The 57,671-nt window shown below is 35.0% G+C and carries 51 protein-coding genes (1 of these 51 running past the window's edge); 28 read left to right on the plus strand and 23 right to left on the minus strand.

Annotation, left to right across the window (positions count from 1 at the left end):
- Positions 1–889: 889 nt before the first annotated feature.
- From D778_RS11995 to D778_RS12015, 5 genes are all read right to left on the minus strand, one after another.
- Entirely contained in the window at positions 890–1,261 is a 372-nt protein-coding gene (locus D778_RS11995; protein WP_007651086.1) for a DUF2200 domain-containing protein, read from the minus strand.
- 29 nt (positions 1,262–1,290) lie between these two features.
- Positions 1,291–1,974: a hypothetical protein gene (locus tag D778_RS12000; RefSeq protein ID WP_007651088.1), complete on the minus strand. Its 684-nt coding sequence runs from the start codon at positions 1,972–1,974 to the stop codon at positions 1,291–1,293.
- Positions 1,975–1,998: 24 nt separating this feature from the next.
- Positions 1,999–2,352, minus strand: a complete 354-nt coding sequence (locus D778_RS14830) for an SdpI family protein (protein ID WP_007651090.1) — start codon at positions 2,350–2,352, stop codon at positions 1,999–2,001.
- A 491-nt stretch (positions 2,353–2,843) separates the two neighbouring features.
- Positions 2,844–3,425: a collagen-like protein gene (locus D778_RS12010; protein ID WP_040492398.1), complete on the minus strand. Its 582-nt coding sequence runs from the start codon at positions 3,423–3,425 to the stop codon at positions 2,844–2,846.
- Between the two features lie 283 nt (positions 3,426–3,708).
- Positions 3,709–4,062 (minus strand): 4Fe-4S dicluster domain-containing protein, encoded by a 354-nt coding sequence (locus D778_RS12015; RefSeq protein WP_007651094.1) that lies wholly within the window; start codon positions 4,060–4,062, stop codon positions 3,709–3,711.
- Positions 4,063–4,230: 168 nt separating this feature from the next.
- On the opposite strand from D778_RS12015, the gene D778_RS12020 reads away from it, so the two are divergent.
- The 9 genes from D778_RS12020 (at position 4,231) to D778_RS12055 (ending at position 12,420) form a co-directional block, all read left to right on the plus strand.
- On the plus strand, positions 4,231–5,289 hold the full coding sequence (locus tag D778_RS12020) for an acyl-CoA reductase (RefSeq protein ID WP_007651095.1): 1,059 nt from the start codon (positions 4,231–4,233) through the stop codon (positions 5,287–5,289).
- A 171-nt stretch (positions 5,290–5,460) separates the two neighbouring features.
- Positions 5,461–6,525 carry a 3-phosphoserine/phosphohydroxythreonine transaminase gene (gene serC / locus D778_RS12025; RefSeq protein WP_007651097.1) on the plus strand — a complete coding sequence of 355 codons (1,065 nt, stop codon included), beginning with the start codon at positions 5,461–5,463 and terminating at the stop codon, positions 6,523–6,525.
- An 88-nt stretch (positions 6,526–6,613) separates the two neighbouring features.
- Positions 6,614–7,576, plus strand: a complete 963-nt coding sequence (locus D778_RS12030; RefSeq protein WP_007651099.1) for a D-2-hydroxyacid dehydrogenase — start codon at positions 6,614–6,616, stop codon at positions 7,574–7,576.
- Positions 7,577–7,669: 93 nt separating this feature from the next.
- Positions 7,670–8,305, plus strand: a complete 636-nt coding sequence (locus tag D778_RS12035) for a DUF937 domain-containing protein (protein ID WP_007651103.1) — start codon at positions 7,670–7,672, stop codon at positions 8,303–8,305.
- A 237-nt stretch (positions 8,306–8,542) separates the two neighbouring features.
- A complete protein-coding gene (locus D778_RS14620; protein ID WP_007651105.1) occupies positions 8,543–8,692 on the plus strand; it encodes a hypothetical protein in 150 nt (49 codons plus the stop codon).
- 117 nt (positions 8,693–8,809) lie between these two features.
- Positions 8,810–9,247: a DUF6146 family protein gene (locus tag D778_RS12040; protein ID WP_007651110.1), complete on the plus strand. Its 438-nt coding sequence runs from the start codon at positions 8,810–8,812 to the stop codon at positions 9,245–9,247.
- Between the two features lie 28 nt (positions 9,248–9,275).
- A complete protein-coding gene (locus tag D778_RS12045; RefSeq protein WP_007651112.1) occupies positions 9,276–9,770 on the plus strand; it encodes a DUF6787 family protein in 495 nt (164 codons plus the stop codon).
- A complete protein-coding gene (locus D778_RS12050) occupies positions 9,770–10,108 on the plus strand; it encodes a hypothetical protein (RefSeq protein ID WP_065230332.1) in 339 nt (112 codons plus the stop codon). Before D778_RS12045 ends, D778_RS12050 begins: the two co-directional genes overlap by 1 nt.
- 53 nt (positions 10,109–10,161) lie before the next feature.
- Positions 10,162–12,420: a TonB-dependent receptor gene (locus D778_RS12055; protein ID WP_007651114.1), complete on the plus strand. Its 2,259-nt coding sequence runs from the start codon at positions 10,162–10,164 to the stop codon at positions 12,418–12,420.
- Between the two features lie 55 nt (positions 12,421–12,475).
- Here D778_RS12055 and D778_RS12060 read toward each other — a convergent pair whose 3' ends face one another.
- Positions 12,476–12,769 (minus strand): hypothetical protein, encoded by a 294-nt coding sequence (locus D778_RS12060; RefSeq protein WP_007651115.1) that lies wholly within the window; start codon positions 12,767–12,769, stop codon positions 12,476–12,478.
- Positions 12,770–13,007: 238 nt separating this feature from the next.
- Here D778_RS12060 and D778_RS12065 point away from each other — a divergent pair, with 238 nt between their 5' ends.
- Genes D778_RS12065 through D778_RS12075 form a run of 3 tightly spaced genes read left to right on the plus strand, consistent with a single transcriptional unit; the run spans position 13,008 to position 17,868 of the window.
- Positions 13,008–15,440 carry a DUF5916 domain-containing protein gene (locus D778_RS12065; RefSeq protein WP_007651116.1) on the plus strand — a complete coding sequence of 811 codons (2,433 nt, stop codon included), beginning with the start codon at positions 13,008–13,010 and terminating at the stop codon, positions 15,438–15,440.
- A gap of 53 nt (positions 15,441–15,493) precedes the next feature.
- Positions 15,494–16,156, plus strand: coding sequence for an ABC transporter ATP-binding protein (locus tag D778_RS12070; RefSeq protein ID WP_007651118.1), 663 nt, complete (start codon positions 15,494–15,496; stop codon positions 16,154–16,156).
- Positions 16,157–16,200: 44 nt separating this feature from the next.
- Positions 16,201–17,868 (plus strand): LIC_10190 family membrane protein, encoded by a 1,668-nt coding sequence (locus D778_RS12075; RefSeq protein ID WP_007651119.1) that lies wholly within the window; start codon positions 16,201–16,203, stop codon positions 17,866–17,868.
- A 51-nt stretch (positions 17,869–17,919) separates the two neighbouring features.
- Here the strand turns inward: D778_RS12075 and D778_RS12080 are convergent, their stop codons facing one another.
- On the minus strand, positions 17,920–20,949 hold the full coding sequence (locus D778_RS12080; protein WP_007651120.1) for an aminotransferase class III-fold pyridoxal phosphate-dependent enzyme: 3,030 nt from the start codon (positions 20,947–20,949) through the stop codon (positions 17,920–17,922).
- Positions 20,950–21,059: 110 nt separating this feature from the next.
- On the opposite strand from D778_RS12080, the gene D778_RS12085 reads away from it, so the two are divergent.
- Together D778_RS12085 and D778_RS12090 are read left to right on the plus strand one after the other, a co-directional pair.
- A complete protein-coding gene (locus D778_RS12085; RefSeq protein WP_007651121.1) occupies positions 21,060–21,824 on the plus strand; it encodes a TIGR02757 family protein in 765 nt (254 codons plus the stop codon).
- Positions 21,825–21,884: 60 nt separating this feature from the next.
- On the plus strand, positions 21,885–23,366 hold the full coding sequence (locus D778_RS12090) for a S10 family peptidase (RefSeq protein WP_007651122.1): 1,482 nt from the start codon (positions 21,885–21,887) through the stop codon (positions 23,364–23,366).
- Positions 23,367–23,442: 76 nt separating this feature from the next.
- Here the strand turns inward: D778_RS12090 and D778_RS12095 are convergent, their stop codons facing one another.
- A complete protein-coding gene (locus tag D778_RS12095; protein WP_007651123.1) occupies positions 23,443–25,332 on the minus strand; it encodes a M61 family metallopeptidase in 1,890 nt (629 codons plus the stop codon).
- 211 nt (positions 25,333–25,543) lie between these two features.
- On the opposite strand from D778_RS12095, the gene D778_RS12100 reads away from it, so the two are divergent.
- The 5 genes from D778_RS12100 to D778_RS12120 all read left to right on the plus strand — a co-directional run bounded on the left by D778_RS12100 (position 25,544) and on the right by D778_RS12120 (position 30,878).
- Complete coding sequence (locus D778_RS12100; RefSeq protein ID WP_007651124.1) at positions 25,544–26,551, plus strand: glycosyltransferase family 2 protein; 1,008 nt, start codon at positions 25,544–25,546, stop codon at positions 26,549–26,551.
- 166 nt (positions 26,552–26,717) lie between these two features.
- Entirely contained in the window at positions 26,718–28,640 is a 1,923-nt protein-coding gene (locus D778_RS12105) for a BatA domain-containing protein (protein ID WP_007651125.1), read from the plus strand.
- A complete protein-coding gene (locus tag D778_RS12110; protein WP_007651126.1) occupies positions 28,637–29,890 on the plus strand; it encodes a dihydroorotase in 1,254 nt (417 codons plus the stop codon). The genes D778_RS12105 and D778_RS12110 overlap by 4 nt, the downstream gene beginning before the upstream one ends.
- Before the next feature lie 4 nt (positions 29,891–29,894).
- A complete protein-coding gene (locus D778_RS12115) occupies positions 29,895–30,221 on the plus strand; it encodes a DUF4870 domain-containing protein (protein WP_007651132.1) in 327 nt (108 codons plus the stop codon).
- Between the two features lie 15 nt (positions 30,222–30,236).
- Positions 30,237–30,878 (plus strand): alpha/beta hydrolase, encoded by a 642-nt coding sequence (locus D778_RS12120; RefSeq protein WP_007651133.1) that lies wholly within the window; start codon positions 30,237–30,239, stop codon positions 30,876–30,878.
- A gap of 4 nt (positions 30,879–30,882) precedes the next feature.
- On the opposite strand, the gene D778_RS12125 is transcribed toward D778_RS12120, so the two are convergent.
- Positions 30,883–31,386: a hypothetical protein gene (locus D778_RS12125; protein WP_040492403.1), complete on the minus strand. Its 504-nt coding sequence runs from the start codon at positions 31,384–31,386 to the stop codon at positions 30,883–30,885.
- Positions 31,386–32,147, minus strand: a complete 762-nt coding sequence (locus D778_RS12130; RefSeq protein ID WP_007651138.1) for an MBL fold metallo-hydrolase — start codon at positions 32,145–32,147, stop codon at positions 31,386–31,388. The genes D778_RS12125 and D778_RS12130 overlap by 1 nt, the downstream gene beginning before the upstream one ends.
- Before the next feature lie 91 nt (positions 32,148–32,238).
- Between D778_RS12130 and D778_RS12135 the strand changes: the two genes are divergently transcribed.
- A complete protein-coding gene (locus tag D778_RS12135; protein ID WP_007651140.1) occupies positions 32,239–33,690 on the plus strand; it encodes a hypothetical protein in 1,452 nt (483 codons plus the stop codon).
- A 49-nt stretch (positions 33,691–33,739) separates the two neighbouring features.
- Here D778_RS12135 and bcp read toward each other — a convergent pair whose 3' ends face one another.
- Positions 33,740–34,192, minus strand: coding sequence for a thioredoxin-dependent thiol peroxidase (gene bcp, locus D778_RS12140; protein ID WP_007651142.1), 453 nt, complete (start codon positions 34,190–34,192; stop codon positions 33,740–33,742).
- Positions 34,193–34,234: 42 nt separating this feature from the next.
- Between bcp and D778_RS12145 the strand changes: the two genes are divergently transcribed.
- Entirely contained in the window at positions 34,235–34,894 is a 660-nt protein-coding gene (locus D778_RS12145) for an endonuclease III domain-containing protein (protein ID WP_007651144.1), read from the plus strand.
- A 300-nt stretch (positions 34,895–35,194) separates the two neighbouring features.
- Here the strand turns inward: D778_RS12145 and D778_RS12150 are convergent, their stop codons facing one another.
- Positions 35,195–35,779: an RNA polymerase sigma factor gene (locus D778_RS12150; RefSeq protein WP_007651147.1), complete on the minus strand. Its 585-nt coding sequence runs from the start codon at positions 35,777–35,779 to the stop codon at positions 35,195–35,197.
- A gap of 237 nt (positions 35,780–36,016) precedes the next feature.
- Between D778_RS12150 and uvrA the strand changes: the two genes are divergently transcribed.
- Positions 36,017–38,800 (plus strand): excinuclease ABC subunit UvrA, encoded by a 2,784-nt coding sequence (gene uvrA / locus D778_RS12155; protein ID WP_007651149.1) that lies wholly within the window; start codon positions 36,017–36,019, stop codon positions 38,798–38,800.
- On the opposite strand, the gene D778_RS12160 is transcribed toward uvrA, so the two are convergent.
- Entirely contained in the window at positions 38,797–39,864 is a 1,068-nt protein-coding gene (locus tag D778_RS12160; RefSeq protein WP_007651151.1) for a DUF3667 domain-containing protein, read from the minus strand. The genes uvrA and D778_RS12160 overlap by 4 nt on opposite strands.
- Before the next feature lie 69 nt (positions 39,865–39,933).
- The gene (gene def, locus D778_RS12165) at positions 39,934–40,557 is read right to left on the minus strand and encodes a peptide deformylase (protein ID WP_007651153.1); all 624 of its coding nucleotides are present in this window, start codon (positions 40,555–40,557) and stop codon (positions 39,934–39,936) included.
- Positions 40,558–40,938: 381 nt separating this feature from the next.
- Between def and D778_RS14255 the strand changes: the two genes are divergently transcribed.
- A complete protein-coding gene (locus D778_RS14255) occupies positions 40,939–42,009 on the plus strand; it encodes a hypothetical protein (RefSeq protein WP_155949955.1) in 1,071 nt (356 codons plus the stop codon).
- Positions 42,010–42,085: 76 nt separating this feature from the next.
- On the opposite strand, the gene D778_RS12175 is transcribed toward D778_RS14255, so the two are convergent.
- From D778_RS12175 to D778_RS12190, 4 genes are read right to left on the minus strand one after another with little or no spacing between them, the layout of a single operon-like run.
- On the minus strand, positions 42,086–43,555 hold the full coding sequence (locus D778_RS12175; protein WP_007651156.1) for a lipopolysaccharide biosynthesis protein: 1,470 nt from the start codon (positions 43,553–43,555) through the stop codon (positions 42,086–42,088).
- Entirely contained in the window at positions 43,546–44,835 is a 1,290-nt protein-coding gene (locus D778_RS12180; RefSeq protein ID WP_007651158.1) for a glycosyltransferase family 4 protein, read from the minus strand. Before D778_RS12180 ends, D778_RS12175 begins: the two co-directional genes overlap by 10 nt.
- Before the next feature lie 31 nt (positions 44,836–44,866).
- Positions 44,867–47,296, minus strand: coding sequence for a YfhO family protein (locus D778_RS12185; protein WP_007651160.1), 2,430 nt, complete (start codon positions 47,294–47,296; stop codon positions 44,867–44,869).
- A 29-nt stretch (positions 47,297–47,325) separates the two neighbouring features.
- On the minus strand, positions 47,326–47,604 hold the full coding sequence (locus D778_RS12190) for a DUF4834 family protein (RefSeq protein ID WP_007651162.1): 279 nt from the start codon (positions 47,602–47,604) through the stop codon (positions 47,326–47,328).
- Between the two features lie 191 nt (positions 47,605–47,795).
- Here D778_RS12190 and D778_RS12195 point away from each other — a divergent pair, with 191 nt between their 5' ends.
- From D778_RS12195 to D778_RS12205, 3 genes are read left to right on the plus strand one after another with little or no spacing between them, the layout of a single operon-like run.
- Positions 47,796–48,782 carry a transporter gene (locus D778_RS12195; RefSeq protein ID WP_007651164.1) on the plus strand — a complete coding sequence of 329 codons (987 nt, stop codon included), beginning with the start codon at positions 47,796–47,798 and terminating at the stop codon, positions 48,780–48,782.
- Positions 48,783–48,800: 18 nt separating this feature from the next.
- Positions 48,801–49,919: a hypothetical protein gene (locus D778_RS12200; protein ID WP_007651166.1), complete on the plus strand. Its 1,119-nt coding sequence runs from the start codon at positions 48,801–48,803 to the stop codon at positions 49,917–49,919.
- Positions 49,920–49,947: 28 nt separating this feature from the next.
- Positions 49,948–50,310 carry a hypothetical protein gene (locus D778_RS12205; RefSeq protein WP_040492406.1) on the plus strand — a complete coding sequence of 121 codons (363 nt, stop codon included), beginning with the start codon at positions 49,948–49,950 and terminating at the stop codon, positions 50,308–50,310.
- A 92-nt stretch (positions 50,311–50,402) separates the two neighbouring features.
- Here the strand turns inward: D778_RS12205 and D778_RS12210 are convergent, their stop codons facing one another.
- The 3 genes from D778_RS12210 to D778_RS12220 all read right to left on the minus strand — a co-directional run bounded on the left by D778_RS12210 (position 50,403) and on the right by D778_RS12220 (position 54,964).
- Positions 50,403–51,662 (minus strand): aminotransferase class I/II-fold pyridoxal phosphate-dependent enzyme, encoded by a 1,260-nt coding sequence (locus D778_RS12210; protein WP_007651169.1) that lies wholly within the window; start codon positions 51,660–51,662, stop codon positions 50,403–50,405.
- A gap of 125 nt (positions 51,663–51,787) precedes the next feature.
- Entirely contained in the window at positions 51,788–52,834 is a 1,047-nt protein-coding gene (locus D778_RS12215; RefSeq protein WP_007651171.1) for a PLP-dependent cysteine synthase family protein, read from the minus strand.
- A 69-nt stretch (positions 52,835–52,903) separates the two neighbouring features.
- Positions 52,904–54,964 (minus strand): S9 family peptidase, encoded by a 2,061-nt coding sequence (locus D778_RS12220; RefSeq protein WP_007651172.1) that lies wholly within the window; start codon positions 54,962–54,964, stop codon positions 52,904–52,906.
- 85 nt (positions 54,965–55,049) lie between these two features.
- Here D778_RS12220 and D778_RS12225 point away from each other — a divergent pair, with 85 nt between their 5' ends.
- Positions 55,050–55,373: a YbaB/EbfC family nucleoid-associated protein gene (locus D778_RS12225; RefSeq protein WP_007651173.1), complete on the plus strand. Its 324-nt coding sequence runs from the start codon at positions 55,050–55,052 to the stop codon at positions 55,371–55,373.
- Positions 55,374–55,486: 113 nt separating this feature from the next.
- Positions 55,487–55,816 (plus strand): YegP family protein, encoded by a 330-nt coding sequence (locus D778_RS12230; protein WP_007651174.1) that lies wholly within the window; start codon positions 55,487–55,489, stop codon positions 55,814–55,816.
- 64 nt (positions 55,817–55,880) lie between these two features.
- Here D778_RS12230 and D778_RS12235 read toward each other — a convergent pair whose 3' ends face one another.
- Together D778_RS12235 and D778_RS12240 are read right to left on the minus strand one after the other, a co-directional pair.
- Positions 55,881–56,819: a hypothetical protein gene (locus D778_RS12235; protein WP_007651175.1), complete on the minus strand. Its 939-nt coding sequence runs from the start codon at positions 56,817–56,819 to the stop codon at positions 55,881–55,883.
- A 19-nt stretch (positions 56,820–56,838) separates the two neighbouring features.
- Positions 56,839–57,671, minus strand: the 3' portion of a protein-coding gene (locus tag D778_RS12240) for a threonine aldolase family protein (protein WP_007651176.1). It continues 193 nt past the right edge of the window; 833 of the gene's 1,026 nt are visible here — the last part of the coding sequence; its start codon lies beyond the right edge, outside the window; the stop codon is at positions 56,839–56,841.

A 57,671-nucleotide genomic window follows, 5' to 3' on the forward strand; every position in this document is an offset into this window, starting at 1 on the left:
GTTTTATTCATTTAGTTTCTCGGTTTTTTACATTAACCACAACTCGTTATATAATAACAAATATACTCTTTTAGGGGGGGCATTTGCCGGATAACAAAAGGTTTTTGTGGTTTTATCCTTTGCTTTCCGTTTCAAATCTAGCTATTATTTAGCAGCTTTGCAATACGTGATGTTACGTATATGTTGTAGCTCCTGCCCTAGTTGTTTGTGGGTTTGTTTTGTAAAGAAAGGTATAATTATGGGGGAAACCTTACGGGTTACCGTAAAACCCAACTATCTTATAAAAATCCATTAAAAAAACTCTAAAACCTATTGTAACCCCATAGCTTAAACCTCTGCCACTCCAAACAATCACACACACCTAAGCCATATATCAACTTAAATAATAGCCTCATTTTTTTGGACTTTAAGAAAAAATGGGTATCTTAATCTTTCAAAGTCCACTCACTTATGTTAATACAGGTTATGCCTGTTTTCAACCGCTCTTAACCCTTATAAATAAAGGGCTCCTTGGGGGTTCACCCGTAGATACTCCATAGTTACTCCGTACTTACTCCGTACATAGGCCGTACCTAAGCCATATATAGGCCGTATGAAAGCGTCTGGCTCTTATTAAAAGAAGAAGCTCTTGTGAGATTTTATGCCTGTTGGCAGACAGGTTCTTGAGATTCTTCGCTTTGCTCAGAATGACAGGCTTGCCTTAATATGACAGTGGGCAGGTTTTGTGGTTTTGGGATTTTTATTGAAACAAACTCTCATTTTTCATTAACAATCCTCTAATATAATTATTAATATATTTATCCTTTTGCAAACATAGGATGACAGGGTTGCCTTAATATGACAGTGGGCAGGGTTTTGATGTCTTTAATAAAGGAAGTGGTTTTTGGTGCTATACTGTTCGTAATATTTTTTCCATTTTACGGCCTTTGGCGAGTTCGTCTACCAACTTATCTAAATATCTAACCTGTCTATAAATTTCAAATTCATCATCAATATCTTCAATTCTATAACCACAGATAACTCCTTTAATTAAATGTGCGTTTGGGTGCAATGTTGCTTTTTGAAAGAATGTTTCAAAGCTTGCTTTATTGTGAATAAGTGCTTGGAGACTCTTTTCATCATAACCGGTTAACCATTGAATGACCTGATGAAGTTCTTGTTTTGTCCTCCCTTTTTTTTCGACTTTTGTGACATAATGTGGATAAACGGAGGCAAAGGTCATTGTTGCAATTTGTTTGTTTTTTTCTGCTGTTACTTTCATTGCGTATGGAAGGTTTTGTTGTAAAAATTTTATTGGTTTGTATTGTTAGGCAAGGGAGTGATCATGATGTGGGCTCTGTGTGTTCCTGGATCCATAAGCCATGGGTGGTTTGGTGCGATGGGTTTTTCTGGCAATCCGGTGGATTTGGCTGTAGCATATGGCACATACACCACATAGCGGTATTGGGCATCTGCCACTTTTGAGGTCTCTGGATCATAAAGCTGATTTGGGCCATAATATATGTGCAAGGTTAATCCTGGTTCCCCCATACTTAGTTTCCCTGAGGCTACCTCTTCTTCCCTTATATCGAATATTTGTGCTGCATTCAATCCTTGTTCTCTTAAATCCCTTCCCCTAGCCATAAATGGTTCGAGGTCTTTGTGGTAACAGGCTGCATTAAAGCCTTCTTTTCTTGGGTCGTCTGCTAGCACAATAAATTCGTTGTCGCCTTCCTTCAGGGTCATAAATTCGCCATCCATATTGTAACCTATTACTTTACAACCGTCCCTACTGGCCTCTGGCGCAGCCATTAATGCTGTTGCTATTAAGGCCTGGTTGGTGTTTATGGCAACAAAAGTGCTGTTGGACTGCTGGGCAGTGCTATCTGTTGGCGTTTCTTCAATAGGGGTTTCTTTGTTGTTTTTGGTTTTATCTGAAGAGTTGCAAGAGATCATGATTCCTGCTAATGCCAGTGCTACTATAAGTTGTTTCATTTTTTAGTGTTTTGTGTGTATGTTTTATTTTTCGAATTTTCTTTTTATGGCATTTTCTACACGCAGCAATAAGGCCAATACCGTTAAAGCCAGTAATGTGATGCCCATAAACATTGCTACTGCTGTTGCTGGATGGTACCACAACCCCAAAATTCCTATTAAAGACAATAAGGCTCCCAGTTTTATGGATTCCATAGCTGAATAGGTTTGGGCGAAATCCCATCGTTCTTTGTTTTTCATAGAGCTATTTGTACGATAACCATATATGGAGTTTATGTTTTTGGGTGGAAATTTTAACATAACATACCCAGCTAGTATAAAAATAAGCCCAGAAACTACTGGAATTAAAAAAAAGGGATTGTTTAAAGGATTGGTCATGAACCGTTTACTTATTTGTTTTTGGTTTTTGTTTTGATTACAGCTTTAAAAATACAAACATTTTTAAAGCTTTAAAACATGTTTGACATTGTATGTGCTAATATTACAAATTTGTTTGCAAGTGCTGTTGCTTGCATGCTTAAGCTTTTAATTTAGCAATTATTATTGAAACCCAAGGCTGCAAGTTTTACCAAAAAAGGTGTTATGTAAAAGTGACTTTAGTTCTCTTAGCATAAGACATGGTGGTTTGTTGTGTAAGGTGCTTATTTTGTGATTTACAAGTGATTTTTTTTTGATAGAACCATTAACCTAATTATATTGAATGATTTCCTATTTTAATTTTCTTTTTTTGAAAGGTTACCGGTTAAATAATTTAAGTAAAGCAGTTGGTTTTATAAAAAAAGCCGGATACCTCCGGCTTTACTTGTTGTTTTTTAAAGACATGTACTATAATGTCTGATGTTCTTTTTATGTATTTTAAAAAAGGTTCCTTACTCTGGGATATTAAGGGCTTTACAAACTTCTTTATATGATAATTGTTTCCATTGGTTAGCCGTTTTTGCACCTGTTAAAGGGGTGCCGCCAGGAATAAGTACATATTTGTATTGCGCATTGATACCTGCACCAGTACCATTTACTTCATCATCGGTTAAGGTTGTGCCATCTGTGCTTTGAATGTTAAAACGGATTTGACCATAATCTGTAAAATGAACGGGTAAGCAAGTTCGGATTGTGTTATGTAAAAAATCCTGATAAGGAAGTGTATAAGGCACATTGTCTTGATAGCGGAAAAAGCCTAATACTATGCCTCCATTTTCCAAGAAACTATCGTTAATATTTTCATTTTCAACAAGCATGGTTTTAAAAGTGGTTCCATCTGCAAAGTTCCAATCTTGATCCATCCAGTCGCTGTACATGACATTAGCAGTACCCGGGTCCCCTTGTTCGCCCTGTTCTCCTTGAATTCCCTGTTCACCTTGGATTCCTTGTTCTCCATCTTCTACAGAGCATGAGATAATTGCTGTAAAAAGGCATAGACATAATAAAGACTTAATGATGTTTTTTGTTTTCATATTTTTTAGATTTAAAAATGATTATATGTAAATTTTAAATGATTGTGTTTTTTGTTTAATAAATAAAATTTGAAAAGGTTAACAAAAGTAGTAAAATTTGTTTATGCTGAATTTTGGGGATGCTTGAAATATTAAGACATTTCATTTGAATTCCAAAAAAAGAAAACTTAAACCCTATAACCAGACACTGAGTTATTATAAAAGTATTACAAAAAAAACCCCAAGTGTGCCTGTTTGCAGAAAGGCTTTCACTTGAGGTTGTTTATAGATTTTTAATTATGGATTAAGAATCTGGATGCATAAAACGTTGTTTTGCCAACAGTTCTTCTTCGGTTTCCACATGGGCATCGTCTGGAACACAACAGTCCACAGGACATACGGCAGCACATTGTGGCTCGTCGTGAAAACCTTTGCACTCTGTACACTTGTCTGGCACTATGTAGTATATTTCGTCGCTTATAGGTTCCTGGGCCTCATCGGCATCCACTTCCTTACCGTTTGGAAGCACAATTTTTCCGTTTAAACTTGTTCCATCTTTATATCTCCAGTCATCTGCACCTTCATAAATGGCCGTGTTGGGACATTCCGGTTCGCAAGCGCCACAGTTTATACATTCGTCTGTTATAATTATTGCCATAACAATCTTTGTTTTTAATCTTAGGATTTAGGTTATAAAAAAGATCTTGTTCCATTCTGGTTGAAATTACCTTTACAATCAGATTCAAAACCTTTTATTGCTCATTTGCTTTATGTAAATTTGCAGTTGCAAAAATAACGCCAAAACAATTCATAACCAAACCATATAATGAATTTAGAAGAAAGAATAAAAGCCTTTGCGACTTTAGGGACTTTTTTAGGTCAGTTTTCCAGGGAAGGCTACATTAAAAAAGATTCGGTACCACATAATGAGCTGTTTTTTGATGGCTTTAAGCACCAGATAAAATTGGCCAAAGAACACAATGGTTGGTTTACCGAAGAACAAATAGGTTTTGCTTTGGAGAATTGGTCTAAAGCATTGACATACAATAACATTAAGCAGTTTGTGGATACGTATCACTTTAAAGATATAAATCCTAAAAAAGTAGCCGTGATCATGGCTGGCAACATTCCCTTGGTAGGGTTTCATGACTTTTTTTGTGTGCTGCTGGTTGGCCACAAGGTTTTGGTAAAACAATCCAGCAACGATAAACATTTGTTGCCGTATCTGGCCAAATATTTGGAACAGGTGGCTCCGGGTTTTAAAGGACAGATTGAGTTTACTGAAGAAAAACTTAGGGATTTTGATGCTGTAATAGCCACAGGAAGTGACAATACGGCACGCTATTTTGAGTATTATTTTAAAGGGAAACCGTCCATAATTAGAAAAAACAGAAACTCGGTGGCTGTGCTGACCGGAAATGAAACCGATGCGGAATTGGAGCGATTATCCCATGATATCTTTAGGTACTATGGTTTGGGTTGTAGAAATGTGTCTAAATTGTTTGTGCCTAAAAATTACGATTTTGACAGTTTTTTTAAGGCCATGTATGCTTGGCATCCCATTATAAACGAAACCAAATATGCCAATAATTACGATTATAATAAAGCCGTGTACCTAATGAGCGAGTTTGATATGCTGGAAAATGGTTTTTTAATGGTAAAGGAAGACAGCAGCTACGCCTCTCCTATTGCCACGGTATTTTATGAACAATATGAAACCTTAGAAGCATTGCAACACAAACTGGAAACAGATGCCGAAAAAATTCAGTGCGTGGTTTCCAAAGGTTTAAATAAGAGTCATTTAGCATTTGGTGAAACACAGCAACCGCAACTTTGGGACTTTGCTGACGGTGTGGATACCATGGATTTTTTGTTGAAAATTTAGTAAAAAAAAACCAGGAATAGCCCTTTATATTTTATAGGAAATTAGCACCTTTGTTGTTGAAATGGATGAAGACACTCTTGGTAATTTGATATCCATGGTTTAAAACAGAAACAAATAAATTCCACACTTGTTTTACCTAGGCAGGTTTGGGAATGTTAAAATACATTTTCTATGAAAAAACATAATTTTAGTGCAGGGCCATGCATCCTACCACAGGAAGTACTTTTAAAAGCATCGGAAGCAGTCATGGATTTCAATAATGATGGTTTATCCTTATTGGAAATTTCCCATAGAAGCAAACCTTTTGTAGATGTCATGGAAAAGGCCAGGTCTTTAGCCTTGGAGTTATTAGGTCTGGAAGGCAAAGGTTATAAAGCCTTGTTTTTGCAAGGTGGTGCCAGCACCCAGTTTTTAATGGTAGCCCTTAACCTATTGGAGAAACGCGCTGGATATTTAAATACGGGTACCTGGAGCGACAAAGCCATTAAGGAAGCCAGGATTTTTGATGATGTGTATGAGGTGGCTTCTTCCAAAAGCGCCAATTACAACTACATCCCAAAAGGATATGAAATCCCTTCGGAGTATGATTATTTTCACTGTACCTCCAACAATACCATTTTTGGCACACAGATGAAATCTTTTCCTTCCTGCGACATTCCTATGGTTTGTGATATGAGCAGTGATATTTTTTCCAGAACCTTAGACTTTACCCAATTTGATTTAATTTATGCAGGAGCCCAAAAAAACATGGGTCCAGCAGGAACCACTCTGGTAGTAGTAAAAGAAGATATTTTAGGAAAAGTATCCAGAAAAATCCCATCCATGATGGATTATAAAGTACATATAGATAAAGGCAGCATGTTCAATACGCCTCCTGTATTTGCAGTATATGTATCTATGCTAACCTTGGAATGGTTAAAAAACCTTGGAGGTATTAAAGCCATTGAAGAACAAAACGAAATGAAAGCCAGGGTCATGTATTCTGAATTGGACTTAAATCCTTTGTTTAAAGGATATGCCGTAAAAGAAGACCGATCGCTTATGAACGCCACATTTAATTTAACGAATGACAATTTAAAAGAAACCTTTGAAACCATGCTTAAAGAAGCAGGTATCAGTGGTTTAAATGGTCATAGAAGTGTTGGTGGCTATAGAGCCTCAATGTACAATGCCTTACCTCTGGAAAGCGTTAAAGCTTTGGTGGAAGTTATGAGCGAACTAGAAACAAAAGCATAGCTGTTATTGCAGGCAGTTTTTCATATTATAATTAAAAAAACAAAAAAGCTTCCCTAATAATAAAAGGGAATGAAACATCAATTTTTCAATGAAAGTATTAGCAAACGACGGAATTTCAAAAAGTGGAATTGAAGCCTTGGAACAAGAAGGTTTTGAAGTGTTAACCACAACCGTAGCACAAGAACAGTTGGTAAATTACATCAATAACAACAACATAGCCGTATTGTTGGTAAGAAGTGCTACCAAGGTACGTAAAGACATTATAGATGGCTGTCCGAGCCTTAAAATTATAGGTCGTGGTGGTGTTGGTATGGACAATATAGACGTGGAGTATGCCAGAAACAAAGGCATACACGTAATAAACACACCTTCTGCTTCTTCACATTCGGTTGCCGAATTGGTATTTGCCCATTTGTTTGGAGGGGTTCGGTTTTTGCACGATTCCAACCGAAACATGCCTTTGGATGGTGACACCCAGTTTAAATCCCTAAAAAAGAATTATGCGCATGGCGTGGAGCTAAAAGGTAAAACCCTAGGGATTATTGGTTTTGGACGTATTGGGAAAGAAGTGGCAAAAATAGCTTTGGGAATTGGCATGAAAGTGATTGCCAGCGACAAATATGTTGGCAAGTCGAATATTAAGGTGGAGTTTTATAACGGACAGTTTATCAATGTGGAAATTGAAACTGAGCCAACCAAAGAAATATTAAAACATGCCGATTTTGTGACCTTACATGTACCAGCGCAAGATGATTATGTGATAGGAGAAAAGCAATTGGAGATCATGAAAGATGGTGTTGGTATTATAAATGCAGCACGAGGAGGTGTTATAGATGAAGTGGCCCTTGTTAAAGCCCTGGAAAGTGGCAAAGTGGCCTTTGCTGGTTTGGACACCTTTGAAGAAGAGCCTACGCCAGCCATACAAGTATTGATGAACGGTAGAATTTCTTTAACACCACACATTGGCGCTGCCACAAACGAAGCACAAGACAGAATTGGTACCGAATTGGCATCTCAGATTATCAGCCTGTTAAAGACAGAAAATGCATGATCCTGTTAACAAAAAATCCATAAAAAGCCTATAAGTTTTATTTTCTTATAGGCTTTTTTGTATTTTAACCCTTCAATTAAAACCAAATTAAAAATGGCTGGAATTTTAGATTTATTACAAAGTGATATGGGTAAAACCATTATTAGTGGTGTGGCTGGACAAACCAATCAACCAGAAAGCAAAACTAACGATGTCTTGACCATGGCACTCCCGGTATTAATGCAAGCTATGAAACGCAACGCTACTTCCCAACAAGGTGCAGAAGGGTTGCTAAATGCACTAAACAGCAAACATGATGGCAGTATTTTGGACAACCTTAACGGACTTTTTGAAGGTGGTGTGGATGCCCATGTTATGGACGATGGAGGCAATATTTTAAAACACGTACTAGGCAACAAACAACAACATGTGGAAAACGCCATAGGTGCCCGTGCAGGTATGGACTCCAGCTCTGTGGCCAACATTCTTAAAGTGGCTGCGCCTTTGCTAATGGGTATGCTGGGAAAACAAACCAGAGAAAAACAAGTGAACAGCGCTTCTGGTATTGAAGATTTACTAGGAGGCTTATTGAGCAGTAACTCCCCTAAAAATGAACAGAGCTTTCTGGAATCTATTTTAGATGCCGATGGCGATGGAAGTGTGGTAGACGATGTTGCAGGTATGGTTTTAGGAGGAAGTAAAAAGAAAGGTGGTCTTGGTGGCTTGCTTGGTGGGCTTTTTGGGAAATAATTAAACTAATCCACGATAGGAAAGTCAAACGGAAGTTTGGCTTTTTTTGTTTTAAATAATGATTTAGCGGAAAGTCTTGCAACGTCGTTTTTAATAAAACTGACCTTAAAAGCAAATATACTTGGGAATAAACACCATATACATGCTCTTTTTATCATTAAAAGCAAACCTTTTATGTTTTGAACACATACATAAAAATGAACTTGTTTAATTTAAGGGGAATAAAAATACTAAATCATGGAAGCAGACAGAGAAAACCCAAAAACCGAACACGAAAATACCTTATACCAAAACATAACAGATGAAAAAGGGCTCAAAAAAAAAAGCACTACAACCAATATGGCAAACAAGATTATCAACCTAAAGAAAGGTCTGGTAACAACCTAACGGAAACAGATAAAGAAGACCAATAATCCATACCAACATTTGGGTATATGTTAAAGCCTTTCAAAATCAAGGAAGTAAGGCATGATTTTTGTATCTTTAAGTATAAAATACAGCGCTATGAAATCTTTACTTTCACTTTTAATTTTCTGTGGCTTTTTGTACAGTTGCAAGTCTTCGCAATCCATGGAAACTCCTTCCAACAAAGAAGAAGTTGCTATTGCCAGCAATGATACAGTGAGCATAGCAAACAACGACTTGGAATACGAAATACTTATTATTGAACCCGGATTTAATTTATGGCTGGAAACACGTGCAAGACCTAGAGGATATTATGAGCAAGACTTTATGGAAACCAGAAACAAACAATATGTTGCTGCCTGGAATGAACGTGCCCAACAACCCTTAAGGTATCCATCTGGACTTTACGACTCACTAATTTATTACGATCCAACAGTAGATTATGGCTATGAAGTAAATTACAAATTGTATAACTATTTTATATACTTTCAGTTAACTTATAAACAACAATTAACTTCATATATTCCTAGAATTTAAAGTATCTTTGCAGCTTTAAAAGTCTGCCATGGAAACTTTCAAAAAAAACTGGGACATACAACAAAACTGGCAACTGATTTTTCCCCTATTGGGACTTGTTGGGTTGCTTTACAGTTCTTTTAAACTTGCCAATGCACTTATAAAAGACATGCATATCCTTATAGTTTTAGCACTTACTGCCATCCTCTTTATTGTTTTATTGAAGTTCACCCTTTTTCTGTTTAAAAAGTTGGAAAAAAAATGGGATGTTAATTACAAATGGGAACTGATTCGGATTTTTATAGTTTTTGCCATTACTGGAACCTCTTCCCTGTTTGTAGGTAAACCGATTATTAAATTGTTGGGAATTACTAAAGAAAACTTAAATATTGTGGTTTATTGGGTTTTATATATTATTATTGGACTCATTTTTTACCAAATACTCTTGTTGTGTATTGGTTGGCTGTTTGGTCAGTTTAAATTCTTTTGGGAGTTTGAAAAGAAAATGCTTCGTAGAATGGGTTTTAAACGATTTTTAGATTAGTGCTACACTTAAAACAACATATCCTTTTTAGAGTTTTCTCTTTAGTCTTGGTACTGACTGTGTTGGCGCCTTCGGTAGATAAATTGCTGCATGCTTTTGATCATTCAACACATAAGCATGAGGTATGTTTGGGGGAAAAACAAGCTCATTTGCACGCTTTGGACCTAGACTGTGAATTTCATAAGTTTCAAATAAATACAGCTTTTACGGTTCCAATAAATCAATTTGAACTGCTAGAACAACAAGAAAACCAACAGGTTATACTGTCTCAATATCACTTTATCAGTGATTTTCAAAAACTCCATTTTTCCCTTCGTGGTCCTCCAGTTAATAGTTAATATCCTTCTTAAGCCTGAACTGTTCAGCATTTATTAACTATTAAATTTTTTACATGAAAACAATTTTATACCTATTGTTTTTTGTGAGTATTCCTGTAATACAAGCTCAAAACAGCATACAAGGCTCCCTAACGGACAGCCATACCAACCAACCCATTGCCTTTGCCAGTATTTACATCCCACAATTGGAAAAAGGAACCATAACCAACGAACAAGGGATGTTTACATTGCATAATTTGCCTACAGGACATTACAAAATAGTATGTTCTATAATTGGCTACGAAACCTATTCCAAAACCATTACCATTCCAGCTACAGAGAATTTGGATATTTCATTATCGCCTTCAGCCATAGAGATGGAAGAGATAATTATTTCAACACCATTCCATAAACTTCAAAGTGAAAACGTAATGAAAGTGGAACAGGAAAAAATGTCTGACTTAAAAGCCAAAGGAGCCGTAACACTTGCGGAAGGGATTACAAACATTGCAGGAGTTGAAAGTATTAGTACTGGATTAAGTATAGGAAAACCCGTGATTAGAGGGCTAAGCTCCAACAGGGTTTTGGTTTATACACAAGGTGTCAGGCTGGAAAACCAGCAATTTGGTGACGAACACGGATTGGGCTTGAACAGTTCTGGCGTGGAAAGTGTGGAAGTAATAAAGGGACCTGCTTCCCTACTCTATGGTAGCGATGCCCTTGGAGGCGTTCTTTACATTAATCCTGAAAAATTTGCTCAAGCAAATACCAACGAAGCCGACCTGGAAGCCACTTATTTTGGAAACACTTTGGGTTATTCTGGCAATGTTGGTTACAAAGAATCCAGCGACAAGTGGAAGTTTCTTATCAGAGGAAGTGTTACGGAACATTCCGATTATGATACAGAGGACTATAGAGTAACCAATTCGCGCTTTAAGGAGCAAGATTTTAAATCTGGTATTGGGTACCAAAGAACGCAATTTAAAACGGAATTCCGTTACAATATGAACCATTCCAAATTAGGGATTCCAGAAACTATTGGAGCGCAGAACACAAACAAAACACCAGAATTACCATATCAAGATATCACAAACCACGTGTTTAGTTCCAAATCCAATATCTATTTTGACAAGTCCAATTTGGAAGTTAATTTAGGTTATATCTATAACGATAGAAAAGAATTTGAAGAACATCATCATCATGGTGAAGAAGATCATGACCATGAAGAAGATCATGACCATGAAGAAGATCATGACCATGAAGAAGACCATGACCATGAAGACGCTTTGGAAGCTGCGCTTCATATGAAGTTGAAAACCTTTAATTATGACCTGAAATACCATTTACCTGTTTATGGTAAATTTGAAACCATAGTTGGCACACAAGGCATGAACCAAGTAAATACCAATTACGGAGAAGAGCAGTTAATACCTGATGCCACCACAAACGACTTTGGTCTTTTTGTTATGTCTCACATACATTTTGAAAATGCAGACATACAAATTGGAGCCAGATATGATAACCGAAACATACAAGTGGTAAATGGTTTCACAAAAGATTTTAGCAGTTTCAATGGGGCTTTGGGAGTTAAAACAAAACTGTTTGACAAAATTACTGCCAGATTAAATTTAGCTTCCGGCTTTAGGGCTCCCAATTTAGCAGAATTAACATCTTACGGAACCCACGAAGGTACCAATAGATTTGAAATTGGTGATGAAAACCTAAACAATGAACAAAATTTTCAAACAGATGTTTCATTGGAATTTAAAAACGAACATGTTGAGTTTTATGTAAATGGCTTTTACAATTTGGTTAACGATTACATTTTTCTTCAACCAGATGGCACTTTTATAGATGGCACACCTGTGTACAGTTATGTTCAAGAAGATGCTAGTTTATATGGTGGTGAAATTGGTTTTCATTTCCATCCACATCCACTGGATTGGCTGCATGTGGAGAGTAGTTTTGAAACCGTAACAGGTAAACAAACAAATGACACTTACCTACCCTTGATTCCCGCCAATACGCTAAACAATACTTTACGCGTGGAACTGGACAGTAAATGGATGGAGCAGCTTTATGGTTTTGTAAAGCTTCAATCCACCTTTGCTCAAAATCATGTTAGCCTAAATGAAACCAAAACAGATGGATACAATTTGTTGAGCGCTGGTTTTGGTGCTACACTTCCAGTGTTAAATAACAATTTATCCATTGCTGTGTCTGGAAGCAATTTAACAAACAAGACATATATCAGCCATTTATCCAGATTAAAATCAGAAGGTATTTACAATATGGGAAGAAATATAAGTGTGAGCTTAACCTATAACTTGTAATACTTTAATAAATTAAACCTTAAAGCCTCTTTAACTTTAAATAAAGGGGCTTTTTTTATTTTTCTATTTCGATGGTTGTTTTAGGTTTTTGTTTAGAGAACACATAGGTATAGAGCCACATCATGGTAAATGAAGGTATAAAATCTATCATTGGCAAGGCCTCTTCAATAAAACTTACAACGGCAGCTATCCTTCCTTTTTTACCAGGATACAATTTGGTCATTAAATATGCCGATAAAGGAGCCCAGATAAAATCGAATGGAGGAAACACATAAGAGACATATCCTAAGAGATCAAAAAAGATGCCTATTATTAAAGTTTTGGTTTTTGAATTTTTTTCGAAAGTCATATAATATATTAATTCATAGCATACTAACAAATAATGTTCCAAACTGAAAGTATAAAAAAAACTGACATATTAGGACACCATTGCAGACAGGATCATCCTAAAAATAGCACTTTAACGTCTTTTTTAACTTTTGGTTAGCATAGTTTTTAATGGGACACGCTTAGATTTGTCGGTAAAAGTGTAACAAAGTGTCATTTTTATTGTCTTTTAACCAACACCAATCCATAATCATATTATAATGAAATTTGCTTCATTTATACTATTCTTTCTATTTTTCAATCTTACCATACATGCTCAAGATAAAAAATCGCTTAACATACAAAGGGCAAGTATAGCACCAAAAATTGATGGTGAATTAAACGATCCGGCTTGGCAAGATGCTGAATTGGCTGAGAATTTCATTCAATTTAGACCAGATGTAGGCGTTTTGGAAAATGAAACTCAAAAGACTGTAGTCCGTGTGACTTATGATAACGATGCCATTTATTTTGGCGCGTATCTGTACGACAATCCAGATAAAATCATGAAACAGTTTCAAAGTCGGGACAATTTTGGTATTAACGATTTTTTTGCTGTGGTATTGAATCCCAATAACGATTCTCAAAACGATACAGAATTTTTTGTCTTTCCTACAGGCAATCAGGCAGATGCCATCCTATCCCCAAACATAGGAGAAGATTTTGGCTGGGACGCTGTTTGGGAAAGTGCCGTGAAAATAGTGCATGATGGTTGGATTGTTGAAATGAAAATCCCTTACTCTGCCCTAAGGTTCTCCAACAAAAAAGAACATGTTTGGGGATTGCAGTTCCATAGGCATTTTAAAACCGATAGATCGCAATACAGTTGGAACCCCATCAACCCAGAAGTTGGCAGTACCAGTTTGTACCACGGCGAAATTATTGGAATTAAAGACATTCAACCTCCTGTAAGACTCATGTTATACCCTTATGCTTCAACCATTATTAGCAAAAAAGGTGATGAAGATATTACCGATGAATACCATATGGGAATGGACTTGAAATATGGTATTACAGAGAATTTTACATTGGATGCCACACTTATTCCAGATTTTAGCCAAGTAGGTTACGACGATGTAGAGTTGAACTTGGGTCCTTTTGAACAACAATTCTCTGAACAAAGACAATTCTTTACTGAGGGAGTTGACTTATTTACCAAAGGCAATTTGTTTTATTCCAGACGTGTTGGTAATGCTCCCACAGGCAATCCAACTTTGGAAACCAATGAAATAATTCCTGATTATCCAGACAAAGTAAAAACATTAAATGCTTTTAAAGTGTCTGGAAGGACCAAAAATGGTTTGGGAATTGGGCTTTTTAATGCCATAACACAAAAAACCTATACAACCGTTAAGGATACGGTTACCAATGGTTCCAGGGAAGTCCTGGTGGAACCTTTGGCCAATTACAATATTTTTGTGGTAGACCAACAGTTCAACGGGAACTCATCTGTAAGTTTAATCAATACCAATGTGACACGTAATGGCCATTTTCGCGATGCCAATGTTACGGCAGCACTCTTGGATTTTGCCAATAAAAAAAACACACTTGGTATAGATGCTGCCGTAAAACACAGTTATTTAAATTTGGAAGATGACAACCAAAGTGGTTTTAACACCCAATTTGAAATTGGAAAAATAAGTGGTAACTACCAATATGGCATAGGACACGAACTTGCTGACAAAAATTACGATATCAACGATTTAGGAATAAACTTTAGAAACAATTACAGCATTTTCAGTGCCGATTTTTCCTATAGGATTTTTGAGCCAGTTGGCAACCTAATTAATTTTAGTTATAATTTTTGGGCAAATTACAACATGTTATACAGCCCAAGTACCTATACAGGTAAAAACATTGGAGGAAGCATCTCTTTTCAGGAAAAAAGTATTTTGGGTTATGGTGGACGTTTTAATTATGAAATGGGTAAACAATACGATTATTTTGAAGCCAGAACCGAAGGCCGTTACTTTATTTATGAAAATTGGGTCGATGCCAGTGCCTGGATTTCTTCCAACTACAATAAAAAGTATGCCTATGATGCCAATATAGGTTTTGGGACCATGTTTGAGGAAGGACGCGACATGTTCAATTTTGATTTTGGTATAAGCCCAAGAGCAAGATTTAATGATAGATTTACTTTAATTTACAGTTTAGACTTCAGCAATTCCAATGGTGGTAGAGGTTATATACAAAATATTGGTGACGATATTGTATTTGGACAACGTGACAGAACAACCTTGGTAAATACCATTACCGGAAATTATAACTTTAATGTGTTTCATGCCCTATCTTTATCCTTTAGAAATTATTGGAGTGTGGTAACTTATGAAAATCAACTGTATACTTTGGAAGACAATGGACGTTTAAGTACAGATGATGGTTACACCTTGGACGATGTAAACAATCCAGACGTGAATTTCAACACGTGGAATTTGGACTTTGGTTATTCATGGCAATTTGCTCCAGGAAGCATGCTTACAGCCTTATACAGAAATAGCTTGTTCGATTTTTCAAACGCTTCCAGAGACACATATTTTAATAGTGTGGGAAATCTTTTTAAACAGCCTATTGATCACAATTTTTCAATAAGAGTGGTTTATTTTATAGATTACAACCATGTTAAAAACATTTTTAACAAGAAACACAGCTGATCATTGTACAGAACAAGCTATTGTATTAAATTCACCTCAACATTACGTTAAATATGATTCAAGCAAACAATATCCATAAATACTTTAACGATTTACACGTTTTAAAGGGTGTGGATTTAGATATTAAAAAAGGTGAAATAGTCTCCATAGTTGGTGCTTCAGGTGCTGGAAAAACAACCTTGTTACAAATTTTGGGTACTTTGGACAAGCCTGAAATGAAAGACACTTACCAATTTGTAATCAACAACACAAACATCGGTTCCTTAAATGATAAAGCATTGGCCAAATTTAGAAATGAACATCTTGGGTTTATTTTTCAGTTTCATCAATTATTACCGGAATTTACGGCTTTGGAAAATGTTTGTATTCCTGCGTACATAAAAAAAACCAAGAAACCTGAAGCTGAAACCCGAGCCAAAGAACTGTTGGATTTCTTGGGATTGAAAGATAGATACCATCACAAACCTAACGAACTCTCAGGTGGCGAGCAACAACGTGTTGCCGTAGCCAGGGCTTTAATAAACAATCCGGAACTTATTTTTGCCGATGAACCTTCTGGAAACTTAGATAGTGAATCGGCTGAAAATCTACACCAACTATTTTTTAAACTTCGAGATGAATTTGGGCAAACCTTTGTTATTGTGACGCATAACCAAGAATTGGCAGATATGGCAGATAGAAAACTTACCATGGTTGATGGAAAAATTATATATTAGGGGTTGTAACTAAAAACATTAGACAAAACCAACCGTAATATTTCATGTTATTAATCCTTCTTTCTTGGGTCCTTATTTTAACCTTTGCGATAGTGGTTGGAGTTAGTGTCAATCGGTTATTGAAATTGCAAGAAGTCAATCCCGTTTTGGTTATTTTTCATGGATTCTTTACCTTAACATTATTGGCTGGTTGTTGGGCCATATTTGCAGCCATAGATTGGAAGTTCTTTATCTTTCTATTGATTGTTTTAGTTTGTTTTATTTTTACAAACCATTCATTAATAATCAATTACTTAACTTTATTTAAACAGGAATTTCAAAAAACATCCAATTTTGTTAAAATTATATTAGCCGTAATTTTGGTATTGATTTTAGCACAATCTGCTTCAGCTCCATCCTTATTGGACAACGAATCGTATTACATACAAACTATCGCGTGGTTGAATGAGTTTGGGTTGGTAAATGGCCTTATAAACCTCCATCTCTTTTTAGGACAAAATAGTGGTTGGCATATACTACAAAGTGCTTTTAATTTTAATTTTATATATGATCGTTTTAACGATTTAAACGGACTGTGTCTCTTGCTTGCAAATTATTATGCACTTGTAAAATTGAACCATTATTTTAAATTTAAAAACAATCCTTTGGATTTGGCAATAGGCCTCTTCCCTATTTTTAATGTCTTTTTGTTTCAGTTTGTTAGTTCTCCTTCACCCGATTTAGCTGTCTATATTATTTCATTATTTCTTTTTTATGGGTTTTTAATGAATTACCATGCCTGTAGTAAAAATGGCTTGATATCTTTGGTCATGCTCACTTCTTTTTTGATTCTCATTAAAGTAACAACCATAGTTTTTGTACTTTTTCCAATGGTAATTTACATAAAACACTATAACCATGTAAAACAATATTCGTTCTTGGTTTGGCTTGTTGCGTTGGCAACTTTAAGCCTTATTGTTATGAAAAACATTTTGATAACTGGAAATGCCATCTATCCAATGGTTGGAATAGGATCATTAAAAGCCAGTTGGAGTTTGCCGGTACATATTGAGACCTATTTTTATAAGTATGCCAAAGCTTATGGCTATGCTGTAACTCCAGAAGTGTATAGCAATAGCACCTATTTAGATTTAATTAAAACATGGATGTTTCAAACTGGAATGGATGGTGTGTTCAATAAAATCATGATCCTGGTTTTATGCTTGTTTATTATTTTCATAAAGAAATTTAAGAACAATAAAGCCATTCTATTTATTTATGTCATTGCCTTATTGCAACTTGTTGTGTTATTTATAACCTCACCTCAATTTAGGTTTTACATGCCTTTTGTATTTATACTCTCTCTTTTATTGATATCTAAAATCATCACCTCTGAAAGCTTGGCAAAACGTTTTTTAGTGCTTAGTGTTTTAGCCGTTTTGATTCCATTGGTTTTTAATATCCCAAACCTGAAAACAAGTACTTTTTCCACAAGTTATTTGATTGAGCCACATGGAAATAGTCGGTTTGCTAAAGATTACCAAACCATAAACCTTGGAAACACGCACATTAACACACCAAAGAACATCAATTTTTTCTGGGGAACCGGAAACACACCTCTACCTGCTTTAAACGCTCAACAATTGGAGTATTTTAAAACGAACTTTAAAGTGATCCCTCAGCAAAGAACTGAAGATTTGAAAGATGGTTTTTATTTTAAAACAAAGCATTAAAAAAAATTAAGACCTGTATCACAGGTTTTGCAAGGTTTTCAAACCTTTGGCTTAGAAATTTCTCATGAAATCTTCATTAAAAATCTGTTCCAGTCTGTACAATAATTCGTCTGCATGATTTCTTGAAAAAACCAATGGAGGCTTGATTTTTAAGGCATTGTTATCCTTGCCATCTGTACTCATTAAAATACCAAAATCCTTCATTCTATTGGCTAAAAACGTTGCCTTTTCTGGTAAAGGGCGTTTGTGCTTATCTGTTAATTCAAAGCCTAAAAATAAACCCTGTCCTCTTACATCACCTATTATGGAAAATGTTTTTTGAAGTTTTATCAAATTATCTTTTAAGTAGCTGCCAACTCTTAAAGCATTTTCTTGAAGTTTTTCTTCTTTGATTACCTGTAAAACCTTATTTCCAATGGCGCAAGACACTGGATTACCACCAAAGGTGTTAAAGTATTCCATACCATTTGCAAAAGCATTTGCCACCTCTTGGGTACAAACAACTGCAGCTAGCGGATGCCCATTTCCTATGGGTTTTCCAATGGTTACTATATCTGGAACCACACCATGCAATTGAAATCCCCAAAACGTCTCGCCTACTCGTCCGCAACCTGTTTGTACTTCGTCTGCAATACAAAGACCTCCAGCTTTTCTAACAGACTGGTAAGCCAATTTTAAATAGTTTTCAGGTAATTCTATTTGTCCACCACAACTAATGATGCTTTCACAAATAAAACCAGCTAGTTTTCTTCCTTTTGAATGAATGACATCAATTTGTTCATCTATATGTTTGGCATATGATTCAGCTGTATTTTCGCCTTGATACAAACCTCTAAAGCTATCTGGAAGTGGTACAATATGTGTATGTTCTGGAGCGCCTTGACCTCCTTTGCCATCAAATTTATAGGAACTGATATCTATACAGGCATTGGTGTTTCCATGATAACCTATTTCAACTGCCAACATATCCTTGGCGTTGGTAAAGGCTTTTACCATTCGTAAAGCAAGTTCATTGGCTTCACTACCTGAATTAACAAAGTGGACCACAGATAACTCTTTTGGAAAGGTTGCCAACAAAGCATTTGCAAAATTATTGATATTGTCATGCAAATAGCGTGAATTGGTATTCAATACAGCCATTTGCTCTTGTCCAGCTTTTACAACCTGAGGATGCTCGTGGCCAACATGTGCCACGTTATTAACAGTATCCAGATATTTTCTTCCAGTTGCATCAAATAAGTATACACCAGAACCACGTTCCATCTTTAAAGGTTCTTTATACGATAAGCTCAAACTTTTTCCCAGATGTTTTTTTCTGAAATCAATGATGATGTCATTGGGTGTTTTTGTGTGCTCGTTTAAACCTTCGTATTTAAACAATAGGTTGGGATTGGGACAAATACGTTTCCAGACAGGCACTTGATTTGGAAAAGCAACACCAGGAAAATCCTGAGTGTAATCCAACATATCCAGCATAATTTGAAAATGTAAATGTGGCGACCAACTGCCATTTTCATTGGCATTGCCAACATAGGCTATCAAATCGTTAGCATGAATTTGCTGCCCTGTTGTAACCAAGGTCATACTGCTTTCAGACAAATGTCCATATAAGGTAAAAAAAGGAATCCCTGAATCTGTTTGGTGTTTTAGGATGAGTGTTGGCCCATAATCCTTATCATTTCCATTGTTGTAAATACTGAATACTTCACCATCAAGAGGCGCATGGATTGGTGTGTTTTCTTTCACCCAAAAATCAACACCCAAATGTGTGGTTCTATATTCTGGACCAGAATTTCCTTCTTTTTTATAGGCATTGGTACTGTAAAAAGGTCGCACTTCCAGATAACCTCCTGCGAACAATGTTTTAGGTTTTTCGTTTTGAAGTCTATTGATTTTAAAACTGCAAAGTTCCAAATCGTTATATTCACTTTCATGTCCCAACCATTTACTGCCTACACTCATATCTAAAGTATAAACCTGATTGAAATTCAAGGTTGGAAAAAATTGGTTTAATGCCACAGCTTGTTTTTTGAACCACTCTAAAAACACTGTTTCCTTAGGATGCGCTGCAAACCCACAGGCATTACGAAAACTATAGTGTGCCAAGTTCTCATTTATGGCTCTCCATTTTTCTAAAAGGTCCCAAGCTGGTTTTTCGCTAATTGACAAATATTTGTTATTGGGTTCTTTTTGCTTATTTATTGCAGATTTGGTAACACTAATCACCAAACGCATGGCTACCAAATGGTATAAGAAAAAAAGCTCTTCTTCCAATAATGGAAACTGACTGTGATAACCAGAAACAATGGGCAAGGCTGCCGAAAGTGCATCAGGTTTGTCCATAATGGCATAGGCTATCGCTACAGCCAAATCGTTTATGGTTTGCGTGTAAATGGCATCTCCGTAATCAATAATTGCTACCACTTCTGGATCTATCAACTTGTTGGAAACCAAAATATTGTTATCATTGGCATCGTTATGGACAACACTTTTTCGAAGCTTTTTATAGTTGTTTTGAAATCCTTCGTATTGCTTTTGAAAATATACAACAAGATGCTTTTGTGATTTGGAAAACAAGTTGATATGCTTAAAAGTCCATGCTGCCTGAGCCAAATCCCAATCAAAAGACCTTTGCGCAATTGGGTGTTTAAAAGTAGATAAAGCACAGGTTATTTTTCCGGCTTCAAGCCCTAACCCATAAAGCAACTTGTCTGTAATGGGATTCACTGAAGACCAAAGTCTTCCATCTATCCATGATAGCAACCTAACAGCTCTTTTAAGTCCTTGAACGTCTTCAATAATACGAATGTCATTTCCCAGTAAATCGGGAAAAGCTTTAGGCGAAACCAACTGACTGTTTGCAAGGTGTTGAAATATGGCTTGCTGAAACCTTAAAGGCTCCAAATCTTGGTTTGGTCTGCTAATCTTTAAAATATAGTTTTCCCTCTTCGTTTCAATTAAAAAGTTAAAGTCCAACTCTCCAGGCAGTGTTTTGAACTCCCCCTCAACATTATAAAGGCGTTTAGCAATTTCCTTGGCTTTTATCAATGGAATTTGTATGGTGTTATAATCAACAGACATGGTTTCTATAAAATTGAATTACACTTAACGAAGGTACTTTTTTTTAAAGGATTATTTCAAAACAGAATCCTCCAATTTTTCATATTTTTAGTGTTTAAAATGTAGGTCCATTGAAGCAAACAGAATTAAAAGAATTTTTAGACGTTAAAGTCTTGGAATACAATCGTCCCGAATTTATTGAAAGCGATCCCATTCAAATTCCTCACCTCTTCAACAAGAAAGAAGATATAGAGATTTCAGGGTTTTTAACTGCTACCATTGCCTGGGGAAATAGAAAAAGCATCATTAACAACGCTAAACGAATGATGGAATATATGGACCATTCTCCATTCGATTTTGTAAAAAACCATCAAGAACAGGATTTGCAATCCTTGTTGCCTTTTGTACATAGAACTTTTAATGGAACAGATTTTATCACGTTTGTGAAAGGTTTGCAGCATATTTACAACAACCATCATGGCTTGGAACAGGTGTTTTCAGTAGCAAACAAACAAACATCTTTACAAGCTGCCATCCATCATTTTAAAAAAGTTTTTTTTGAAATAGAACACCTACCAAGAACCCAAAAGCATGTAAGTGATCCGTTAAAGAATTCAGCTGCCAAAAGAATCAACATGTTTTTGCGTTGGATGGTTAGAACAGATCAAACTGGAGTGGATTTTGGCATATGGAAGACCCTTTCTCCTTCCCAATTATCTTGTCCATTAGATGTGCACTCTGGAAATGTCGCTAGAAAACTGGGTCTATTAAAACGCAAGCAAAACGATGCCAAAGCCCTTAGGGAGTTAGATGAAAATCTTAGAATACTTGATGCCACAGATCCAGTAAAATATGATTTTGCGCTTTTTGGTTTGGGAGTCTTTGAAGGATTTTAACAGATTAAAAAATCAGGTTTCACTGAAACATTTTATATTTAGACCTAAAATCACATTTTAATGAAAAAACAAGTCTTTCTATTAGCTTTTTTTACTATTTCCAACTTACTTTTTTCACAGGGAAACAAAATTCCATTGGATACCATGGTTGTTACCAAGCACTCCATACAAATTAAAGGCCAAGCCTTATCCTATGAAGCAACTGCTGGAACACAACCTGTTTGGGACACTAACGGAGAGCCCATTGCCACTTTATTTTACACATATTATAAAAAAAGCAACAGTTCTCCTGAAAAACGACCTATCATTTTTTCCTTTAATGGTGGACCTGGCTCAGCATCTGTTTGGATGCATATTGCATATACTGGTCCAGTGGTGTTAAATATAGATGATGAAGGCTATCCTGTGCAACCTTATGGAGTTACAGACAATCCGAATGCCATATTGGATGTTGCCGACATTGTTTTTGTGGATCCGGTAAATACAGGTTATTCCCGAATGGTTGAAAATAAAGACGGAAAACTTCCTGACAGAAAAACCTTTTTCGGGATCAATGCAGATATAAAATATTTAGCAGAATGGATGAACACCTTTGTAACCAGACACAATAGATGGGAATCTCCAAAGTATTTAATTGGTGAGAGTTATGGAGGTCCAAGGGTTATGGGTTTATCCAAGGAATTACAAAACAGTCAATGGATGTATTTAAATGGGGTTATTTTGGTCTCTCCTGCCGATTATAAAATATATTCCACCAATCAACCTATATATTCAGCTTTAAACTTACCGTATTTTACGGCAGCAGCTTGGCACCAAAAAGCATTGCCTGCAACACTGCAGCAAAAGGATTTACTGGATATTTTACCTGAAGTTGAGACCTTTGCCATTAATGATTTAATGCCAGCTTTAGCAAAAGGTGGATTTATTTCTTCAGAAGAAAAAGAGCGTGTGGCAGAAACAATGAGTCTGTATTCTGGTTTGGACAAAAAAGCTATTTTAGACCATAATTTAAATGTGCCTACACGTTTTTTCTGGAAAGAATTGTTGCGTGATAAAGGGTTTACCATTGGAAGATTAGACTCACGTTATCTTGGAATTGATAAAATGACAGCAGGAAATTCACCAGATTACAACGCAGAATTAAGCTCTTGGCTACATTCTTTTACTCCAGCAATAAATTATTACCTTAGGGAAGAACTGAACTTTAAAACAGATGTAAAATATAACATGTTTGGCGACGTGCATCCTTGGGACAGACAAAACGATGAGACTAGGGAAGCTTTGCGTCAAGCCATGGCACAAAATCCGTATTTAAAGGTCTTGGTACAATCGGGTTATTATGATGGAGCCACTACTTATTTTGCTGCAAAATACACCATTGGACAAATGGATCCAAGTGGTAAAATGAAAGATCGCGTTAGTTTTAAAGCCTATAGAAGTGGCCACATGATGTATTTAAGAAATGAAGATTTAAAGTCTTCCACAGATGATATTAGACAGTTTATTAAAGACTCTGCTTCTAAAGGATCTGCTAAGTATTAAACATAAAAAAGCCTGATGAAAAATCATCAGGCTTTTTACTTCTTAAACTGTAAATCTACAATCTAAAATTTTTCTTCTATCCTTTTAACCAAGCCTTGCGCAAAGCGATTTGAGCGTCTGTAGCATTAGGGTTTGGAACCAAGGTTCTTCCTATGGTATAAGATGTTTCCACATTTGTTTTAATCACAACTTCTTCTCCATCTCTATCCAATACAACTTCAATCGCTGTACCTGGTTGCCACATAAACACTTTTTGAAATACTTGATTGGCTGTTTGTAAAGACACTTTTTCTCCATCAATGGATTTTATAATGTCGTTTGGTTTCACACCATTGTCATTCCAAAAGCTATTTTGAGTCACCAAACCATTAAAATAAATGGTTCCACTGTCTTGATTGGCACCAAAAATTAAAGCTCCATTATTTTGCACCAAGTTGGTTTCTACTTTGCTTTCGCCCAGCTCAAGTCCTACTTTGGCAAAAAATGTCTCATAATTGATTGGTACATCTCCAACTACATGCGTGTTTAAGAACTCTCCAACAGATGGATAGGTCATGGCTGTAATTTCAGCAATTAGTTTATCGTCTTCAAATGGTTTGTTTTTACCATATTTATTGGACAATTCTTTCATTAGCGAAAGGATTCCTCTGTTTCCATTACTTTCCTCACGCATTAAGATATCTATACACATGCCTATTAAAGCACCTTTTTGATACACGTTATAATACTGACTGGCATAAGGTTCGTCTAAAATATTTTCACTCATGATGGTAAAACTCATGGTGTCGTTCATTCCTGAAGCTGTTTGTATTTTACCCATGATTTTACTGTAGAATTCTTCTTCGGATACCAAACCTTGATCTACTTGAAATAAGGTGGCAAAATATTCGGTAACACCTTCATACATCCATAAATGCTTGGAAAATGTTGGGTTGTTGTAATCAAAATAATGAACATCTTCTGAATGCACACTTAAAGGCGTTACAATATGGAAAAACTCATGAGATACCACATCTACCATACTTTCGGCAAGTGCTTCAAAAGGCATTCCTTCTGGCATAACCACAACTGTGGATGTATGATGCTCCAGAGCTCCAAATCCTTTAGGGGAATCTGCATCACCACGAGATAAATATAAGTAAATATCGTAACGAGGTGTGCTGTCTATATCACCCAAATATGCTTTTTGTGCCTGCATCATGGTTTTCATGGTTTCACCTATTTGTTTTGCAGTATGCGTTTGGTTAGGTGAAAAAACACTCAAAACAATTTTAATATCGCCAACCTGGAAGGTTTCAACATCCAAGTTTCCATACATCATTGGGTTGTCGGTAATGTCAAAATATCTAGGTGCAAAATAACTGGTAGTAATGGTTTTGCCATCGTCACTTGTTTTTTCTGAGACATTCTGCAAAGCAGAAGTACGAACAAAATCGGCTGGAGCAGTCACATCCAATTTATACTGATTGTTTTTTAAAGAATCAAAATACCCTATAAAACCGTGTAAATTCAACACATAATTATCTGGCTCAATATTTGTACCTGCTGGCGAAAATGGTGTATCACCACCAATACCTCCAGATACCTCCACATCAAAGGTATCGTTAACCCAATAAGTTAGGTAATCTAGATTGGTTGCATTAGCAATGGTCCAGGAATTGGTGTCAATTTTATTTACAGTTAATTCGTTTCCATTGTAATCAAAAGCTTTTAAGTTTTCAACATACTTTCCAAAATCACTTATGGAATAAGTACCTTGAACAACTTTAGGCAACCTGTAAGTAACCGTTTCTACTGTAAATCGACCTGGATTAATGGTTACTGGAACTTGATCGTTTGTAACTTTTGTTAAATCTATTGAAGTTTCAATAGGATTGCTTACTGCTAAGTCGGAAGTGGTTTTTGTGGATGAGCCACAGGCAACAAGAAATACACTGATGCCAAAAAGGGTTAATAATTTCTTCATGTGAATGGTTTTTTAAATTGTCAGTATGACGCCCAAAAATACAATGTGTTACACTTTTTTACCTTAACTTTTTGTTAAAATACATTTAGACAGATATCTTTAAAGCTACCTGAACTGCTTCCAATTAAAAATCTTTAGAAATTTACGGACTGTTCCCATAGATACTTTTTTAACTTTAGACAGATTTAACATAAAAAACTATATTCGTGGCATGCAAAACCCTTTAATTAGCATCTTGACGCCATTTAAAAACACAGCAGCCTTCTTGCCAGAGTGCTTGGCGTCCATTAAAAGCCAAACTTATACACATTGGGAATTATTGATTGTTGATGATGGCTCCACAGATGATGGTTACAAGCTAGTGCGTGAGTATGCCAAACAAGATTCCAGAATAAAGCTTTATAAAAATTCGGGCAGTGGCATTATTGAAGCTCTAAGAATGGGGTTTAGCAAAAGCTCTGGATGTTATATTACGCGAATGGACAGCGATGACATCATGTCTTCCAATAAACTTGAAGTACTTTTAAAGAACCTACAGACCTATGGTAAAAAACATGTGGCTACAGGTTTGGTGTCCTATTTTAGTGAAGAAGGCATAAGTGATGGTTACAATAGTTATGAAAGGTGGTTGAACCAATTAACGCAAACTGGAAGCAATTATTCCGAAATTTACAAGGAGTGTGTTATTCCATCTCCTTGCTGGATGATTCACAAAGACGATTTGGTGGCTTGTGACGCTTTTAACCCCAACGATTATCCGGAAGATTACGATTTAACCTTTAGGTTTTACAAATACCAATACAAGGTGATTCCTTGCAATCAATTGTTACACTATTGGAGAGATTACAGTACCAGAACCTCCAGAACCCATGAACATTATGCCCAAAACTATTTTTTGGAAATTAAACTGAACTATTTTTTGGAATTGGACTACAATCCAACCAGACCTTTGGTGCTTTGGGGAGCAGGTTTTAAAGGTAAAAGCATTGCCAAACTCTTAATAGACAAAGGAGTTGACTTTATCTGGATTTGCAATAATCCTAAAAAAATTGGAAAGCACATCTACAATCAAGAACTCTTTGGTTTTACCTATTTAAACAGCATACAAGATGCTCAAAGTATTGTAACCGTTGCCAACAAACAGTCTCAAAAAGCCATTCGGGCTTTTTTTAAAACCCATGATAAAATGGAAATGGAAGATTATTTTTTCTTTTGCTGAAAGAGGTCTTATGGCGTTATGTTTTTCAAGCAGTCCCAATCATCCTAACAAAAATTTGAAACCTGAAATTAGAATTTGGAAATTTATGACAGGATTTTATTTAATTTGTTGTTAAAAGGTTTTCTATTTCATAGTAAACACTATTTTTGTAAATAAACTAATAAGAATGCAGTTTAAACATCCTGAACTTCTTTACGCTTTATTTGCACTGCTTATCCCAATTCTTATTCATTTATTTCAACTTAGAAAATTTAAAAAGCAGGCATTTACCAATGTGGCTTTTTTAAAAAAAGTAACCTCTCAAACCAGAAAAAGCTCCCAATTAAAAAAATGGTTGATTTTATGTACAAGAATGTTGCTTTTAGCAGCCTTAATTCTGGCTTTTGCACAACCTTATACCTCAAAAACCAACCAGCTAAATACCAAAAGAGAAACAGTGGTTTATTTGGACAACTCTTTTAGCATGCAGGCCAAAGGGGAACAAGGGGAACTTTTAAAACGTGCTGTACAAGATCTTTTAAACCATGTGGATCATACAGAAAACCTAACCCTATTTACCAATAACGAAACCTATAAAAACACCAACCTTGGAGCCATAAAAAACCAATTGTTACAACTTGGGTATTCTTCCAATCAGCTAAACTATGATGCTGTTCTGTTAAAAGGCAAACAATTGTTCAACAACCAATCTGGACATCTTAAGCAATTGGTGCTGGTTTCAGATTTTCAAACCAAGGCATCATTGTTTAAACCCGTTTTGGATTCTTTAGTGACCATACATGCGGTTCAACTACAACCAGTTAACACCAAAAACCTATCTATTGATAGTTTATACGTTTCCAATAAAACACCTCTAAACATTGAATTGACAGCAAACATTAGCAATCAAGGTCCAGAGCTTAAAAATGTACCAGTTTCCCTATATAGCCATGATAAGTTAATTGCCAAAACATCCATTGATATTGCAGATACAGCAACTGCAAATTTTACGATAACCAATCAAGAGGAAGTTTTGGGAAACATTGTGATTGATGATGTGAATTTAAATTTTGACAATAATTTGTTTTTTAACATCAACAAAGCCAACAAAGCCAAAGTGCTTGCCATTACTGAGACAGATGATGTTTTTTTACAACGTATTTTTACGGATAACGAATTCATTTTTACTTCAGAAGCCGCAACGGAATTGAACTATAGCGATATCGACCAACAAAATTTAATTGTTTTAAACGAGCTGGAACGCATTCCAATTTCTTTAACCACAGCCTTAAAAGCATTTACGGAAAATGGTGGCTTTATAGTTGTTATTCCGTCAGAAAAAATAGATCTGCAATCCTACAACGATTTGCTTTTAACTTTTAACACGCGTTTTGAAGCCCTCCAAACCACAGAAAAACGAATTACGAACATCAATTTTTCACATCCACTTTACAAAGATGTGTTCCAAAAAGAAGTTTCCAATTTTCAATATCCTAAAACAGGACACTATTATCCCATGCTTGCCTCAAATGCAACCGTTCCTTTAAAATTTGAAGACGGGAAAGCTTTTTTAAGTAAAAACGGTCAATCATATATCTTTTCAGCCTCTTTTAAAACTGAACAATCCAATTTTAAAAATTCACCTTTAATCGTCCCAACGTTGTATAATATGGGTAAACAAAGTTTAAAAACCTCAAAGCTCTATCAAGTGATTGGAAGGGAAAACACCTTTGATGTTCCAGTAACACTACAGCAAGATGAAATTTTAACCTTATCCTTAGGTGAAGAAAGTCTTATTCCACAACAGCAATATTTTAATAATAAAGTACAAATAACCACAACCGAAACTCCAGTTGTTTCTGGAACCTACAGTATTACAAACAACTCTGAATTTATTGAACATGTAAGCTATAATTATGAAAGGGACGAAAGCATTTTACAATATCAAGATCTTTCTACCTTTCAGCATGTTCAGGTTTCAGATTCTGTTTCAGATTTGTTTGATACCTTAAAAAGTGACTCGAAAATTAACGAGCTATGGAAATGGTTTGTTATTTTTGCATTGGTTTTTTTAGCCATCGAAATGCTCATCTTAAAATATTTTAAATGAACGTACTCTTAAAATCAGCCACAATTATTGACTCTAAAAGTGATTTTCACAATCAAACAGTCGATATCCTTATTGAAAATGGTGTGATTTCACAAATTTCAAAAGCCATAAAAAATTCCAAAAACATTAAGGAAATCCATTTAGACAATTTACATGTTTCACAAGGTTGGTTTGATAGTAGTGTTAGTTTTGGTGAACCTGGTTACGAAGAAAGGGAAACCATAGAAAACGGTTTAAGAACAGCTGCGCTTTCTGGGTTTACTTCTGTGGCACTTAACCCTAACACCAATCCAGTAATAGACTGCAATGCAGATGTGTCCTTTATAAAAAGTAAGGCAAAAAAACACGCTGTAAGCCTCTACCCTATTGGTTCTTTAACAAAAGAAGGCAAAGGCATTGACCTGGCTGAACTTTTTGATATGAAACAGGCTGGAGCCATAGCTTTTGGTGATTATAAAACGTCTATAGATAACCCAAACTTGCTTAAAATTGCCTTACAGTATGCCAGCAATTTTGATGGATTGGTACTTTCTTTTCCTCAGGAAAACAAAATTTCGGGCAAAGGTGTCATGAACGAAGAATTCACAAGTACCTCTTTAGGCTTGAAAGGCATTCCCAACATGGCAGAGGAACTGCAAGTTGCAAGGGATTTGTTTTTACTGGAATATACCGAAGGGAAACTACATATTCCTACCATTTCCACAGCAAAATCCGTTGAACTTATTCGGGCAGCCAAACAAAAAAAACTAAATGTAAGTTGCAGTGTGGCCATTCATAATTTAATATTAACTGATGAAGCCTTAACCACCTTCAACACCAATTGCAAAGTACTGCCTCCTTTGCGTACGCAAAAGGATATTGATACCTTGATAGAAGGATTGAAAGATGGTACAATTGATATGGTAACAAGCGACCACAATCCCATGGATATTGAGCATAAAAAAATAGAATTTGATTTAGCAGCTTATGGAACCATTGGTTTGGAATCTGCATTTGGAATTTTAAATACCCATTTTAGCACAAAAAAAACCATTGATTTTTTAACCAGGGGAAAAAATAGATTTGGCATAAACACACATGAAATAGCCATTGGAAACAAAGCTGATTTAAGTCTTTTCAATCCAAATGGCTCACAAACATTTACAAAGGAAAATATAAAATCCACTTCAAAAAATGCCATTTTTGAAAACCATGAAACCAAAGGACAGGTTTATGGTATTGTATCCAACAACAAACTTGTTTTAAATTAAAGACATGACAGAACAAACCATTCAAGAAGGAAAAACACTTGCCATTGTTAGTTATTTAACCTTTGTAGGCTTAATAATTGCCATAATCATGAACCTTGAAAAAAGGAATCCGTTTACCTTTTATCATGTAAGGCAAATGCTGGGATTAATCATCATGCTTATTTTTTCAAATTTGGTGGAAGCCTATGTAAACAGCTGGTTAGGAACCAGTTTTTGGATTGTAACCTTTGTTTGCTGGTTATTTGGATTGTTTTATGCTGCCAAGGGAGAAGCCAGACCCATTCCTGTTATTGGTGAAAAATTCCAAGAATGGTTTAAAAACATTAATTAATAAAAACTATAGATTTTGAGTTTATCATATATTACAAGACCTTCAAGCTTAAAGGAAAATGCGCCACTATTAATCATGTGCCATGGTTATGGAAGTGATGAGAACGATTTATTTTCGTTTGCCTCTGAACTTCCAGACGAACTATTTATCATTTCCCTAAAAGCGCCTTATAAATTACAACCTTTCGGGAACGCTTGGTATGCCATAAATTTTGATGCAGAACAAAATAAATGGAGCGATGATGAACAAGCCAAATCCTCTAGGGATTTAATTGCGGGATTTATAGATGAAGCTTGTGCCAAATATCCAGTAAACAAAGACAATGTCACACTTTTGGGTTTTAGCCAAGGCACTATTTTATGTTATGCAGTAGCTTTAACCTATCCAGAAAAAGTAAAACAGGTTATTGCCTTGAGTGGTTATATCAATGCGAATATAATCCCAGAACATGTCTCTGAAAAAGATTATTCCCATTTAAGCTTTTATTGTTCTCATGGCAATGTGGACCAAGTATTACCTGTAGAGTGGGCAAGAAAAGCTCCTAAATTTTTAGAAGCTTTAAACATTGATCACACCTACTCCGAATTTCCTGTTGGCCATGGTGTGGCACCACAAAATTTCCATGAATTCAGAAAGTGGTTAACTGATAAAATCTAGACTGTTATTGAGTTGGATATAAAAACGAATCGATCAATTTGAATTTTAATTGCTCGTCTTCGGTTATTTCATAACCAATCAATAATTCTCCCCAATATTTTCCATCGGAAAAATTTGCAATGATCCATTTATGGTTTAACAACCTGATGGAATTGATCAGCATTTTTCCACCTGTCATGGACGCATAAGGAATCAAAGGATGTTCCTCTCCTTTCATAACATTAAGTTCGTAAATTTCGTCTTTTATAAAAGGAATAAGTTCAGACACTTTATAGCCTCTATCTTCAAAATAGCTTAGGGCAGCTTCGGTATGGTCTAATTTAAATTCTGAAAGAGCCAAAACCTCGTCCCTTAAATTGGAAATGGTATCGTGATAGACTTGGTTTTTTTCCAAACTCCTTTCATATTTTTTATCGTAACTTTTTATGATATTTTTAGAATTCACATATTGAAATACAACTAGTAAAAGTGTAAAAATAAAGAGGTACATAAATATTCTATTCTTCATTATATGGTAATTTGTAAGTTATCGTAAGCCAAAAAAACGTTTTCCGGCAACTGTTGTTGCACTTCGTCATGAAATCCCAATAGATGACTGATATGTGTTAAATAAGCTTTTTTGGGATTTACTTTTTTTATAAAAGCTAAAGCTTCGTCAAGGGTAAAGTGCGACACATGAGGTTCTTTTTTCAATGCATTCACAACCAATACATCTAAACCTTTTAGTTTGTCAACTTCTTTGTCTTCAATGGTTTTCATATCTGTTAAGTAAGCAAACCTATCGAACCTAAAACCAAAAACCTGTAAATTGTAGTGTAAGCCCTTTATAGGAACCACTTTCATATTATGCAGTGAAAAAGGTTTGTTTTTAATTTTGTTAATCAGCACATTGGGAGCTCCGGGATATTTGTTTTCGGTTTCAAAAATATAGTCAAATCTACGCTTTAGTTCCTTTATAACTCGTTTATGGGCATAAATGGGAATATCGCCTTGTTTAAAAAAGAACGGTCTTATGTCGTCCAAACCTGCTGTATGGTCTGCATGTTCGTGAGTGAATAATATCCCGTCCATTTTAGTACAGTCTGCCCTAAGCATTTGTTGTCTAAAATCAGGACCACAATCAATAACGTATGTATAGTTGTCCCATTGAATTAAAACAGAAACCCGAAGGCGCTTATCTTTAAAATTTGAACTTAAACAAACAGGATGAGTGCTTCCAATAACTGGGATTCCTTGAGATGTTCCTGTGCCTAAAAATGTAATTTTCAATGCGAATGATTTTGAAACAAAAATAAGGTTATTTTTTTGTTTGACATGGTAATTTAATACCTTTGTCACCAAGATTTAATCCAAATTTACAATGGAAATTAGCTTAAAAGGCGATAAAGAGTTTGAAGAAATACCTTCGATAAAAACAAAAGCCCTTCGTATAAATCTCAACGAGCACATTTACGGAACCTTTGCCGAAATTGGTGCAGGACAAGAAACTGTAAGACAGTTTTTTAGAGCTGGTGGTGCCTCTGGAACCATCGCGAAAGCTATGTCTGCTTACGATAAAGATTTTAGTGATGCCATTTATGGTATGGAAGACGATGGACGTTATGTAACCGAAGCACGTTTACATAAAATGTTGGATCATGAAATAAATCTTATTGAAGAAAGGTTAACCAGAGACAAACATCCCAATAAGCTGTTCTTTTCTTATGCCAATACGGTTACCACAATAGATTTTGCAAAAAAATACAAAGGTCACGGATGGGTAGGGATTAGATACCAAATTGAACCAAACCAAGACTATAACGAAATAACCTTACACCTTCGTTTTAAAGAAAACGATGCGCGATTGCAACAGGAAACCTTAGGGGTTTTGGGGACCAATTTAATTTATGGCGCTTATTATAAATATAACGAACCTAAAAAACTGTTGCGTTATTTATACGATCATTTGGATAAAGACCAACTGGAAATTGATACCATTAACTTTTCAGGACCCGTTTTTGAAGAAGTGGACAACCGATTGATGAGCTTACAGTTGGTGAAAAACGGAATGACAGATGCCGTAATGTTTGCTCCAGATGGCAATAATGTACTTCCTGCCAGAGTGTTGTACAAAAAAAATATTTTAGCACTACGTGGTAGTTTTAGACCTGTAACAAAGGTAAATATGGACATGTTTCAAAGATCTTACGACATGTTTATTAAAGAGAATAAAGTGGATGTTGAAAAAACCCAAGTGGTTTTTGAAATTACTTTATCCAACCTACGTGCTGAAGGCGAAATAGATGAACAGGATTTTATGGACAGAGCCAAATTGCTTTGTTCTTTAGGGCAAACCGTTTTAATCTCAAATTTCCAAGAATATTATAAACTGGTGGAATATTTCTCTCAGTATACCAAGAGCAGAATGGGACTTGCCATGGGAGTTAACAACCTGGTTGATATTTTTGATGAAAAATACTATCGTCATCTAAGTGGTGGCATTCTAGAGGCCTTTGGTAAATTATTCTTTAAAGATTTGCGCGTGTACTTATATCCTATGTTAAACGATGATGGTTCCATTACCAATAGTGAAAACCTAAAAGTACACCCTAGAATGAAAGAATTGTACAAGTTCTTTAAATACAATGGAAAAGTGGTAGACATTACAGACTACGACGAAAGTAACCTGACAGTATTTTCAAGAAAAGTACTTAAAATGATTTCTGATAGCGAAGATGGTTGGGAAAGCATGCTTCCTGAAGGGGTCTCTAAATTAATAAAAGAAAAAAGCTTGTTTGGTTACGAGGCCGAAGAAGTTTTTAGAAATGAATAACCACAACATAAATCATAAAAAAAAAGCGACCTGTAACGGTCGCTTTTTTTTATTTTAATATTTGATCAGAATGTGTTTTGGTCTTTACTTTTAAAATAACATCGTCAATTATACCTTCTTCATCAATAACAAAAGTGGTTCTATGGATCCCGTCGTATTCCTTACCCATAAACTTTTTTGGACCCCAAACTCCGTAAGCCTCTATCACTTTTTTATCTTCATCTGCCAATAAGGGATAAGGAAAGTTATATTTATTTTTAAAATTGCTTTGTCTTTTTTCGCTATCGGCACTTACACCCAAAATGTCGTATCCTGCTTTTTGAAATTTAGCATAATTATCGCTTAAATTACATGCTTCTGCTGTACAGCCAGGTGTGCTAGCTTTAGGGTAAAAAAACAAGACTAATTTTTTTCCTTTGTAATCATTCAATGAAATGCTGTTGCCATCTTGGTCTTTGGCAGTAAAATTTGGTGCTTTATCTCCAGGTTTTAAATTTGTCATAGTATCTTTGTTTAGATTTCAATTTTTGTAAAAATACAACTTATGACCAAGCAAGAAAAGGTAGATTATGTTATAAATAAGTTAAACGAGTTATATCCAACCATTCCTGTGCCTTTAAACCATAAAGACCCTTACACCTTACTCATAGCTGTACTGTTATCTGCACAAAGCACAGATGTACGTGTCAATCAAATTACTCCCTTATTATTTGAAAAAGCCGATAATCCCTATGATATGGTAAAATTAACCGTAGAAGAGATTAGAGAAATTATAAAACCTGTAGGTTTATCTCCCATGAAAAGCAAAGGCATACATGGACTTTCTAAAATACTTATTGAAAAACATGATGGGAAAGTTCCTAAAACTTATAAGGAGCTTGAAGAATTACCTGCTGTTGGACATAAAACAGCTGCTGTTGTTTTATCGCAAGCATTTGGTATCCCAGCCTTTCCGGTAGATACACATATACATAGATTAATGTATCGTTGGGGATTTACAAATGGTAAAAATGTGGTTCAAACAGAAAAAGATGCCAAGCGCTTGTTTCCCAAAGAACTATGGAACGATTTACATCTCCAAATAATTTGGTATGGACGAGAGTATTCTCCGGCAAGAGGTTGGGATTTAAACAAGGACATCATTACCAGAACCATAGGAAGAAAAAGTGTTTTAAAAGCACACCCACAGTATGTGGCTAACTAACTTTGTTTTGAATCCTGATATTATAAAATCCATACTATTTTATGAACATATTAAAAACAAAAAAGTCCTAACGACTAATTAGGACTTTTTCAAAGTTTAGTTGAGAAGTGCTTCAAACTTCATCTTATTACAATTTATAACACTTAAAGCCTTCGAATAATTAAGAAGAAACTGTATGGTTTCCTCTTTTGGGTTCAAATCAATTTGCTTTTGGGGATTTTTTTGAGAGTAAAGTTTTGCCATTAAATATGTTTTATGGGTTTATTTACAATCCTAACGCAGCAAATTTATTTTTATTGTTTAATTGGTTAAAATTATATTATGTTTATCTATTATTTTTCTCATGTTAATTAACGCGTAACGCATTCTCCCTAAGGCAGTATTGATACTTACACCTGTTTTATCGGAAATTTCCTTAAAGCTCATATCTTTGTACATACGCATCATCAAAACCTCCTTTTGGTCTTCTGGCAACTCCTCAATGACTTTTCTAATATCAGATTCCACTTGATCTTTTATAATACTTCGTTCGGCATCCAAGGTGCTGTCGCTCAACACAGAAAAAATATTAAAATCTCCAGTATTGCTAAATTTGGGCATACGTGTGTTTTTTCTAAAATGGTCTATCACCAAATTATGGGCAATGCGCATAACCCAAGGCAAAAATTTACCTTCTTCGTTATATTTCCCTTTTTTTAAGGTTCTTATAACTTTAATAAAGGTGTCCTGAAAAATATCTTCGGCCACATCTTTATCATAAACTTTGGAATAAATAAAGCTGTAAATACGTTGCTTGTGCCTATTAATTAAAACCTCTAGAGCAGGTTCCTCTCCTTGGATGTAGTTACTAACCAAAGTAGCATCAGTGATAAGTTCGTTTTGCATAATCATTACTTTAAACATAAAGAAGCCCTTTATGTCTGGGGTTTAAACTATTTTAAAAGTAATATTATGCTATAGGCTAGACGTGTGATTATAAGTTTAGTAAGTCCCAAATATAACAACAATCATTTGTATTTTGCAAATAAAATTTTATTATTTCTAAAAAAATATTCGATAAGGAACAATTTTTTAGGCTGATTTACTTATAGTATCTTTGCAAAATTATTGCTATAACTATTTATGACAACCGATATTTCCCAAGTAAATCCAAAAGAAAACATCATTATTAAAGGTGCCAGTCTGCACAATTTAAAACATGTAGATGTAATAATCCCCAGAAACAAATTGGTGGTTATAACTGGTTTATCCGGTTCTGGAAAATCCAGTTTGGCTTTCGATACGCTTTACGCTGAAGGACAACGCAGATATGTGGAAAGCTTATCCAGTTATGCACGACAGTTTTTAGGAAGGCTCAATAAGCCTAAAGTGGATTATATAAAAGGTATAGCGCCAGCCATTGCCATAGAACAAAAAGTAAATTCCACCAATCCACGTTCTACCGTTGGAACTTCCACCGAAATCTACGATTATTTAAAATTACTTTTCGCACGAATTGGCAAAACCTATTCGCCAAAATCCGGAAGGGAAGTTAAAAAAGATACGGTTTCCGATGTTTTAAATTTTATTAAAACCTACAACGAACGCGAAAAACTACTTCTCCTTGCTCCTATTCATCTTGAAAAAGGACGAACCATGGAAGACAAGATTAAAGTATTACAGCAACAAGGCTATGCCAGAATAAAAATTGGAAATGAGGTTGTAAGAATTGAAGAAGTCGATACCATCTCCAAGCAAGACACTGTTTTTTTAGTAGTGGACAGGATTATTACAAAAACCGAAGAAGATTTTTACAACCGATTGGCAGATGCCATACAAACAGCCTTTTTTGAAGGAAAAGGCGAATGTTATGTGGAATCTTTAAAAGACAACAAACAACATTTTTTTAGTAATAAGTTTGAATTGGATGGTTTGGATTTTTTGGAACCAAACGTACATTTGTTCAGTTTTAACAATCCATATGGTGCCTGTCCCAAATGCGAAGGTTATGGAGACATTATCGGGATTGATGAGGATTTAGTTGTTCCCAACACAGCCTTATCTGTTTATGAAAATGCCATATTTCCTTGGCGTGGCGAAAGCATGAGTTGGTATCGAGACCAATTGGTGAACAATTCGCATAAGTTCGATTTTCCGATACACAAACCTTATTTTCAGCTAACTGAAGAACAAAAACAGCTTATTTGGGATGGCAACAGCTATTTTGAAGGTCTAAACAGCTTTTTTGCTGAACTTGAAGCCAAGGCCTATAAAATACAAAACCGTGTCATGTTGTCTCGCTACAGAGGAAAAACCAAATGCAAGACATGTAAGGGAAAACGTTTAAGACCAGAGGTGGAATACATAAAAATTGGTGGAGCTACCATTACCGATTTGGTAGATTTGCCTCTTAACAAATTAACGGATTTCTTTAACAAACTGGAATTAAACGATTACGATTTAAAAATAGCTGAACGCTTGCTTAAAGAAATCAATAACCGTTTGTTGTTTTTAGAAAATGTTGGTTTAAATTATCTTACATTAAACCGAAAATCAAACAGCCTTTCTGGTGGTGAGAGCCAGCGTATAAACTTAGCCACATCGCTTGGTAGCAGTTTGGTTGGCTCCATGTATATTCTTGACGAACCAAGTATTGGCTTGCATCCTAAAGACACCGAAAGATTGATTGGCGTTTTAAAATCGCTTAGAAATCTTGGGAACACAGTAATTGTTGTGGAACACGATGAAGACATTATGAAGGAAGCCGATGAAATTATTGATATTGGTCCAGAAGCAGGAACCTTTGGTGGTGAAGTTGTTGCAGCTGGAACCTATCAAGATATTTTGGCATCCAATTCTTTAACAGCCCAATATTTAAATGGCAAACTAGAAATCGAAGTTCCTGAAAAACGTAGGACCTCCAAATATCATGTGGATATTTTGGGTGCTAGGGAAAACAACTTAAAAAACATTGATGTTACCATTCCTCTTGGCATGTTAACCGTTATTACTGGTGTATCAGGAAGTGGCAAAAGTACTTTGGTTAAAAAAATAGTATATCCTGCATTACAAAAAAAACTTACCGATTTTGGTGATAAACTTGGACAGTTTTCAGAATTGACTGGAAATTTCAGCAATATCAAACAGATTGAATTTGTAGACCAAAATCCCATTGGTCGTTCGTCAAGATCAAATCCTGTGACTTATATCAAGGCCTACGACGATATTAGAGCACTTTTTGCCAATCAAAAATTAAGCAAAATTAGAAATTTTCAAGCCAAGCATTTTTCATTCAATGTAGATGGTGGACGTTGTGAAACCTGTAAAGGCGAAGGTGAAGTAACCATAGAGATGCAGTTTATGGCAGATGTACATTTAACTTGTGAAACTTGCAACGGCAAACGTTTTAAAAAGGAAGTGTTGGAAGTTACATTTAAAGACAAATCCATAGACGATGTCTTAAACTTGACCATTGATGATGCCATTGCCTTTTTTGAAAAACATGAGCAAACAAAAATACACACCAAACTGCAACCTTTACAAGACGTTGGTTTGGGCTACGTAACTTTGGGGCAAAGCTCTTCTACCCTTTCTGGTGGTGAAGCACAACGTATTAAATTGGCATCGTTTTTAGGCAAAGGATCCAAAAGTGACAATGCCTTGTTTATTTTTGATGAACCTACAACCGGATTACACTTTCACGATATACAAAAACTCTTAAAATCTTTTAATGCCTTGATTGATAAAGGGCATTCCATCTTAGTGGTAGAACATAATCTGGAATTGATAAAATGTGCAGACCACATTATCGACCTAGGACCTGAAGGTGGCGAAAATGGAGGTTATTTGGTGGCTTCGGGAACACCTGAAGAAATTGTGGCTAACAATGAATCTATTACTGGCAAGTATTTAAAAGAAAAACTCTAATAAAACATAAAAGCAAAAAAGACCACAGCTATGGCTACTAAAAATAGTATAGGGAAAAACATCATTGTTATCATGCTTCCTTTAAAAAAACTTTTAATCCAACTTTGCTGATAAAATCGTTTTAAGGCCATGATGAAATAAATAAATATTGAAAATACCAAAATGGTGTCTATCCAATCTGGAATATCTTTTATCAAGTTAATACCAACAAGAATGCTAAAAACCGTAAATATAAAGGCAAAAAAGTAAAAGCTAAACACCAATTGGTGCGCATAACGACCACTTTTTCTGTAAAATAGTTTTAACAGCAAAGCAAACAGAGGCAATACAAAAAACATGGCAATGGGAACCGTATCATAAAAAGTTTGAAGGATGCTTCCTCCTTGTTTGGACTTCAGAAACTTGAGCCATTGTGCGTACAAACGCTTTTTAAAAGCACTATCCGTTTCTTGCATTCCCATGGATTTTAATATTTCTTTATCTGGTGCATTGATTTTTATCAAAGAATCTGTTTCTGCAGAACCAAGACTGATATTGTTTTTTTGGTTGCTGAAATCTTCACCATTAACCAAAGAATCTATTTGTTGTTCTGTCATACCAGAATAAATGGACATTTTTTGAAGTGTGGCACGAGCTTTCTCCCTATCCAACGAATCCCTGGTTATTTTTGCTTGGACTTCTTCATCTGTTAAGTCCTTTTTGTTTGTATTTTCCTCAAAAACTTCTGAAAGACCTTTATCTATTTTCCTAGCTTGTTCATTGGCATTAAAGGAAAATAAAAAGAAAAATACAATAGCTATAAACAAATACATTTGTGCTGGATGCAAATACAGTAACCTTTTACCTTCCACAAACTTTCTAGCCAAAAAACCAGGTTTGAGCATTAAGGGAATGAAACTTTTAAAAAAACGAGCATCGAAAGAAAAGTAATTGCTTATGGTGTTATAAAACAACACACCTAGAGTTAACTCGTGGTTTTGCTTTTGTCCACAATGTGGACAATAAGAAAAATCGTTGTCAAATGGGTTTTCACAATTTTTGCATGTGGTTTGGTTAGCTGACATGGATTCTTAATGTTTATTATAAAAGTATGAAAAGTGTTATTTTAAAAACAAATTTCTAATTGGAATCTTTTATTTCTTTTCCAAATGGTCCAAGTATAAAATCCCGTTTAAATGATCTATTTCATGCTGAAAAATTACTGCTGTAAAACCTTCAACCGTTTCAGTATGCTTTTTGTTCTCCATGCTATCATAGGTTATTTCAATGGAGTAAGCTCTACTGTTTAAGGTTTCAGTTCTATTAGGAATGGACAAACAACCTTCGGTGAATGTTTGTTTTTGTTCAGAATATAAGATGATTTTAGGATTTAAATACACTTCAAACGGAAATTCCTCTTTATCAAACCTTTGAACCCAAATAATATTCTTTAAAATTCCCACTTGTGGTGCTGCAATTCCAACCCCTAAAGACACGCTGTCCCTAACAGTTCTATATAATCTATTTACAAAATTTTGTAAAACAGGATCCTTGGGGTTTGCATGAACTGGAGAACTTTTTGTTCTTAAAAGAAGGGAGTCTTGTTTGGAGTCAATTTTAAATACTCGCATAGGAACTGAACTATCTGCTTGCATGATAAGGGCTCGCTCTTCTTTTGAAAACGAGAAACCGTCTTCTGGCCCAAGGTTTTTGGTTCCTGAACAAGTGCATATAAGCAGAATTAAAGCACACAATATCAAATATTTTAAGGGTTTCATTATCTCTATTTTACGACATTTTAATTTCTTTCAAAAAGCAAAAGTTTAGCATCTTTTGTCCAACGTGTTTATCTGGATCCATCTATCCATGGTACTGTGTTACATTCGTCATTTTTGATACTGGAATCCATAAGAAAAAATGCAAAATTGATTGTAACGGTTATAGCATGTTTTAATTTTTCCAGTTTCAAATATAAAGAGCACTAATTTAAACATAATATTTTGAGTGGTCTCAATGCAAGGTGTTTTGAACTTGAATAATAAAATACAACTAACAACATGTTGTTTTCTAGAGTTTTATAAAGATAGATGGATTTGTTAACATTTTTTGGCATGTTGTTTGTATTATACTTGACACGTTTCAAATTAAATCTAACAATTATGAAAAAATTTATGTTTTTAATAACAGCTTTGGTTCTAGGAGGACTGACTGTTAGCGCAACTAATACCAACAAACCAAACCAAATAGATAATACAACAACTTTGAGAGGTTATGGTAATTCTTTCATATTTGTTGAAAATGGCATTGAATTTTCGGTGTTTCCTGATGGTCAATTTGATTTTTACATGCCATCTTACGGTCCAAAAGTCAATGTATATGCACCAGGTATAAGCATCAGTTTCAATTCTGGATATGATTACAATCCATTTTTACAATACGATGAATTTGGAGCCATCATCCAAGTGGAACACGTTCCTATTTATTATGATTTTTATGGTCGTGTAAGTCAAATTGGCAATGTATTTATAACATATAATGGTTTTGGGTATGTATCTAGAATTGGAGGCCTTTACATTCACTACAATTCTTATAGAAAATTTTCGCATTACACAGGCTACATCAATGTATTTAACCCATATTATGTTTATAGACCTTGGCACAATTATTACAGAGTTCCAGCTTATAACCATTGTGTGGTTTACCACAGACCATACAGAAAATATTACAACCCTGTAAGATACACCTATTATAAGCCTTATGTCAATAATTACAGACGTACAACTGCTGTAGCAAGCAGAAGAGGCCAAAACATTACCAGAAGAAGTGAGTTGGCCACAAGACCAAATCATGCAAATAGCATACCTAGACGTGATCTTGGGGCTCAGTCTCCAAAAGCAAACACACAGACAGGTATAAAACCTAGAAGACAAAATACCGTTAGTCCTAGAGAAAATTCCATAACTAGTACACCTAGACCAAGGAATCAAGTGGCTACAAAACCTAGACAAGCTTCCAAACCAATAAAAACACGTAAGGATGCTCAAATTGTAAAGCCTAGGACCAACAATCAAGTTGTTACCAAACCTAGAACACAAAGCAGAAATTTAAAAACAAGACCTGTGGTAAAAAATAATAAGATTGAAAGAAAACCAAAGTCGTCAAACAATCGTACATATAATAAAGCACAAAAAAACAGACAAGTCGCTTCAAATACAAGAAGCAAAAGATAATTAGTTTTTGGTTGGTTAGTTTGGAAAGTCCTGCAACCCGTTTGCCTCAAAGCAACGTTGTGGGATTTTCCTTTTTTTAAGAAGTATGCTTGTTTTTTCTGAAAATTTTATTCAACAGTATGGAAATGTCATCAGACAAATGCAATGCATAAACCACAAAGCCGTAAAACATGGATATGAGCAAGCTTTTAAGAGCTATGTTTAAAACGGGATGAAACTTAAAATCCCAAAAATAAAAGACACCCAAACAAACTAAAAGAAGTAAAACAACCTTAATGGTATTTGCCGAAAAAGGCAATATCTTAAATTTATAATACACAAAAAGGATTTTTGAGATGTTATAGATTAAAATAGCAATAAAAGTTGCAAATGCAGCTCCATTAATACCATATAAAGGAATAAAAACCATGTTTAAAACTATGGTTAAAACAGCCAGAAAAACACCCAAAACCAAGACCATTCTATAATAATCGCTATTAAAAAGTATGGCGTTGTTGTTTCCCAATAAACTGTCTGACAACTTTGTTAAACCAATAATAAAAACAACGATCAAACCATCAACATAACTCTCATTGATGAGTTTGTAAAGCTCATTGATGTTCAAAATAATCATTAAAAAAATAAATCCACTGATGATAAATAAGGTCAAAGAACTTTTCTGATAAAGAATTTTTAGATCTATTTTGTTTTTCTCGTTTAAAAGTTTGGCTGTTAAAGGGTTTACAATTTGATACATTGAGCGATAAGGTACACCAATAACTGTAGCAATGTAAATGGCAACACCATAGTAAGCCACATTTTCAATGGCTTCGTAGCGATTGATCATGAATTTATCAATTTCCAATATCACATTGGCCACAGAGCCTGCCACAATAATTAAGGTCGTATATTTTAAAATTCTTGAAACATTGGGAATCCTTTCAAATTTTAATTTAGGCAATCTTAGACTAAAAGCATACAGTTTCATGATAAGCATTCGTAATGCATAAACGCCCACCACACTGTAAATAAACTGATTTACACTAAGGTAACCAGCATGAAGCATTAAAAGCAATAAGGTTGTACATAGTCTATGAAATACTTCTTTCATGAAATTGCCAAAAACCGTTTGCATTTGCACCTTGGACCAGGCATAAAACACTTCAAAATAGGCAAAAGTAATGGCCGCAATATAAATAAGCCAGACATAGTCTACCACAATTTTATTATCTGCAGCCAACCAACTACTAATATAAGAAAATGCAAAATGTCCAATAAGACCAAAAGGAATAATAACAAGCAAAGGCAAAAACAACATAAGGGTTAAAAAGCTGTTTTGTGATTGTTTGGTTTTAAAAGAAGAATAAAACTTTACAATGGTATTGTGCACTCCAAAAGCCATTAAAGGCATCATAATGTTGGCTGTGGAAAGCAAATAACTTACCAACCCAAAATATTCATCGCTTAAAAAGGAAGTATATAAAAACAAGACATTAATGGCGCCAATACCAAAACCAAGGTAAGTAACAATTGTGTTTTTAATGGATTGGTTGACAACTACTCCCATAAAATCAATTTAGATAAAGATTCCGTTAGGTTTTTTCTACTATATTTTTGCAAGCCAATGGCATGTGCTTGCAGTGTACCTTCTTGAAACGCTCCATAATACTTTATAAGTGTTTTTTTAAGGGCTTCATGGTCGTGATAATTAAAATATACTCCTGTATTGGTTTCCTTAATCAGGGTTTCAATATCCGATGCTTCGGGACCCAAGGCTAAAATTGGTCTGTTTGATATCATGTACTCAAACAATTTTCCTGGAATAATGCATTTGGTTTCTTCAGAATCCACTTCAATCAACAATAATATTTGAGATTTTTTTTGAAACTCAATTGCCTTATTATGTGTAACATAGCTATGATTATATACATAATTACTTAAACCAAAAGAATCTATGGATGCAAGCACATCTTCACTAACAGAACCAACAAAATGCAATTGTAGGTCTTTGGCAAAATCCTTGTTTTCATCAACAAGTTCTTTTAAAACTTGCCATAAAACCTTTGGATTTCGTTTAGCCAACAACGAACCTATATGAGCCAAACTAAAAAATGTATCCAAAGATGGGTTGGAAACAGTATGTGTATCGTAGCCGTTGGTGATAACAGCAATAGGCTTGCTGGTAACCTGTTCAAATTCCTTTTTGGTAACACTACTGGTTACAATAATCTGATTGGCAGATTGCAGCACTTTCTTCTCTAAGGCTTTGTGCTTTTGTTTAGCAAACTTGGTCAGTTTTAATTGCTTGTGGTAACCAATGGTTGTCCAAGGGTCCCTAAAATCTGCAATCCACTTTACTCCTGCTCTTTTCTGTAGTTCCATGCCAATAAGGTGCAAACTATGTGGAGGTCCAGAGGTAATAACTGTTTGTATGTGATAATCGTCTATATATGTATCCAAATATTGAACCGAAGGTCTTACCCATTTTTTTCTGGCATCTGGAATAAAAAAGTTCCCTCTTATAAAAAGCATGAGCTTCTCTATAGGTGATTGTCTTTTTTCTTTGGGAATAATCCCTTTGCTGATGGTTTTAGTTTTGCTTTTGGACAAAAACCCTGCAAATTTATATGGCTCCTTTATAGGCTGCTTTAAAACAGTAATCCCTTCTGAAACTTCAGATAAAAGTGTTTCATCAATTATTGGATAACTAGGGTTTGATGGCACATACACAATGGGTTCAATGCCAAACTCAGGCAAGTATTTAACAAACTTTAGCCAACGTTGTACGCCAGGACCACCAGCAGGTGGCCAATAGTAAGCGATGATAAGAACCTTGGTTTTAGTCATGTTTATTGAAAAGCCAACTAAGGATTAAAAATCAATCTGTGTTTTTAAAATTATAAAATAAGCCACCTATAAGCAACAGAACAAAAATTATGGAACTAGCCAAAGCAATTCGGCTACCGGTTTTTACAACTTCTGGTTCAAATTTGAATTCTATTACGTGTTCTCCTGCCGGAACGTTCATCCCTCTCAACACATAATTTACACGCGAATATGGTGTTAATTGACCATCTACATAGGCATTCCAACCTTCTTTATAATATATTTCGGAAAACACTGCAAAGCCATCTACGGCACTTTTGGATTTGTATTTAATATAATTGGGCTCATATACTTCCACAGTAATGGTTGCTGTGGTATCAATCATGATGTCGTCTTTCAAAAAAGAGGCATAACCATTTTCGGCCATCATTACCGCTTCTTTTTTAGTATCCAAGCTGTCCAGGGCCAAAATTTCTTCGTTTGCTGAATTTACCAGTTTAATGTTTTCCACAAACCAAGCATTGCCATTGGCATCCGGATTGGTATAGGGAAATGGATTTCCTTCTTCATCTTCAGCAATAATATATTTGGTGTTCAACATGTTTAACACATTGATATTGTTTTTGGAAATATAAAAATCGTACAATTCATTATAACGTTTTAATTTGGCTGCATGATAACCCGTTAAAGAGTTGTAAAAATAGGAAGCTTTGGCTGGAGCTCTGGAAACTAAATCGTAAACCCTAAAATGTTCTGGGTCTTGCATAATGGCTTTATCAACCTCTGTAGCTTGATAAGGCTTATTCATTTTAATGGATGGCACAAAATCATCGTTGTTTACATAGCGTCTGTCCACGCCTACCAAATCAATTACTATCAACACAGCAAAAGCCATGATTACTTTTGTTTCTGAAAGTTTCTTTTTCAAAAACAAATAAATGGTTCCAGCAGAAAGCAACACCAAAACAAGGGTTCTTAAGGTGTCTTCCGTAAAAAAGGTTTTCCTGTCAGCAATTAGTGCATCCATGAATTGTTGACCGAAATTCTGACGATAATAACCATCACTTCCTCCTACAAAATTGAAAAGGGAGGATTTAAACAACAGGAATACCACAGCCAAACCAGCCGTTATAATTATTGTAAATTTTAAAGCTTTTAACTTTTCTTCGTCTTTATTAAAATCATTGAATAACCTTACTAGTCCAAAGATGGCCAAAACTGGAATACACAACTCCAAAATAACTTGAATGGAACTTACTGCTCTAAATTTATTGTAAAGTGGCACATAATCTATAAAAAAGTCTGTTATAAATTTAAAAGGCTGACTGTCTCCATAAGACAATATCAAGGACATCAAACTGCCACCAACCAGCCACCATTTTAAACGGCCTTTTACCAAAAAAAGGGCAAAAACAAAAAGGAAAATCACCACAGCTCCAATATAAGCTGGAGCTTCCACTATGGTTTGATCTCCCCAATATGTTGGTGTTTGTTTGGCATATTCCCTGGCTTCCAAAGGAGGCACTCCTTGTTTTAAAAAGAATTGATAGGACTCAGAATCTTTACCCACATCTTCATGGCTCCCTCCTCCCATAAACCTTGGAATAAAAAGGTTAAAAGTTTCCAAAATACCATAACTATATTCTGTAATATAATCTCTATCCAATCCAGAAGTCACTTCTTTTGGGGAACCATCTGGATTAATGGTTAACTCACTCTGACCCCTAGTACTTTCCTTGGCATATTCCTGTGTTGCCAAAAACCCTGTAGCATTCAAACCAACAGCTAAAACCACTGCAAACACCAAAATTCCAACAGATTTAAAATAGTGAGGTAATTCCTGTTTTTTATAAGCATCTATAATATAGGCTATCCCTAACACAAGCACCAACAACATTAAATAATAGGTCATTTGTGGATGATTGGCTACCAGTTCCAGTGCCAAAGCCAGTGTAGTAAGCAAAAAGCCAATGATATAATGTTTCCTAAAAGTCAATAAAATACCACTTAATACCAACGGCATATAAGCAATGGCATGTGCTTTACTGTTATGGCCAACACCAAGAATAATAATAAGGTAGGTGGAAAACCCAAAAGCTAGTGCGCCAAGTGCAGCTAGTTTTAAATCTACTTTTAAAACCAATAATAAAATATAAAAACCAATAAAATAAAGAAAAAGATAATCGGCTGGTCTTGGCAAAAACCTCAAGGCGAGGTCAAGTTTTTTAATATAATTATTGGGATATTGGGCACCTAATTGGTAAGTTGGCATGCCACCAAAAGCACTGTTGGTCCAATACGTTTCCTCTCCAGTTGCTTGTTTAAAGTCTTTTTGCTGTTTGGACATACCAATATAATGGACAATGTCGCTTTGAAAAATAGATTTTCCTTGAAGTACAGGACTGAAATAAGCTAAAGAAATAATTACAAACCCTAATAAAATAAGGATGTGAGGAAAACATTTTTTAATTGAAATAGGCATGAAATATGGTTAAACTATGAAAGCGAAAATTAATCAATTTCTTCGTAATCTACATATTCTCCTACGTTTTTATTTGAAGTTGTGCGTTGAGGTGCTTTATCTATAGTCACTTCACCTTCTTTAGGTCGCTCTTTTTTAGGTTGCTGGTATTGCCCAAACTGACCACCAAAACGCTCTTCAGCTTTTTTGGTAACATATTTAATCAACAAAGGCGCAAACAGTCTAGAAAGTATTTTTATGCCATAATAAATTAATAGAATAATTAAAATAACCCTTAAAACGCCTGTTATAGATGCATACTGTAGCATAAATATAATTTTACACAAAAATACAAATCTCACATTTTAAAAACCGAAATAAATACTTAAAAAAAATATAAAATCTATATATTTGATTCAAACTAAACCAAACCCAAGCTGTGTGGCTTGCAAATTCCGTAACAAACTAACCAACAGTGCGTTATGGATTTATGATTCCAAATCAACAAAATCTATAAGATATGACATCTTTAAAAACTTATGTATTTTTAATGGTTTTTGCCTTCACTTTAAATGGATATTCGCAATATACCGAAGTGATTAACTCAAACAGACCTGGTGTTTCACAAAGTGCTTTTTCGGTTGGTACAAACGTTGTTCAATTTGAGGCTGGACCATATATGCTAAACGAAAAACACCAATTATTGGATAGAGAGGACAAAAGTTTTGGAGCAGATTTTGCTGTAAGATACGGATTGTTGTGGCCACAATTGGAATTGAACCTGGAAGGCACGTTTCAATCAACCAAAAGAAGTTATACCAATACAGTTCCCAACGAAGACAGTTTCAGTAATTTTAAAAATCTGACTTTGGGTGCCAAATATTTAGTGTACGACCCTTTTAAAAATTCTGAAGAAGAAAAACCAAACTTATACAGCTGGAAAGCCAACCATAGCTTTAAATGGAAATATTTAATTCCCGCTGTTGCTGTTTATGTAGGAGCCAATTATGACACAGCCGACAACCCATTTACTGCTTCAGGAGTTGAAGGGTTTAGCCCTAAAATCATGGTTTCAACCCAAAACAATTTTTCTGGTGGTTGGGTATTTGTCATGAATTTTATTAAAGATCGTATTGGCACAGACCAATCAGATTTTTCATTTATACTTACCTTAACCAAATCTGTAACCGACCAATTAGCTGTTTTTGCAGAATCTGAAAACATAAGCAGTGATTTTTATGCAGATAACTTAATTCGTTTTGGTGGTGCCTATTTATGGACCAGAAATTTACAGGTTGATGCAGCTGCCACCTTTAACACCAAAGACACACCATCTGTATTTGGAGTCGCCTTGGGAGCTTCCTATCGTTTGGATTTTCATAAAGACAAAGAAGAAGATGATGGCACTTCTGCTGAAGATGAACTTGAAAGAAGGGAAAACAAAGCTCGTGGCGAGAAAAAAAACAAACGTAAAAAAGAAGAAATAGATTTTGATTCAGATAATTAATTTGATGTTTTAACACCTATGATTACACTAAAAGAAGTAAAAAACAAAAAGGAGTTAAAAGCATTTGTAACCTTTCCTTTTCAATTATACAAAAACTCCAAATACTGGGTTCCTCCTATTATTTCAGATGAAGTGGCAACGCTAAGTGCGGATAAAAATCCAGCTTTCTTGCATGCTGATGCCCATTTTTTCCTTGCCTATAAAGACAACAACTTAGTTGGCCGTGTGGCTGCCATTGTAAATTGGACTGAAATCAATGAACAAAATGTAAAAAAAATGCGTTTTGGTTGGTTTGATACCATTGATAATTTGGAGGTCTCCAAAACATTATTGGATAAAGTGGTAGAAATTGGAAAATCCCATCAATTGGAATTTGTTGAAGGTCCCGTCGGTTTTTCAAATTTAGACAAAAATGGAGCTTTAACCTATGGGTTTGATCATATAGGAACCATGGCAACCTGGTACAATCATCCTTATTATATCACACATTTTGAACAGCTAGGCTATTTACCTGAAAAAGAATATATAGAAAGTAAATTTCTTTTTAAAAACATTCCCGTGGAACGCTTTACAAGGGTAAACGAGATTATTACCAAACGTTTTAAACTTAGACCAAGCAAATTTACCAAAACAAAAGAGATTGTTCCACATATAGACAGCATGTTCGATTTGTTCAATAAATCCTATTCCAAACTCTCTACTTTTGTTCCTGTTTCTGATGCACAAAGGGATTATTTCAAACAGAAATTTATCAATTTTATCAATCCGGAATACATTAAATTTGTTTTTGATGAAAACGACAATATGGTCGCATTTTCCATAGTGTTGCCATCCTTTTCAGAAGCCTTGCAGGAAGTAAATGGCAAACTGTTTCCTTTTGGTTTTTTAAAATTGTTAAAAGCCAAAAAGAACAGCAAAACCGTATTGTTTTACCTAATTGGTGTTGAGCCACATTACCAAAACAAAGGTGTTACTGCCATAATTTTTAAAGAATTTTATGAGACTTTAAAAAAGAATCGCATAGAGACTTGTATCCGGTTGCCAGAGTTAGCCAATAATTTGGCATCGCAACAAATATGGAAGGATTTTGATTGTGAAATTATTAAGAGACGAAAAACCTTTAAAAAGGAGTTGTAGTCTTGAAATCGATTTTTTAAATTTTATTATGAAAAACCTAAAACTCATCTGTTTACTTATCTTATTAGGTGTTTATACATCATGTAGTAACGATGATGATGACAATGACATTTTAATTGGAACATATACAGAAACTTCACCTGTTAATGGTCGTACTCAATTAAGATTTGAATTAGGCAAGATCGTTATTAAATCTGAACCTGGACATGTAAGTCAGACTAAGTTTTTTTATGAATTGAAAGACAATACCATAAAACTTACGCCAATAAGTAATAGTATGTATTCTAGTGAACTTGAATTTTATATTATTGATGAATCAAAATTTGAAATTCAAAATCTTCATGCCCATATTCCAGAAGCACCAACATCCTATATGACATTTGAAAAGTAACATATGTGCTTATAGTATTATGAAAACATATTCAATAAAAAAATCCGATAGCAAAAACACTATCGGATTTTATATATAAACAGTTAGATATTCTATTTGTCCATGGCAGCAGCTACAGAAGCAGACAGCCTTTTATAGGTACCATTTTCCAAACGTTCCCTAATGCCATCAAAAGCATCCAAGGTTTCGTTTACGTCTTCCAAGGTATGAGTTGCAGTAGGAATTAAACGCAGTAAAATCAATCCTTTTGGTATTACAGGATATACTACAATAGAACAGAAAATACCATAATTTTCTCTTAAATCCCTTACCAAAGCCATAGCTTCAGGAATGCTTCCTTTTAAGTAAACAGGTGTTACGCAACTTTGTGTGGTCCCAATATCAAAACCTCTTTTCTTTAAACCAGATTGAAGTGCATTGGTGTTTTCCCAAAGTTTATTTTTAAGTTCTGGCATGGTTTTAAGCATTTCCAAACGCTTTAAAGCTCCTACTACCAATTGCATTTGCAAGGATTTTGCAAACATTTGCGAACGCAAGTTATATTTTAAAAAGTCAATAATTTCTTTATCGGCAGCAATAAAAGCTCCTGTACTTGCCAAGGATTTTGCAAAAGTGGCAAAGTATACATCAATACCATCTTGAACGCCTTGTTCCTCACCTGCTCCAGCGCCTGTTTTACCTAGGGTTCCAAAACCATGGGCATCGTCCACTAAAAACCTGAAGTTGAATTTCTTTTTAAGTTCAACTATTTCTTTTAAGCGTCCTTGCTCACCACGCATCCCAAACACACCTTCGGAAATCACTAAAATCCCACCACCAGTTTGTTCAGCCATTTTAGTGGCTCTTTCAAGGTTTTTTTCTAAACTTTCAATATCGTTGTGCTTATAGGTAAAGCGTTTTCCCATATGCAAACGCACACCATCTATAATGCAGGCATGAGCATCTACATCGTAAACAATTATATCGTCTTTTGCAACCAAGGCATCAATAGTGGAAACCATTCCTTGGTAACCAAAATTTAATAAATAGGCTGCTTCCTTGTTTACAAAAGCTGCCAATTCATTTTGTAATTTTTCATGTAAATCTGTATGTCCAGACATCATTCTAGCTCCCATTGGATAGGCAGAACCATAAGCTACAGCAGCTTCTGCATCTGTTTTTCGAACTTCAGGATGATTTGCTAAACCTAAGTAATCATTGATGCTCCAAGTAATGACATCTTTTCCTTGAAACTTCATTCTGTTTGAGATTTGACCTTCCAGTTTAGGAAACACAAAGTAGCCTTCTGCTTGTGATGCCCATTTTCCAAGTGGTCCTTTATCTCTATAAATTTTATCGAATAAGTCTTTCATATAAGCTATTAATCATGATTTAATGGCGCAAAATTAGATATTTAAATGCTTAATACATAATCTTTTTTCACACTATTATTAACAAAAACATGTTACTTAATTCAGTAACATGCTTTAAATGGTAGTTATTTAATATATTGTATACTTTGAGCTGTTTCTTCCTGCTCATGTTGACTATCAAAAAAGCCTTGTTCATTCATCCAGGAATCGCTGTATATTTTACTCATATAACGTGAGCCATGGTCAGGAAATACAACCACAACATTGGAGTTCTCATTAAATGTGCCTTCTTCGTTTAGCTGTTTTAGAGCTTGCATGGCTGCTCCTGAAGTATAACCTACAAACAAACCTTCGGTTTTGGCTATCTCTCTGGCTGTATGGGCACTTTCTTCGTCTGTAACTTTTATGAATTGATCTATAATATCAAAATCTGTAGCAGTAGGAATTAGATTTTTTCCCAGACCTTCAATTCTGTAAGGATAAATCTCTTTTTCATCAAACTCATGGGTTTCATGATATTTTTTTATGACAGATCCATAAGCATCCACACCAATAACCTGAACATCTTTATTTTGTTCTTTTAAGTATTTTGCAATGCCGGAAATTGTTCCTCCTGTTCCACTACAAGCTACCAAATGGGTAATTTTACCTTCAGTTTGGTTCCAGATCTCTGGTCCTGTAGTATGGTAATGGGCATCTATATTCAATTCATTGAAATATTGATTGATGTAAACAGAACCTTCTGTTTCCCTATGTAAGCGTTTGGCAACCTCGTAATACGATCTTGGATCGTCTGCAGAGACATGAGCTGGGCACACATATACTTGGGCTCCCATGGTTTTAAGCATGTCTATCTTATCTGCCGAAGATTTAGAACTTACGGCAAGAATACATTTATATCCTTTAATGACGCTAACCATAGCGATACTGAAACCAGTGTTTCCGGAAGTTGTTTCAATAATGGTGTCTCCAGGTTTTAAAATCCCTTTTCTTTCTGCTTCTTCAATGATATAAAGAGCTATCCTGTCTTTTGAAGAGTGTCCTGGATTGAAAGATTCTATTTTAGCAAAATAGTTTCCTTTTAAAGAAGAGGTGATTTTATTTAGTTTAATTAGAGGCGTGTTGCCTACCAATTCTAAAACATTATTAAAAACTTGTTTATTTTTTTTCATACATGTTATTTTTTGGCAACTAAATATTAAAGCAACCTAAAACCTTGCAAAAATACATATTTTTTTTAACTAACAAGTAATTCCTTCCAAATCCAATATAAAAGCGTATTCCAAAGCGACCTCCTTTAAGCTTTCAAATCGTCCAGATGCGCCTCCATGACCCGTATCCATATCTGTATACAGCAATAACCTGTTAGAGTCGGTTTTCAGGTCACGTAATTTTGCAACCCATTTGGCAGGCTCCCAATATTGCACTTGGGAATCGTGAAGTCCCGTAGTTACCAATAAATGAGGATAATCCTGCGCTTTCACATTATCATAAGGGGAATAAGATTTCATATACTCGTAATAAGCTTTATCGTTTGGATTTCCCCATTCATCATATTCTCCAGTAGTTAAAGGAATGGTATCGTCCAACATGGTTGTAACCACATCCACAAAAGGCACTACAGCCAACACACCATTATAGAGTTCAGGATTCAAATTGATAATAACTCCCATTAAAAGACCTCCAGCCGAACCACCATAAGCATATAAATGTTTTTCTGAAGTATAATTGTTTGCAATTAGATACTTTGAACAATCTATATAATCGTAATAGGTGTTCATTTTGGACAATAATTTTCCGTTTTCATACCAATCGCGACCCAGATATTCCCCTCCTCTAACATGTGCTATGGCATAGATAAAACCTCTATCCAACAAACTTAGCCTAACGGTTGAAAAATATGGATCTATGGTTGACCCATAAGACCCATAAGCATATAACATGAGTGGATTGCCCGACTCTTGTTTTAAATCTTTTCTGTAAACCAAAGATACAGGTACCTTTACACCGTCTCTTGCAGTCACCCAAATTCTTTCTGAAGCGTAATTTTCTTTCTTAAAATTTTTATCCAAAACCTCTTGTTCTTTTTTCAGTTCCTTGGTTTTGGTTTTAAAATGATAATCTATAACCGAACTTGGTGTTGTTAGGGAATTATAGGTATATCTTAAAAACTCACTATCAAAATCTGGGTTGTTGCCCGTGTAAGCTGTATATGTTTCGCTTTCAAAAGGTAGATAGTAATCTTCTTTTCCATCCCAACTCATGATTCGAAGTTTATTTAAACCTTGTTCCCGTTCACTTACAACCAAATAGTCTTTAAAAATTTCTATATCCTCCAAAAGTACGTCTTTCCTATGTGGCAGTAAGTCTTGCCAATTACTACTTTCTGTATGAGTCTCGGTTGTTTTTTTAAGTTCAAAATTTACTGCACCATCCTTGTTTGTAAGCACATAAAAATGGTTTTCGTAATGTGCAATGGAGTACTCTACACCTCTTTCCCTTTTGCTAAATATTTTAAAGGCTTCGTTTGGTGTATCGGCATTTAAAATCCGGTACTCGGAGGTTAAGGTGCTTGAAGACCCAATCACTATATATTTTCTGGATTTGGTTTTATATACAAAGGTGTTAAAAGTCTCGTCTTCCTCATGATATACTTCCACATCTTCAGTTACTTTAGTATGCAATTTGTGTTTACAAATACTGTTGGAACGAAGCGTTACCTTATCTTTACGGGAATAAAAAAGGGTTTGGTTGTCGTTGGCCCAAGTTACACTTCCTGTGGTATTTTTAATTTTTTCAGGATAGATTTCACCAGTAATTAGGTTTTTAACCTGAATAATGTATTGCCTCCTGCTAACTGTGTCTGTTGAAAAAGCTGCCAAGCTGTTATCTGGACTAATGGAGATACTGCCCAATTTAAAATAAGCATGGTTTTTGGCCATTTCATTGCAGTCAAACAACAATTCTTCAGGAGCCTCCAAGGTTTCCTTTTTTCTGGAATAAATAGGGTAATCCTTCCCTTTTTCGAATCTAGTTATATACCAATATCCATTAAACTTATAAGGAACGGACTGGTCGTCTTCTTTGATTCTGGCTTTCATTTCTTCAAACAACTTTTCCTGAAACGCTTCTGTGTGTTTCATCATCTGTTTGGTATACTTGTTTTCGGCGTGCAAATAATCCAATACTTCTTGGTTTTCCCTATCATTTAACCAATAGTAATTGTCTATTCTAACATCGTCATGCGCAACAAGGGTCTTAGGAATTTTTTTTGCCTTTGGAGGGAATATTTTGTTTTTCAAAAGTGAAAAATTTTTAACTGAATTATAAGTGCCAAAAATATGAAAATTAAATAGCTTTGTAATTAAATTAATAAAATATAAAATTATGTTTGGAGATCTCATGGGAATGATGGGAAAACTTAAGGAAACCCAAAAAAAAGTAGAAGAAACCAAAAAACGATTGGATACGGTTTTAATTGATGAAAGCAGTAGCGACAAAAAATTAACAGTCACTTTAACAGCCAACAGAACCATTAAATCCATTAAAGTGGATGAAAGTTTGTTGCAGGACAAGGAAGAGTTGGAAGACTACCTGATACTTACACTAAACAAAGCCATTGAAAGAGCTACGCAAGTAAACGAATCTGAAATAGCTGCAGTGGCAAAAGATGGCATGCCAAATATTCCGGGAATGGATATGTTTAAGTAAAAGGGCTTTTGGTTCAAACTCAAAGAATTTTTAACTAACAATTTGAGGGCAATAAAAGTCATACTTTTTTATAAAATCCTTATTTTTAAGAATTAATTTTAATTTTTAACGCTATGTTCGAATTATTTCAAAGTGAAAACAACCAAAAGTATTATTTTAACCTAAAAGCCAAAAACGGTCAAGTTATCCTGTCCAGTCAGGGTTATTCCGATAAATCTGGTGCAAAAAACGGTATAGAATCTGTTAAAACCAATTGTGGCGACGACGCGAAGTTTGAAAGAAAAACAGCTTCCAACGGAAAATTCCATTTTAATATAAAAGCTGGAAACGGACAAATTATAGGAAGCAGCCAAATGTACGCTTCAGAATCTGGAATGGAAAATGGCATAGAATCGGTTAAAACCAATGCGCCAAATGCTGGAATTGAAGATAAAACAGCTTAAAAAAAGATATTTTTTCACATGCAACAAAAAAGCATCAGAATTCTGATGCTTTTTTGTTGATTATCTATCTATAACCAAACTTTAATTTAATACCATATTTTTCTTCAATTATAGGTTTCTTTTTATCTGTTTCATAAGAACAAATCCCAAATTTTGAACGATCTGCATTTACTTTTTTAAAATCTGTACAATGCTTACCAAACGAAAAATTAAATTGATAATTCGAGAGTTTTGTTCGTGTTTTACCACTTTCTTGATATAAAACCGAAACTCTACCATTCTGAAAAGCGTAAATTATTGCAAACTCTCTGGGATGTAATGCTCCAGATTTTATGGCAGTTACTAATTTTTCTTCGGTCAACTCGTTAATTGGATAATCGTAATGTAGAAGTGTTGCAGTTATCTTGGCATTATCCAATTCACAATCGTTTATTTTGGGAGCATCATTAGAATTATCAATACCTATTAGATTTTCACCAGGATATTCATTTTTATCTACACTTTCCTTTATTTTAAAGAAGTTTGAATAAACTATCCCTTTATAGGTTTTACTACTTTTGCTTTCTTGTTCTTTTTGGTAATTTCTATGAAAGGTCTTCGATTTACCAATACTAATATTTGATTGGTATTCTGCATATAGATCATTAAATTCTTTCTCCAATTTCAGCCAATCAGAAATATTTAATAGTTCCTTGAAAATAGTGATTTCTTTAAGGCATTTTATTTTTACGCCATGCTTAAATGCTTCACGCATCCAATTAATTGCTTTGGATTTGTTTTTGTTTATTAAAGAAATTTCTGCTGCAATAACATAATCCTTTGCAAATGCTGGCTTATAATAAGTAAGCAGGTCGTTTAATAGGGTTTCAGCATTTTGAAAATTTTCTTGTACTATAAGTTCTTCGACTTGAATAAATTCTTGATGGTACAACAAGAAATCTTTTTCAATAATATTATCCTGAAACAACAAAAAAGTCAAAAGCAATATTAAATTCTGAATCATCAACCTTTAAATTAAACACTTATAACTTCAAACCTCTCAAAACACTTAAAAACCTGTCATGCATAGCATCTGTATAATCCAAATGTGTTACAATTCGCAACTTTCCTTGTCCCATACCACTTAATCGAATATTATTGGCCTCAAGCAAACGCAAAAATTTAGTTTCGTCTGTTTTTTGCCGTAATTCAAAAATAATGATGTTGGTTTCAACGGGTTCTACTTTTTTAATAAAAGTCAAACCATTTAAAACCTCGCCTATTTCTTTGGCTTTGTTATGGTCATCAACCAATCTGTGGATATTATTGTCCAAAGCATACAAACCTGCAGCAGCCAAATAACCCACTTGCCTCATGCCTCCACCAAGGATTTTTCTTATTCTAATGGCATGTTGCATAAGGGCTTCATCTCCAATTAACACAGAGCCTATGGGACACCCCAATCCTTTACTTAAGCATACAGAAATGGTATCGAACAATTTCCCGTAATCTGTAGCTGTTTCTGGTTTGGAAACCAAGGCATTCCATATTCTTGCACCATCTAAATGATACCCTAAATTATTTGTATCGCAAACCGATTTTATCTTTTTCAACTCCTCGAAATCCCAACAAGACCCTCCTCCTCTGTTGGCCGTGTTTTCAACTTCTACCAATGCTGTTAAGGGACTGTGGTAAAAGTCTGGTGGATTTAGGGCTTCAACAACCTGTTCTGCCGTAAACATGCCTCTATGTCCTTGAAGAAGCTTGCAGGAAACACCACTGTTAAAAGATGCGCCTCCACCTTCATAATTATAAATATGAGCGTCTTTATCACAAATAACTTGATCTCCTGGATTGGTATGCAGTTTTATGGCTG

Source organism: Xanthomarina gelatinilytica, assembly GCF_000348685.1.
GTDB classification, from domain to species: domain Bacteria; phylum Bacteroidota; class Bacteroidia; order Flavobacteriales; family Flavobacteriaceae; genus Xanthomarina; species Xanthomarina gelatinilytica.

Bases quoted from the DNA above. Each gene is read 5' to 3' on its own strand.
- D778_RS12065 (WP_007651116.1), top strand. From the start codon at position 13,008: ATGAAATTTGCTTCATTTATACTATTCTTTCTATTTTTCAATCTTACC.
- D778_RS12205 (WP_040492406.1), top strand. From the start codon at position 49,948: ATGAAAAACCTAAAACTCATCTGTTTACTTATCTTATTAGGTGTTTAT.
- D778_RS12150 (WP_007651147.1), bottom strand. From the start codon at position 35,779: ATGCAAAACGAACTTATCACTGATGCTACTTTGGTTAGTAACTACATC.
- D778_RS12000 (WP_007651088.1), bottom strand. From the start codon at position 1,974: ATGAAACAACTTATAGTAGCACTGGCATTAGCAGGAATCATGATCTCT.
- D778_RS14830 (WP_007651090.1), bottom strand. From the start codon at position 2,352: ATGACCAATCCTTTAAACAATCCCTTTTTTTTAATTCCAGTAGTTTCT.
- D778_RS12195 (WP_007651164.1), top strand. From the start codon at position 47,796: ATGACATCTTTAAAAACTTATGTATTTTTAATGGTTTTTGCCTTCACT.
- D778_RS12105 (WP_007651125.1), top strand. From the start codon at position 26,718: ATGCAGTTTAAACATCCTGAACTTCTTTACGCTTTATTTGCACTGCTT.
- D778_RS12160 (WP_007651151.1), bottom strand. From the start codon at position 39,864: ATGTCAGCTAACCAAACCACATGCAAAAATTGTGAAAACCCATTTGAC.
- D778_RS12115 (WP_007651132.1), top strand. From the start codon at position 29,895: ATGACAGAACAAACCATTCAAGAAGGAAAAACACTTGCCATTGTTAGT.
- D778_RS12040 (WP_007651110.1), top strand. From the start codon at position 8,810: ATGAAATCTTTACTTTCACTTTTAATTTTCTGTGGCTTTTTGTACAGT.
- D778_RS12210 (WP_007651169.1), bottom strand. From the start codon at position 51,662: ATGAAAGACTTATTCGATAAAATTTATAGAGATAAAGGACCACTTGGA.
- D778_RS12125 (WP_040492403.1), bottom strand. From the start codon at position 31,386: ATGAAGAATAGAATATTTATGTACCTCTTTATTTTTACACTTTTACTA.
- D778_RS12035 (WP_007651103.1), top strand. From the start codon at position 7,670: ATGGCTGGAATTTTAGATTTATTACAAAGTGATATGGGTAAAACCATT.
- D778_RS12010 (WP_040492398.1), bottom strand. From the start codon at position 3,425: ATGAAAACAAAAAACATCATTAAGTCTTTATTATGTCTATGCCTTTTT.
- D778_RS12200 (WP_007651166.1), top strand. From the start codon at position 48,801: ATGATTACACTAAAAGAAGTAAAAAACAAAAAGGAGTTAAAAGCATTT.
- D778_RS12185 (WP_007651160.1), bottom strand. From the start codon at position 47,296: ATGCCTATTTCAATTAAAAAATGTTTTCCTCACATCCTTATTTTATTA.
- D778_RS12235 (WP_007651175.1), bottom strand. From the start codon at position 56,819: ATGATTCAGAATTTAATATTGCTTTTGACTTTTTTGTTGTTTCAGGAT.
- D778_RS11995 (WP_007651086.1), bottom strand. From the start codon at position 1,261: ATGAAAGTAACAGCAGAAAAAAACAAACAAATTGCAACAATGACCTTT.
- D778_RS12175 (WP_007651156.1), bottom strand. From the start codon at position 43,555: ATGGGAGTAGTTGTCAACCAATCCATTAAAAACACAATTGTTACTTAC.
- D778_RS12145 (WP_007651144.1), top strand. From the start codon at position 34,235: ATGACCAAGCAAGAAAAGGTAGATTATGTTATAAATAAGTTAAACGAG.
- bcp (WP_007651142.1), bottom strand. From the start codon at position 34,192: ATGACAAATTTAAAACCTGGAGATAAAGCACCAAATTTTACTGCCAAA.
- D778_RS12190 (WP_007651162.1), bottom strand. From the start codon at position 47,604: ATGCTACAGTATGCATCTATAACAGGCGTTTTAAGGGTTATTTTAATT.
- D778_RS12135 (WP_007651140.1), top strand. From the start codon at position 32,239: ATGGAAATTAGCTTAAAAGGCGATAAAGAGTTTGAAGAAATACCTTCG.
- D778_RS12095 (WP_007651123.1), bottom strand. From the start codon at position 25,332: ATGAAGAAATTATTAACCCTTTTTGGCATCAGTGTATTTCTTGTTGCC.
- D778_RS12090 (WP_007651122.1), top strand. From the start codon at position 21,885: ATGAAAAAACAAGTCTTTCTATTAGCTTTTTTTACTATTTCCAACTTA.
- D778_RS12215 (WP_007651171.1), bottom strand. From the start codon at position 52,834: ATGAAAAAAAATAAACAAGTTTTTAATAATGTTTTAGAATTGGTAGGC.
- D778_RS12020 (WP_007651095.1), top strand. From the start codon at position 4,231: ATGAATTTAGAAGAAAGAATAAAAGCCTTTGCGACTTTAGGGACTTTT.
- D778_RS14255 (WP_155949955.1), top strand. From the start codon at position 40,939: ATGAAAAAATTTATGTTTTTAATAACAGCTTTGGTTCTAGGAGGACTG.
- D778_RS12110 (WP_007651126.1), top strand. From the start codon at position 28,637: ATGAACGTACTCTTAAAATCAGCCACAATTATTGACTCTAAAAGTGAT.
- D778_RS12180 (WP_007651158.1), bottom strand. From the start codon at position 44,835: ATGACTAAAACCAAGGTTCTTATCATCGCTTACTATTGGCCACCTGCT.
- def (WP_007651153.1), bottom strand. From the start codon at position 40,557: ATGAAACCCTTAAAATATTTGATATTGTGTGCTTTAATTCTGCTTATA.
- D778_RS12080 (WP_007651120.1), bottom strand. From the start codon at position 20,949: ATGTCTGTTGATTATAACACCATACAAATTCCATTGATAAAAGCCAAG.
- serC (WP_007651097.1), top strand. From the start codon at position 5,461: ATGAAAAAACATAATTTTAGTGCAGGGCCATGCATCCTACCACAGGAA.
- D778_RS14620 (WP_007651105.1), top strand. From the start codon at position 8,543: ATGGAAGCAGACAGAGAAAACCCAAAAACCGAACACGAAAATACCTTA.
- D778_RS12045 (WP_007651112.1), top strand. From the start codon at position 9,276: ATGGAAACTTTCAAAAAAAACTGGGACATACAACAAAACTGGCAACTG.
- D778_RS12230 (WP_007651174.1), top strand. From the start codon at position 55,487: ATGTTCGAATTATTTCAAAGTGAAAACAACCAAAAGTATTATTTTAAC.
- D778_RS12015 (WP_007651094.1), bottom strand. From the start codon at position 4,062: ATGGCAATAATTATAACAGACGAATGTATAAACTGTGGCGCTTGCGAA.
- uvrA (WP_007651149.1), top strand. From the start codon at position 36,017: ATGACAACCGATATTTCCCAAGTAAATCCAAAAGAAAACATCATTATT.
- D778_RS12225 (WP_007651173.1), top strand. From the start codon at position 55,050: ATGTTTGGAGATCTCATGGGAATGATGGGAAAACTTAAGGAAACCCAA.
- D778_RS12060 (WP_007651115.1), bottom strand. From the start codon at position 12,769: ATGACTTTCGAAAAAAATTCAAAAACCAAAACTTTAATAATAGGCATC.
- D778_RS12055 (WP_007651114.1), top strand. From the start codon at position 10,162: ATGAAAACAATTTTATACCTATTGTTTTTTGTGAGTATTCCTGTAATA.
- D778_RS12070 (WP_007651118.1), top strand. From the start codon at position 15,494: ATGATTCAAGCAAACAATATCCATAAATACTTTAACGATTTACACGTT.
- D778_RS12030 (WP_007651099.1), top strand. From the start codon at position 6,614: ATGAAAGTATTAGCAAACGACGGAATTTCAAAAAGTGGAATTGAAGCC.
- D778_RS12075 (WP_007651119.1), top strand. From the start codon at position 16,201: ATGTTATTAATCCTTCTTTCTTGGGTCCTTATTTTAACCTTTGCGATA.
- D778_RS12100 (WP_007651124.1), top strand. From the start codon at position 25,544: ATGCAAAACCCTTTAATTAGCATCTTGACGCCATTTAAAAACACAGCA.